Genomic DNA, 55822 nt, shown 5'->3' on the forward strand with positions numbered 1-55822 from the left:
TCACCAAGCCCATCCGGCCGCAGGAAGTGGTGGCCCGCATCGGCGCGCACATCCGCACGGCGCGCATGATGGTGCAAGCCCGGGGTGCGCTGGAACATGCGGCCCATGCGGTGATCGTGCTGGGGGGCAATGGCCTGCCGATGTGGCTGACCAGCAAGGCCTCGCAATGGCTGGAAAAGTACTACGGCCCGGCCGCCCCGGCCAGCCACAAGCTGCCCGCCGCGCTGCAGGTCTGGCTCAACGAACAACTGGTGCGCCAGCGCCAGGGCGAGAGTCTGGACCAGGTCGCGCCGCTGATCGTGCGTCAGCCACAGGGAGAATTGCACATCACCCTGTCCGGCCCCGGCCAGGGACACGGGGTCAGCCTGGTGCTGGAAGAAAAACCGACCGGCGCAGCGGCTCGCCCGGAAGACGGTGCGACCCTGCCCCCCACGCTGGAAGGCTGCCGCCTGACCCCGCGCGAGAGTGATGTGCTGCTATGGCTGGGCAAGGGCAAGACCAACCGCGATATCGCCGACATCCTCGGCATGAGCCCGCGCACGGTCAACAAGCACCTGGAGCACATCTTCGTCAAGCTGGGCGTGGAGACGCGCTCGGCGGCAGCGGTGCTGGCCCGGGCCAGCACGCTCTAGGTCGGCGATGTCGGGCCGGCCAGCATCGCCGCAAGCGCACCGCTCGTTCAAGCCAGCGCGGCCAGGGCTTGCGCCTCCGATTTCAGTCCGCTGGCGAAGTATTTCTTGAGCAGCACGTCCGGCATGGTCCGCAACACAAGATTACGCAGCGCGAAGCCCACCCGGGAGGACGGCACATACATCGGCGCCAGCTTGCGGCTGCGATGCTGCAAGCGCAGGATGGTGGGCCGCAGGCGCTGATCATGACGCGCCAGGGCACTCTCCAGTGCAGATGAGGACGGCGCCACTCCACCTGCAGCAGCGCGCTCCAGTTCTTCGGCCAGGATCGACGCCGAGGCCAGCGCCACTCCCGCCCCCTGGCCGGAAATGAGCGACAGGCTGTGCGCCGCATCGCCCAGCAGCAGGATGCGGCCTTGCCGCCAGGAGGGCAATTCCACCAGCGCCAGGTCGTCGATGACGATCTCCTGCGGGTTCTCCACCGCTTCCAAGGTGGCGCGCACGCCGGTGAAGCTCCTGGCAGTGCAAGTGCGCAGCAGTGAATGGCGTTGCGCCGGCGGGACGAAACCCGCCTCGCGGCTGCGCCAGACATGCAACGCCGCGAGCCGACCATCGCACAGGCCATAGTATTCGGTCTGGATACCGGGTTCGGCATAGGAAAGAAAGTCCTGCCCCAGCAACAGGTGGTCCTGCACCTCATAGCTGGCGTAGCGGTAACCCAGGGGATGGAGACAGTTGGCGTCGGCAGCGAAGTGACGGCGACGCAGCGACGAATGGACGCCATCGGCGGCGATGAGCAGATCGGCCTCATGGCAAGAACCGTCGCTCAGGCTCACGCGCACACTGCTGGCCTGGTTGAGCGCCTCTTGCACGGTCACACCAAAACGCCATGCAATGTCCCGCGTCGGGAGCGCGGCACGCAGTTCCTGCACCAGCACGCCGCGCCTTAGCGTGAGCCACTCGATACCCGCCAGCGCCTCGCGGTAGTTGATGCGCAAGATCTCGCGACCACGCCGGTCACGATAGATATGCTGGCCCATGTCGGGATAGGCGCGCTCACCCAGGCGTGCCACCAGGTCCATGCGGCGTACCGTGGCCAGCCCCGGGCCGGACAGGCCCATCATATGGCCGCCGTCGCGCAGCTCCTCAGCCTGTTCCACCACCAGCACGCGCCAGCCCGCACGCTGCATCCACCAGGCCGCGGCCAGGCCCGCTACGCCAGCGCCACAGATGATGACGAAACCCTGGCGGGATTGTTCTTCAAGCGTTTGCATCACATTGTTTCTCCGAAAAAGGATCAGGTCCGATGTCACGACAGCACACGGCCACGCTGACCATCACCAGCGCCAGCACAGCCAGGCCGAGGACAGCGACATAGCCCAGGTGGTGCGCCAGCCACCCGCCCGCGATGCCCAGCCCGGCGTGTCCGCCGCCTGCGCTCATCAGCGCAAACAGCGCCGCCAGCATCAGCTGTCCACCCAATACCATCGAGCGTGAGCGGGCGGCGCGGCCTGTGGCGCTGCTTGTCATCTCTGGCGGGCGCATCAGGAGGTGTAGCTGAGGGTGAGGCCCAGGGTGCGGCCGCTGGCGACCTGGGCAAAGTTGCCGAGTTGCGCGCCACCGGAGAAGGCATAGGTGCGGTAAGCGCGGTCGGTCAGGTTGTGGGCATAGAAGGCCAGTTCGGTATCGAGACGGACCTGCCAGGCCAGCGCCGCGTCGATGAGCGTATAGGAGCTCTGGCGCAGGGTATTGGCGGTATCGAAGTATTGCGCGCCGAGATAGCGCGCATTGAGCTGCGGGCGCCAGTTTCCGACAGGGGACGACAGATCCCCCTGCAAGCCGAGCTTGAGACCATGCCGCGGCGCGAACGGCACCTCGTTGCTGCCGCAGGCAGTACAGGCGCTGGAGGCCACATAGCGGGTGAAGCGCGCACGGTTGACGAAACCGGATGCGTTCAATGTCCACTGCCGGCTCAGGCTCCAGGCCAGATCGAATTCGAGGCCGGTGGAACGACTGTCGCCGACGTTGCGCAGCGATTGATAGCCCACGGTATCGCCCTGGTACAACTGGGCATCCTTGATATCGATACGGTAAGCGGCGATGCTGCCCTGGACGTGCTGTCCGTTCCATCTCGCGCCGACCTCATAGCTGGTGGCGCGCTCGCGCGAAAATGCGCGTGCATCAGCCACGCTGCTGGGCGCGAGATTATAGCCACCGGGCTTGTAGCCCTGCGCCAGGCTGGTGTAGAGACGCCACACGGGATCGAGCCTGAACCCGGCAGAAAGACGTCCCAGTACGCTGTCATCGCTGGTGCTGCTGGCGCCGCCGAAGGGCTGCTGGGTAAAGGTGGCGAAATTCAGGGCGGTCCCGCCGAAGGCAGTACGGGCTCGGTCATGGGTGAAACGCAGGCCGCCTGACAGGTCCAGCGCCGCGGTGGCGTGCCAGGTCAGGTCGCCATAGGCCGCCACCGATTCGGTCTCGTTGTGCGATTGCGTATCGAGCGCGTTGAAGCCAAACGATGGCAGGTCATTGCGATAGCGCCGGCTCTGGCCCGTCGCCTGGCGATACAGGCCGAACAGGCCATCCCAGGCGCGGTTCTGGCCTTGGGATGCAAGCCGGATCTCTTGCATGTCCTGGCGCCAGTGTTCGGGTTGGGCGGTGTAATACGGGCCAAACAGATAGCTGCGGTCGGTCTCGGCCTGCTGCCACCCGGCCAGCGCCGAGAGCTTCCATGGCCCGCCATCGTAAACCGCGGACAGCGATTGGCTATCACCGCAGCGGCGTTGCGAAAAATCCGTCAGCGCCTTCGGCATCCCGCTCTGCACGTAGATCTTGCGGCTGTCGATGTCGTTGAAGGCGACATAGGCGTCCTGGCGGGAACGCGCGCACTCGCGCCCGGCCGCCAGGCTGGCCTGCCACGGCGCGCCCGGGGGCGCCAGACGCAGCCTGACCATGCCGCTCCTGCTGCGCACCCCGCCCTGGCGGTCAGCCCCGGTAGCAGGGTTGTGCAGGTCGCCAGGCGCATCGTCGTGACGCAGCGCCACCGAGGCGTACAGCATGTCCTTCACCAGCGGCAGGGCCAGCGTGCCTTCCAGCAGATTGCCGTCGCGGCTGGACCAACCGGCGCGCAAGCCTGCCCGTACCGTATTGTCGGGCTGGCGCGTGGTCACGTTGATCACGCCGCCCTCGGCGCTCTTGCCATACAGGGTTCCCTGCGGCCCCTTGAGCAATTCGACGCGCTCCACGTCCAGCAGCGACTGGTTCACCAGGATGGGCATCTGCGGCACCCCATCCACATACAGCGTGAGCGCGGGATTGTAGAAGTCTTGCGCCGACGTGACGCCGCGTACGCTGATGAGCGGATAGTGCATCGAACCACTGCCGGCCATCTGCACACCCGGCAGGACGCGCCCCAGGTCCTGGGTGTTGCGCACCTGCGCATCGTCGAGCTGGGGTTGTTCAAGCACCACCACGCTGCCATTGACGCTCTCCAGGGTCTGTTCGCGCTTGTTGGCCGTGACGATGACGGGCGCCAACCGTGTGCGCTCATCGGCAGCGCCCACCTGCTGCGCCAGGACCGGGCTGGCCCAGGCGGCGCATGCTGCGGCGATGGCCGTATGCAGGATGGGCAGGAGGGGGGACGCAAAACCATGCATTTTTTTTCTCATGTTCACTCTCGGTGTGTCATTATGATAATGAGAATTATTATTATCTTTGACAGCTTCCCGTGAACGGTTTCACGACCGTCTTAGCGGTTTCGAGGATTTTTCATATGGATCAGTACAACGGCAACTGGAGCATGGCCGAGGATGGCAGCCTCAGCCTGGAACATCACCCGCTGTTGCCCAGCGTCGTCCTGCCCGCCGAATGGGCCGACATGATGCGGCTGGATGAACTGGCGGGCGGCATCACCATCACCGGCTGGCACGGCCATCCGCGCCAGGCGCTCGATGTCAGGGCGACCGGACCGGCCCTGTTCTGCGTGGCCCTGCTGCTGGAAGGACGGGCCGCCATGGCGCTCGATGGTGGTCCCCTGCTGGAGCTCGAGGCCGGCATGGCAGTCATCCAGACCGCCGACCGGCCAGTGGCTGGACGCTTCTGCGTAGAGGGCGGCTCAGCCATCCGGTTGGTGGACATCCGCTTCACGCCCGAGGCGCTGGCCGCAGTCGGTGGCCGCCCCTTGTCGAGCCTGCAGCGCGACCTGCTGCGTGATTGCAGCCTTCCCGAGGCCGGCGCGCTGATGGGAGGCTTGCACGCGCCGCCAGTCATGCTGCGCATCGCCACCGATATCTTGCAGTGCGATTTCAGCGGCGATCTGCGTTGCCTGTATCTGCGCGCCAAGGCGCTGGAAACGCTGGCGCAGCTGCTACAGCACCTGCGCTGTGGCGCCCGCGGCGAAGTCGGTACGCGAGAACAACGGCAGCTGCTGCAGGCGCGCCAGCTACTGGAACAGCGCTACGCCGAGTCATGGAGCGTCGACAGGCTGGCGCAGGCAGTGGGACTGAACCAGAAGAAATTGCAGGCGGGTTTTCGGGCCATGGCCGGGCGCACCGTCCATGCCCACCTGCGCGAGCTGAGGCTGCATGCGGCGGCGGCCATGTTGGCCGAGGGGATGGGAGTGGCCGATACGGCGTTGGCCGTGGGGTTTTCCAACCTGAGCCATTTCAGCAAGAGCTTTCGCCAGACCCACGGTGTGACGCCCAGTCAATGGAAGCAGCACGCTAAAGAATATCGTACGTGAAGCGACACTTTGGCCTATCCTTGCACAGGGCACTCACGCCCATCATCACCGAAGCAAGGAGTCATCATGCCCAAGAAAGAGAAACTGGACCCGGAAACCGAAGCCCTGATCCAATGGTGTACCGAAGTCGAGCAATTCCTGGTCAAGGGCGGCGCCACGCTGGACCAGGCGCAGGAGCATATCGAAGAACAGGTGGAGTGGTTCACCGACCTGTTCTACGATGGCCTGACCCCGGAAGAAGCCGCCAAGGAAGCCCTGGCCTGATCCTCATCAGTGGCCGCCCTACCCCCACCCTCACCCGTATCCCGGCCCGCAAGGCCGGGATTTTCTTTGGCGTCAGGTCGTGTCACGTCCGGCCAAACCGCGTGGGCAGGCGCTGCAAGGCCTCATACAAGGGCCGGCAGGATTCGGCCAGGCGCTCCAGGCTGACCTCGCGCAGCGCATCCAGGTCCACCGGCTCGGCGCCGGCCAATCCGGCCCAGTCCAGCAATGCGCCCAGGGCTTGCGGCGTGTCGAACATGCCGTGCAGGTAGCTGCCCAGGATCTGGCCATCGGCCGATTGCGCGCCCTCGCCACGGCCTTCGATCACGAAGGCCGGGCGCGCCAGCGCCGCACCGGATGACACTCCCATGTGGATTTCGTAGCCGCGCACCGGCGCGCTCCTGTCACCAACAGCGCAGTGCCCGCTGACCTGCAACAGCCGCTTGTCCCGGGTGAGCTCGGTGCGCATCGCCAGCAGTCCGAGTCCGGCACTGCTGCCCGGCGCGCCTTCCACGCCGTGCGGGTCATCCACGCTCTCCCCCAGCATCTGGAAGCCGCCACAGATGCCGATCACCTTGCCGCCATAGCGCAGGTGGCGCGCGATGGCGGCCTCCCAGCCGTGTTCCCGCAGCCAGCGCAGGTCGCCGCGGGTGTTCTTGCTGCCGGGCAGGATGATGAGATCGGCCGGTGGCACCGGCTGGCCCGGTCCGATGAAACGCAGATCCACCCCCGGATGGGCGCGCAGCGCGTCGAAATCGGTATGGTTGCTGATGCGCGGGAACACCGGCACGACGATGCGGAAATCGCCCTTGACCTCCTGCGTGGCCGCCACCGCATCTTCGGCGTCCAGATGCAGGCCATGCAGATACGGCAGTACCGCCAGCACCGGCTTGCCGGTGCGTTGTTCCAGCCAGTCCAGTCCCGCTTGCAAGAGGCTGATATCCCCCCGGAAACGGTTGATGACAAAGCCGATCACCCTGGCCCGCTCGCTCTCGGAGAGGCAATCCAGCGTGCCGGTCAAATGCGCGAAGACACCGCCGCGATCGATGTCGGCCACGATGATGACCGGGCAATCGACCGCCTCGGCAAAGCCCATGTTGGCGATATCGCGCGCGCGCAGGTTGATCTCGGCCGGACTGCCCGCCCCCTCGACGATCACGCAAGCGTACTGCGCCCGCAGACGCGCATAGGATTGCAGCACGGCCTGCATGGCTTCGGTCTTGTAGCGGTGGTAGTCGCGGGCGTTCATGTCGGCGCGCACCTTGCCGTGCACGATGACCTGCGCGCCGGTGTCGCTGGAGGGCTTGAGCAGCACCGGGTTCATGTCGGTATGCGGGGCGATGCCGGCGGCCTGCGCCTGCAGGGCCTGGGCGCGACCGATCTCGCCGCCGTCACTGGTAACGGCGCTGTTCAAGGCCATGTTCTGCGGCTTGAAGGGCGCCACGCTCACGCCGTCCTTCTTGAGCAGGCGGCACAGGGCGGCAGCCAGCGTGCTCTTGCCGGCATCGGAAGTGGTGCCCTGGATCATCAGGGTATGGAAGGGAAACTCAGCCACGTTGGCTCCAGGTAGTCAAGGCCTCATGCAGACGCTGCCAGCCGGCGTCATCGGGCGGCAAGCCGATGCGGATGCCGCCTGCGCCTCGGGTGAACAGGCGTACCCAGACCCCTGCTTCGGCCATGCACGCATGGAAAGCCTGCGCCTGTGGCTCAGGCCACCACTGGAACAAGGCCGTGCCCTGCGCTGCGATGCCATGCCGGGCCAGCAACTGCTGCAGACGCTGACCTTGCGCCTGCAGGCGCTGGCGCGTCTGCGCTTGCCAGTCACGGTCGCGCAAGGCGGCGCAACCGATCTGCTGGGCCGGGCCACTGATGGTCCACGGTCCCAGCCAGTCCGCCAGTTCGGCCAGCAGCGCCGGCGCAGCGGCGACAAAGCCCAGGCGCAAGCCCGCCAGGCCGAAGAACTTGCCCACCGAGCGCAACACGATCAGGCCAGTCTGAGGGGTGTGAGCCGCCACGCTGTAGTGCGTGAGCGTGTCGCCAAAGGCTTCATCGACCACCAGCCAACCGCCGCGCTCAGCCAGTTGCGCGGCCCAGCGCAGCAGACGTTCCGGTTCCACCAGCGCACCGGTGGGATTGTTGGGATTGCACAGCACCAGCACCTGGCAGGATGGGCTCTGCACGGCCTGGTCCAGCGCCTCATAGGGGACTTCGCTGACCTCATGGCCGCAGCGTCGCCAGCAGTGCGCATGCTCGGCATAGATGGGTGCGGCCACCACCACCTGCGCCGGGCGTCCATCGCGGCGCAGGCGCAGTTGCGGCAGCGCCTGGATGGCTGCCTGGGTGCCGGCCACGGCCAGCATGCGCGGCGCGCCATAGTAGTCGCAGGCAGCCTGCTCCAGCGCCGCCGATGGTTCGGGCAGGCGGTGCCAGGCATCGGCCAGTGGTGCGGGCGCAGGATAGGGCTGTGGATTGATGCCGGTGGAGACATCCAGCCATTGCGCACGCGCACGGCCATAATGCCGCGCAGCGTCGTTGAGATTGCCGCCATGTTCAAGCATGCAGCGCCCCTCCCAGCAGCCACGGCAGCGCCACTGCGGCGACCACGGCCATCCATAGCGCCGCACTCATGGCCACCAGCCGCCAGGCGCGCACGATGTCCGCCCCTTGCGGAGCGACGCCGCAACCCAGCGGCGGACGCTGCTCCACTTCCCCGTCGTAGACCGCAGCGCCACCCAGCGCCAGGCCCAGCGCACCTGCGCCGGCAGCCATCACCGGGCCGGCATTGGGACTGCTCCAGGCCGGCGCCTGTTCCTTCCAGCAGGCCAGGGCCTGGCGGCGCTGGCCGAGCACGGCATAGCTCAGGGCCGTCAGGCGCGCGGGACACCAGTTCAAGGCATCGTCGATGCGCGCCGCGGCCCAGCCGAAATACAGGAAGCGCGCATTGCGGTAGCCCCACATCGCATCCAGGGTATTGGACAGGCGAAACAGCAAAGCGCCCGGACCACCGGCGAGGAGGAACCAGAACAGCGTACCGAAGACGGCGTCATTGCCGTTTTCCAGCAGCGATTCCACGCCCGCCTTGGCCAGCTCTTGCTCGCTGGCGCTGCGGGTGTCGCGGCTGACGATCCAGGCAGTCAGGCGGCGCGCCTGCGCCAGCTCGCCGGCCCCCAGCGCCTGGGCAATCGGCAAGGTGTGTTCGCGCAGGCTGCGCAGGCCGATGCAGAAATACAGCAGTCCAGCATGCAGCAGTGCGGCCAGCCACCAGGGCGTCTGCGCGATCAGCCAGGCCGCCAGCAGCACCGGCGGCAAGACCGCCAGCGCCCAGGCCAGCACACCGCGCAGCCGCAATCCGGGAGCCCGGTTGAGCGCGGCCTCGATGCGCTGCGCCAGCCGCCCGAAACCGACCAGCGGATGCCAGCGCCGCGCCTCGCCCAGGCGCAGGTCCAGGGCCAGGCCCAGCGCCATGAGCACGGCCAGCCAGGGCCACGACAGGCCGATCAGCATGGCAGGTCCTTCAAACTCAGGGGCAAGCCCGCCGCCACCCATTGCACCCGTTCGCACTGGGCCGCCACAGCCTGGTTCAGGCGTCCGGCCTCATCGACGAACCAGCGCGAGATCGCGCCCTGCGGCACGATGCCCATGCCGACCTCGTTGGAGACCAGGATGACTTCGCCGCGCACCTCCTGCAAAGCCAGCAGGAAATCCTCGCGCTGCCGGGTGAAGGCCGGCGGAGGCACGATCGGTCCGGCGTCGGGAAATTCGATGCCATCGGCAAAGAGCAGATTGGCCAGCCAGACGGTAAGGCAATCGACCAGCACCACCTGGCCCGGCTGCGCGTGCGTGCGCAAGGCCGCACCCAGCGCCAGGGGTTCTTCCACGGTGCGCCAGCGCCCGCCCAGTTCGCTGCGGCGCTGCTGATGCTGATCGATGCGCTGCTGCATCTCGGCGTCATCGCCGCTGGCGCTGCGGCTGGCGGTGGCGAGATAGAGGATCTCGCCGCCTGCCTGGGCCTGCGAGGCCAGCGCGGCCAGCGCCAACCGTTCGGCGTGGGCGCTCTTGCCGGAACGTGCGCCGCCAAAGATGAGACTGCGCCGGGTAGGAGCGGTATTCATGCTGAGCCCTCCTCGCCTGCGGGCCAATGATCGTCGAACACCAGGTCGGCCAGCGGCTGGCGCGCAGCCCATTGCTCCTGCTCCAGCATGGGCTTGTCGTAGAAGGCCGGCACATGGCCCAGGCACAGCACCGCCACCGGCGCGGCGCCATCGGGCATGCGCAGCAGCTGCGCCAGCGCCGCCGGATCGAACAGCGAGACCCAGCCCATGCCCAGCCCTTCGGCCCGCGCGGCCAGCCACATGTTCTGCAGCGCACAGGACAGCGAAGCCAGGTCCATCTGCGGCATGGTGCGGCGGCCAAAGACATGGCGCTCGCGCTGGTCCATCAAGGCCGCCACCAACACTTCGCCGCATTCGAGGATGCCCTCCACCTTCAGGCGCATGAATTCCTGCTCGCGCTGGCCCAGGGCCTGGGCGGTGGCGATGCGTTCCTGCTCGACCAGCGCATGGATCTGCCGCCGCAGCGCTGCGCTGCGGATGCGCAGGAAGCGCCAGGGCTGCATGAAGCCCACGCTGGGCGCGTGGTGCGCCGCTTGCAGCAGGCGCTGCAGCAGCTCCGGCGCGACCGCATCGGGCAGGAAGTGACGCATGTCGCGCCGCTCGCGGATGACGCGGTAGATGGCCTCGATCTCTGGCTGCGCGTAGCGGTGCGGATTCATGCGGTGGCGCCTCCGAAGAGCGCGGCCACGGTGCGCGGGGCCGAGCGGAACCAGGCATGCAGGTAGCTGGCGGTGATCTGCTGGCGGCGGTACACCACTTCCCCCTCGGAGGAGTCGAACAGACGCTCGCCGCGCGCCATGAATTCGGCCCCGACCACGGCGCGCGAATAGTGGAAGGTATGGCAGCGCAGATGTTCGCCCACCGCCCCCGGCAGCTTCAGCGACAAGGTCTGGTAACCCAGCCCCTGCAGGCGCGGCTGCACCGCGGCCTGGCCGGGCAGCACGCCACACATGCGGCCGCTGGCGCCATCCATGCCGATGATGGTCTCCAGCAGGAAGAGCATGCCGCCGCATTCGGCATAGAGCGGCTTGCCGGCGGCGGCATGTTCGCGCAGGCTGGACTGGGTGCGCTGGGCGTCCTGCAGGGTCTGCAGATACAGCTCGGGATAGCCGCCCGGCAGCCACACCGCATCGCAGGGCGGCAAGGCCTGGTCAGCCAGCGGCGAGAAGAACGCCAGCGTCGCCCCCATCTGTTGCAGCAGATCGAGGTTGGCGGTGTAGATGAAGGAGAAGGCCAGGTCACGCGCCACCGCGATGGTCTTGCCTTCCAGCAGACGCGGGAAACTGCGCTCCGCGGGCGGGGTACCGAAGTCCACCGGGGCAGGCAGATTGGCCAGCGAAGTGGCCGACATGCGTTCGGCCACCGCATCCAGGCGGGCGTCGAGGTCGGCGATCTCGGGTGCGGCCACCAGGCCCAGGTGGCGCTCTGGCAAGGCGAACTGCAGATCGCGCTGCAAGCCGCTCAGCAGCGGCACCGAGGGGCGGGCGTGCTGCAAGCCCTGGCGCAGCATCTGCGCATGGCGCGGGCTGGCCACGCCATTGGCCAGCACGCCGGCGAACTTCAGTTCGGGCCGGTAGGCCAGCAAGCCCTGGGCCAGCGCGCCGATGGTCTGGCCCATGCCGCGCGCATTGATCACCGCCACCACCGGAATGCCCAGCAACTGCGCCAGGTCGGCGCTGCTGGGTTCACCATCGTAGAGGCCCATCACCCCTTCGACCAGCAGCACATCGGACTGCGCCGCAGCCAGGGCGACCTGGCGACGCACATGGTCTTGCCCGGCCATCCACAGGTCGAGGTTGGCTACCGGCTGGCCGCTGGCCTGCTCCAGCACCATGGGATCGAGGAAGTCGGGACCGGTCTTGAACACCGTCACCCGCTTGCCCTGGCGGCGGTACAGCCGCGCCAGCGCAGCCGTGATGGTGGTCTTGCCGTGACCGGAGGCGGGCGCCGAGATGAACAGCGCCGGGCAGCTGTAGCTGGCTTCGGACATCAGAATTCCACGCCTTTCTGCGCCTTCACGCCCTGCTCCTTGTAGGGATGCTTGAGGGGCCGCATCTCGCTGACCAGGTCGGCCTGCTCGATCAGCGCTTCCGGGGCATGACGGCCGGTGACGACGATGTGCAGCATCTCGCGGCGCGCCGCAAAGACGCGCAGTACCTCGTCCAGGTCCAGGTACTGGTATTTCAGGACGATATTGAGTTCATCCAGGATCACCATGTCGTAGCTGGGGTCCTGGATCATGCGCACGGCCTCTGCCCAGCCGCGTGCAGCGGTGCGCATGTCGGCTTCGCGGTCCTGGGTGTCCCAGGTGTAGCCTGCGCCGACGACGTGGAAGTCGCAGTTGGCATGGCCGCCCAGGAAGTCTCGCTCGGCGCTGTAGAGCGCGCCCTTGATGAACTGCACCACGCCCAGCTTCATGCCATGGCCGAGGATGCGCATGCCCATGCCGAAGGCGGCGCTGGACTTCCCCTTGCCGGTGCCGGTGTTGACGATCAGCAGCCCCTTTTCCTTCTGGGCGGCGGCTTTCTTCTTTTCAAAGCCTTCCTTGTGGCGCTGGGTCATGCGCTTGTGGGATTCGGGATCGGTTTTCACGGTGTCGTTCTTTCCAAAAGATTCGTTCAGGTCCAGTCTACCCCGGTGGTCTCGCTGAGGATGCGGGCGACCTTGGCGCGGCTGGGGTGATAGCCGATGAAGACCAGCTCGCTGCTGCCGCCACGGCCACCGCCCTGCCCGCTCTCGGCCACCACCACCCGTGCGCGCACCGCCTGCACCAGCCGCGCTCCCTGGTCGGTGTGGACGAAGCCCTTGGCGCGCAGGATGGGTTCGGCCAGAGCCGCTGCGGCCACGGCCTGGCGCAGGCGCTCCGCATCCTGATGCGCCAAGCTGCGCAGGGTGAAGGATTGCCAGCCCGGGTCTTGCTCGTGGAAATGCTTGTGGGTGGACAGGCCGTGGCTGTGCGCCCCCAGCCCGGAATGCACATGGCCGTTGAAGCGGCGCTGGTCAGGCGCGACCTGGGCGCGTTCGCCCGGCATGGAGACCGGCGTGTAATGGTGATGCACCGTCGCGCCAGCCTGATGCAGGCGCAGGCCCAGCGCCAGCCGGATATCCAGCCTGGCGCCATAGGCCAGTTCCAGGAAGCGCACATTGGGCGCAAGCGCCCGCACGGCCTGTTCGGCTTGCAGCAGCGGCGCTTCCTCCATGCCGTCGATCTTGTTGAGCACCACCACGTCGGCGCATTCGAGTTGTTGGCGGAACAGCTGGGCTGTCGCTGCGCCCACCGCATCGGCGCTGGCGAAGGCGTCCTCCAGCAAGAGCGGCGTATCGACCACGGCCAGGGTCGCATCCAGCACGAAGTGCCGGGCCATCTCGGCGCCCTGCAAGACCTCCATCACCGCACTGGGCAGGGCCAGTCCGGACGTCTCGATCAACACATGGTCGATCTGGGCGCGCCGTGCGGCCAGCGCCAGCATGGCCGGCACGAAATGCGCGTCGTCGCCATAGGCGATGAGGCCATGGGCAAAGTCCTGGATCTGCACCTGCCCCTGGGCGTCGCCTTCGGCGCGCAGCAGGTCACCGTCGATGGCGACCTCGCCGAATTCATTGATCAGCAAGGCCAGCCGGCGCGACTGGCGGCGCTGCAGCAGGCCGCGCAAGAGCGTGGTCTTGCCCGCGCCGAGGAAACCCGTGACCACCGTCACCGGGATGGGCGGCAATGCGGGCGCAAGCTCGGGAAGGGAAAGCGCCACGCTCATCCTCCCGTCAGCGCCGCCAGGTGGGCGCGGACGCTGCCGAAATCATGCGCCACCTGCGGATAGTCCAGCGGCGGACGGCGCACCGTCAGCAAGGGGATGCCCAACGCACGCGCCGCCTCGGCCTTGGCATGGTAGCCGCCGGCCTCGCCGGAATCCTTGGTGACCACGCAATCGATGCCCCAGTCGCGCCACAGTGCTTCATTGAAAGCCTGCGAGAACGGTCCCTGCATGGCGCACAGGTGCGCGCGGGGCAGCCCCAGCTCCAGGGCGCGGCTGATGAAATCAGGGTCCGCCGTGACGCGGGCGAACCATTGCCGCTCCTGTGCGCCCGGCGCCTGCAGGAAAGTGGCGAGGTCCTTGGAACCGGTGGCCAGGAAGATGCGCTGTCCCATGGCCATGGCCTTGTGGGCGGCGTCTTCCATGTCGGCGCAGGCATGGGGATCGTCAGCGGCCAGTTCACCTGGACGTTCATAGCGCAGATAGGGAATGCCCAGTTCCTGCGACAGCGTCATCAGCTGCTGCGACATCTGCACTGCAAAAGGATGCGTCGCATCCACCAGCACGCGGGCGCGACTGTCGCGCAGGGCCTGGCGGCGGGCCTCCAGCCCCTGGCGGCCCGACCAGACGAAGGCGCCAGGGCAGTCGCCGCGCGCCAGTTCGCCGCCATAGCCGGTGGCGGTGGAAACGACCACCGGCCGCCCCTGCCCGGCCAGTTCGGCGGCCAGCGCATTGCCATCGCTGGTGCCGGCAAAGACCCATACCGCTTGCGATGGCAGTTGCGCCACTTCCTCGGCCTGGGACTCTTCGCTCCAGTCGTTGTAACCGCGTGGCGTAAAGATCCAGTCGCGCTTGCGCTGGGTGAAGCGGTTGCCGATGACGATGGAGGTCAGCATGTCGAACTGCAGGCCCGGCAATTCATCCAGCCGGTGGATGGTCACTTTCTGGCCGGGCCGGTAGGCGTTGCGCACCACCCCGCACAGGGTATGCGGGGCCTTGTGCTGCAGCATCAGTTGCAGGATGCGGTAGACGCCCTCCTGGCGCCCGGCGCTCTGCACGTTGTAGAGCACGCAGGCCAGGTCGGCCTGGGCAATGTGGCTGGCGCGCTGCTCGATCCAGGTCCACGGACACAAGAGATTGGACAGCGACAGCGTAGCGAAATCGTGCGATAGCGGCGAGCCCAGCAGCGAGGCGCAGGCATTGGCCGAGGTCACGCCGGGGATGACATTGACCTCATAGGTATCGTCCTCGCGCATGTCGTCGAAGGCCAGCGCGGCCATGGCGTAGATGCCGATGTCGCCGCTGGAGATCAGCGCCACGCGGCGACCGGCGCGGGCCTGTTCGATGGCCAGCAGCGCCCGCTCGCGCTCTTGCGTCAGCGGCGGGGTATGGATTTCCTTGCCTTCGATATGGGCGGCGATCCAGCGCAGGTACAACTCGTAGGCCACAATGACCTCGCTCTCGCGCAAGGCCTCGATGGCGCGCGGGATGATCATCTCTTCAAAACCGGGGCCTACCGAGACCAGGTTCAATACGCCTTTTTTCTTGACTGCTTCCATCGGGTTTCCTGCGATTGAATAAGGGTGTTTCCAACATCATCTGAGCACCGTTCGATCTGAGTAGCGGCTTAGCGCGCCGTCGATACGGCCCTTACAGGGCCTACTCAGGACCAACGGCAGTCAGGTCATCAGCATGCCCGCTATCACGGGCTTTCTACAACATTGCGCCAGCCTTCGGCATCGTCCACGATGGCCACCGTCACGCCATCGAGCGCCATCTTGCCCAGCAGCAGCCGGCCACGCGGACTGGCGATCAAGGCCGCCGGCTCGCAGACACCTTCCACGCCTACATTCTGGCGCACCCAGTCCGAGGGCTTGCCGACCCAGGCGCGCTGGGCGATCTGCGCGCGCGCGATCACCCGCAGCGGCAAGCCATGGGTGGCGCAGAAGGCCAGCAGGCCGGGCTCTTCGGCCTTGAGATCAATGGTCGCCACCTCGCGCACCTGCGCCAGGGTTGCGCCCGGACATTGCGCCAGCGCCTGCGCCACGGCGCGGCCGATCTGTTCGGCCGAGGCCAGCTTGCGGCAGCCGATGCCCAGTACCAGCGGCTTGACGGCTTCGGTGGCAGTGGTCACCACCGGCTGCGCGCCGGTGCACTGGGCCACGCGATAGGCCAGGCTGTTGGCGCCGCCCTCATGGCCGGCCAGCAAGGCGATGGCAAAGCGCCCCGCCTCATCGACCACCACCACGGCGGGATCGCTGTGCTTGTCCTGCGGCAGGCCGTCCAGGAAGCGCACGGCGATGCCGGCGGCGCCGATCATGATCCACTGCCGGTGGCGGCGATAGGCCAGCGCGAACTGCTGGCGCTGTGACAGGCCGCCCTGGTCATTGAGCCAGGGCTGGTAGAGTTCGCCGCCCAGACTGTCCTGCAGCAGCATCGCCAGCGCCGCCGCCTCGGCGCGCACAGGCCACAGGCCCAGTTCTGCCGGGGCGACGGGCGGGTTCATGCGGCGTCCTTGTTCTTCTTGACCACGCGGAAGAGGTGCGTGAAGTCCTTGGAATAGAGACTGGATTCGGCCACCTGCTCCTTGTTCAGGGCCGCACCGACCAGCATCATGGTGGTCAGATTCCACTCCCCGCGCTTGTTCTCTTCCAGCACCTTGTCGAGCTGACCCTGGTAGATGCGCTGCTCCGGCCAGGTGGCGCGATAGACCAGCGTGACCGGGGTCGCGGGCGGATAGTGCAGCAGCAGGTCGGTGACGATCTTCTTGAGGTGCGGGCCGGACAGGAAGATGCACATGGTCGCTCGGTGCGCCGCCAGCGAAGCAATCGATTCAGACTCCGGCACTGCCGAGGCGCGGCCGGAGACGCGGGTCAGGATCACGCTCTGCGAGACTTCCGGCTTGGTCAGCTCGGCCGACACGGCGGCGGCGGCAGCGGTGAAGGAGGACACGCCCGGCACCACCTCATAGGCGATGCCCAGGGCATCGAGCCGACGCATCTGCTCGGCAGTCGCGCCATAGATGGCGGGGTCGCCCGAATGCAGGCGCACCACGTCGATGCCCTGCTCCTGGGCGCGCACGTAGCAGGCCTGCTGCTGCTCCAGGTCGAGGGCGGCGGTATCGATGATCTCGGCCGCGGGATGGCAATGCTCCAGCAAGGCCGTGGGCACCAGCGAGCCGGCATACAGCACCATGCGCACCTGGCCCAGCAGACGCGCGCCGCGCAGGGTGATGAGGTCGGCCGCACCGGGGCCGGCGCCGACGAAATAGACTTTCATGCAGTTCCTTTCGATGATTCTTGCGGCGCGCGGTGACGCTGCGCCTGCGCAGTCTTGCGGATCAGCAGCACGGCCAGGTAGCCGCTGGCGTCTGCGGCATCCAGCGCAGTGAGGTCGCTGGCCAGCACTTCGCCTTCCAGGCCGATGCGGCGCGCAAAGCCGCAATGCTGGGCGATGCCCATCTCGCGCAGCAGCGCCAGCACCCAGGGCAGGCGCGCACCGACCTTCATGAGCACGACGATGTCATGGCTCTCGATCTCGGCGCGCAGGCTCGCTGCGTCGTCCGGACAGGGCAGGATCAGCGTGCGCTCCTTGCCCACGCCGAGCGGCCACTCCAGCGCCGCCGCCGCTGCCGCATAGCTGGTGATGCCGGGGAAGGTCACGCAGTCGCACCCGGGATAGAGATCGCGCACGGCCGCCAGCACATAGCCGTAGGTCGAATAGGTCAGCGCATCGCCGATGGTCAGGTAGACCACCTGCAGGCCCTGGCGCAATTGCGCTGCCAGTTGCTGGCCGAGCTGGGCGTAATGTTCCTGCAGGACCTGGCGGTCCGGGTCCATGTTGAATTCGATCTCGCACAGACGGCTGCGGTCGAATTCCACTCCGTCCAGGCATTGCAGGGCGACCGACAGATCCGCGCCACGCGCACGCGGGATGTAGATCAGGTCGGCGCTGCGCAGCGCGGCGATGGCCGCCAGCGGCAAATAGCCTGCCGGGCCGGGTCCTACGCCGATGCCGGTAAGACGTCCGCTCATGCGCCCACTCATGCGCCCGCTCCCAGTTGATGTCCCTCCAGGTCGAACAGCCGTACCTCGATGCGCGCCACCGATGGCACGCGCGCCTGCGCCAGCGTGGCGATGCGGGCTTCGATCTCGCACCAGAGCCGGCGCGCGAGTGCGGCGTCCTGCTGGCGCACCAGTTCTATGATTGCTTCCACCGTATTGGCTTCCTTCATCTGCTGCAGCAAGGGGGCGTCAAACAGTACGCCCGACTCTGCCGCGTTCATCTCTTCGGCCACGCGGGCCACGCCCTGCATGGCCATGTTGCTCTTGCTGGAGTGGGTGTCCCAGACGCCATCGAGGACCTTGGCCAGCTTGCCCGGATGACCGGCCAGCCACAACAGCGGCAGCGTACGGCCCGCCTCGGCCAGCGCCTGCTCGGTGAAGTCCAGCGCATCGCCAAGGAAATTGGCGATCTGCACGCTGCGCTTGTCCGGCAGCCCCAGTTCCTGCGCCACGAAGACGCGCCCGATCTTGCCCGGCAGGTAGGCCACCGCGTCGCCCGGCGCGCAGGCGGCCAGGGCCACGCGGATATAGACCTCGATGGAGGCGATCCAGGAGGCCATCGACATCGGCTCGACGATGCCGGAGGTGCCCAGTATCGAAATGCCGCCGACGATGCCTAGCTTGGGGTTGAAGGTCTTGGGCGCGATGCTCACGCCTTCGCGGCAACCGATGGTGAGATCGAAGCCGCAGGCCGGCTCACCAGGCCGCAATTCGGCCAGCACCTCGGCCACGGCGGCACGCATCATGGCGCGCGGCACCGGATTGATGGCCGGTTCGCCCACCGCCACACGCAGGCCGGGCATGGTCGCCGTGCCCACTCCCTGGCCGGCGAAGAAACGCACCTCCCCGCTCTGGTTGCGGCGCACCTGGGCGAAGATGGTCGCGCCATGGGTATTGTCGGGGTCGTCGCCGCCATCCTTGAGCACGTCGGCCTGGGCAATGTCGGGGGCGATCATCTCGACCGCCTGCACCGGCACGCACAGGTAATGACGTCCATCGGGCAGGCTCACTTCAGTCTCCTGCAGGGTCACGCCGGCCAGCAGCCGGTACAAGGCAGCACGCACGGCGGCGGTGGCGCAGCTACCGGTGCTGCGCCCGCGCCGCAGGCCATTGGGGGCGAGCACGGCCAGGTCATACTCGGCCCGTTGCAGCTCGCTGGAGGCGTCCATTACTGGGCGCCTTCGGTTTGCGCTTCCTGCGCCACCAGCCAGGCGATGGCGTCGATCATCAGCGCATTGACGACGCTGGCGGCCCAGGGCGAACCGCCGCGGGTGCCGCTGTTGGTGATACGCGGCACTTGCAGGCAGCGGCGCAGCTCGTCCTTGCTCTCGCGGGTGCCGACAAAGCCGACCGGCAGGCCGATGACCAGTTGCGGACGCCAGCCATGCTCGCGGATCAGGCGCACGGCTTCGGTGATGGCGGTGGGGGCATCGCCGATGGCCAGCACGATGTCATTGCCGAACTTCTGCCAGGCGCGGCGAATGCCTGCCGCCGAGCGCGTCATGCCCAGGTTCTGCGCCATCAGGTGCGATTCGGGATCGTGTACGCCGCACCAGGTTTCCACACCCAACTGTTCCAGCACGGCGCGCTTCAAACCAGTCTGCACCATGGTCACGTCGGTGACCACGCGCTTGCAACGCAGCAGCGCCTTCATGCCGGCCTGCGCAGCGCCGGCGGAAAAATAGATCTCATCGGCGACAGCAAAGTCGCCGCTGGTATGCACCAGGCGCTGCAGGACGGTCAGGTGTTCGGGCGGAAAGCCGCTCCAGTCGCGTCCGGCCTGGATGATCTCCATGCTTTCGGCTTCGATGGGATGGGGCACATAGGGTGCGGTGCCCAAGATTGCCGGGGCGCTCTGCTCGCGTGCAGCAAGGTCGCGCACCTGCAGGTGATGGGCCCGCTGGGGCTCGCCCACCTGCTGCTCGAAACCGACGATCTGGACGCGGTACTTGCACAGGGTGCAGTTCATCGCGGCGCGGCCTTCGGCGGCCTCGCGGGCGCGCTCCAGCATGACGTCGGCGACATGGGCATGCACGCCCAGGTAAGCCGCCTTGAGCACTTCCACGCCGGGTTCGCGCTGCGCCAGTTCGTCGGCGGCGGCATAGATGCGCTTGACCAGCACGCCATCGAAGAGGAAGAACGGCAACACCACCAGCCGCTGCCAGCCCTCGGGGGCGGCCTGCGCCAGTCCATCGCGCACCAGCGGCGTGGCCGTGCCCGAGAAGCACACCTTGATGCCGCCAAAGCCCATGCCTTCCTGCACCATGCGCGCCAGCTTGGCGATCTCGCCATTGGCGTCGGGGTCGGTGGTGCCCCGGCCCACCAGCACCAGGCAGCTGTCGCGGCGGGCGATGAGGTCTTGCGACTGTGCCTCGGCCTCGACGACGCGCTGCTGCACCAGTTGCAGCAGCAGCGGATGCAGGTCCATGGGCGCGCCGAAATGGAAATCGACCTGCGGATAATCCCGCGCCAGCGCCAGCAGTTCAGCGGGCATGTCGTTCTTGGCATGGCGCGCTCCCAAGAGCACGCCCGGCACCACCGCGACTTCGGTAGCGCCGTCGGCCACGCAGGCGGCGGCGGCTTCGGCAATGGTGGGCGCGGCAAACTCCAGATAGCCATGCCGCACGATGCGCCCGGCGGCGCGCTCGCGCACCAGGTCGACCAGCGCTTCGAATTCGCGCAGCGAATCCGGATCGCGGCTGCCGTGCCCGGCAATGACCACCGCCGACTGGCCCTGACGGCTCATGCCGAGGCTCCGCTGGCCGTCATCGCAGGTGGCGGTTCGATCTGGCTGGCCATGGGTGTGAGGGTGCGGATGAGCATGATGCTCATGTCGCTGAATTCGACCTCGGCGCAATCGGCCAGCTTGCCATGCCACTCGGCGTCGCCCCGGGTCAGGTTTTCCCAGACCTCGGTGGGATGCTCAGGGCTCACGCCCTGCTGCAGCAGATAGGTGGCGATGTGACGCGGCATGAAGGAGCGCGCGGCATCCCAGGGACAGGGAATGACGATGGCGTTACGGCCATCATTGAGCACATGCACCAGATGGCGCTTGAAGGGTTCCAGGTCGCCACGGCGGTGGAAGGTGATGAAGGTGGTTTCATCAAAGCACACGCGTGCCTTGGACGCCAGGATCTGGGCCGAGGAAATGCCGGGCAGGGTTTCCACCCGATGGCCGCAGGCGCGCTCCACGCGTTCCAGGTACTGGAAACCGCTGAAGTGGATATCGCCCATGAAGACCACCACGCAGCGCTTGCCGGCGTGATGCAGGGCCGCCACTTCATCGAGCTTGGCGACCTGGTCGCGATAGCCCATCAGCACCACCTGGGCGCTGGCCGGGATGAGGTCCTTGACCACGTCCACCACGGCATTGAAGCCGGCCACCACGTCAGCGTTGCGGATCAGCTCCGCGCCGCGCAGGGTCAGGTAGGAGTGGTCGCCAGGACCGGCGCCGATGCAGATGATCATGTTCTTTCCTTTCAGCGCGCGCCCAGTTGCGCGCGCACGGTCAACGCCAGGGCGTCGCCGGTCAATTGTTCCAGGGTCAGGCAAGGCGCCCCCAGCGCCTCGGCCAGTTGGGCCGCACGGCCCAGGCGCAGATAGCCGGATTCGGTATCGAGCACCAGCGCCGGCACGGCCTGCGCGGCCAGCATGTCCGCCGCTTCCAGGGTCTGCGCCCAGGCGTCGCCGTGGCTGCCGGGCAGGCTGACATTGGCCTTGCCGTCCGACAGGATCACCAGCAGCGGCGGCGCTTCCGGGCTGGCCTGTTGCAGCACTTGCGCGGCCAGTTGCAGCGCATGCGGCAAGGGCGTGCGCCCGCCGGTGGGCAGCTCGCGCAGGCCCTGCTCGGCCAGGTCGGCGCTGCGGGTGGGCGCCAGCAGCAGTTGCGCCTGTTCGCCACGGAAGGCGATCACGGCCAGCTGGTCGCGGCGCTGGTAGGCATCGGTCAGCAGGGCCAGCACCGCGCCCTTGACGGCTTCCATGCGCCGCTGGGCGGCCATCGATCCCGAGGCATCGACCACGAAGACGATCAGGTTGGCGCCGCGTCCGCTGCGCACCTGGCGGTGCAGGTCAGCGCGGCTGACGGCAAGCCGCTCGCCGGGCTCGGCCTCGCCACTGAGGGCGCTGCGTACGGCGGCGCTGCGCAGTGTAGCACCAATGGCCAGGCGGTCCGGATTGGCGTCCGGCACGGCGCGCACGGCGCTGCCCCGGCTGGCGTCGGCGACCGCGCTGCGCCGGCCGCTGGCCGCGCTGGCCTGGGCGGGCGCGGCCACGCTGATCTTGCGGGCCTGGCCGGCGGCGGCGATGGCGAAGGTCTGCTGGCCGCCTGCTTCGCTTGGCTGGTCCTGCTGGTCCTGCTCGCCCTCCTCCGGCTGTTCTTGTTCAGGGGATGGTTCCTGCGGTGGCGCCTCTCCACTTCCTTCGCCCGCATCAGGGGCTGGCGGCTCGGGAGTGCGGGCCTGATCGATCAGGTCGTCCAGCTTGTCCTGGTCCATGCCGGTCTGCTCGAAGGGCTTGCGGCGGCGGCGATGCGGCAGCACCAGCAAGGCGGCCTCGCGCACATCGTCCGGGGTCACGCGGGAACGCGCCTGCAAGGCGGCAATGGCGCGGGCGGTCTTGTGCATGACGATATCGGCGCGCAGGCTGGCCACCTCGAACTCGCAGCAGAGATGGCTGATCAGTTCCAGCATGGCATCGTCCAGCACCACCTCGGGCAGCAGGCGCTGGGCCTGGGCCACTTGGTTGCGCAAGGCGTCCTGGCGGTCTTGCCACTGGCTGGCGAAGGCGGCGGGATCGGCTTCGAAGGCGATGCGCCGGCGCACCACCTCGGCACGTACGGTCTTATCGGTGGGTGCGTTGACCTCCACCATCAGGCCGAAGCGGTCCAGCAGTTGCGGGCGCAGGTCGCCCTCCTCCAGGTTCATCGTGCCGATCAGGGTGAAGCGCGCCGGATGGCTCACCGACAGGCCTTCGCGCTGCACCGCATTGATGCCCATGGCGGCCACGTCCAGCAGCACATCGACCAGGTGGTCGGCCAGCAGGTTGACTTCATCGATATAGAGGATGCCGCGATGGGCCGCCGCCAGCAGGCCCGGCTGGAAGGCGCGCTGGCCGCCCTGCAGGGCTTGCTGCAGATCGAGCGAACCCAGCACGCGGTCTTCGGTCGCGCCCAGCGGCAGGGTCACGAAAGGCAAGTCTGCCGGCGCGGCGGCGGGCGCGTTGTCGCCGTTGCAGAGCGTGCAAGCCGCCGCTGGCTGGCCGGGGGCGCAGTTGAAGGCGCACGCGGCTACCCGGGCAATGGGCGGCAGCACCTGGGTCAGGCCGCGTGCGGCGGTGCTCTTGGCGGTTCCCTTGTCGCCGCGCACCAGCACGCCGCCGATGCCGGGATCGACGGCGCACAGCAGCAGCGCCTGCTGCAGCAGCGGCTGGCCGACGATGGCCGAGAAGGGATAGACGGGCAAGGCGGTCATTGCAGGTCCTTGGTATGTTCGCTGCCGCGCACGGTCTCGCCACGTGCTTCGAGCAGGGTTTCACTGTGCAGGTAGAGCTGGCGCAGGCGCTCCAGGGTCTGGGCGTCGGGCGCTTGCCACATGCCCCGGCTGGCGGCTTCCAGCAGGCGCTCGGCAATGGCGTTCTGGGCCCAGGGATTGGCCTCTTCCAGGAACTGGCGCATGGCCGGGTCAAAGCCGTAGGTTTCGGCCAACTGCTGGTACATCCAGTCATCCAGCACTTGCGCCGTGGCGTCGTAGCCGAACAGGTAATCCACGGTCGCGCTCAGTTCCAGCCCGCCCTTGTAGCCGTGGCGCTGGATGCTGGCCAGCCACTTGGGATTGACCACGCGGGCGCGGAAGACGCGCAGGGTCTCTTCCTTCAGGTCGCGCACGGCGGCGCGCTGGGGATCGTGGCTGTCGCCGAAGTAATGGCGCGGCTGCTGGCCGGACAAGGCGCGGATGGTGGCGATCATGCCGCCGTGGTATTGCAGGTAGTCGTCGCTGTCGAAGATGTCGTGCTCGTGGTTGTCCTGGTTGTGCAGCGCCACCTGCACGCCCGCCAGGCGCTGGCGGAACGCGTCGCGCTGGTCCGCGCCCTGGACCTTGCGGCCATAGGCGAAGCCGCCCCAGTTGATGTAGGCCTCGGCGAAATCGGCCTGGTCCTGCCAGTTCTTTTCCTGGATCAGCGGCAGGATGCCCGCGCCATAGCTGCCGGGCTTGGCGCCGAAGACGCGGTAGGACGCCTGTGCCGCCGCCTCGGCCTGGCCCAGTCCGGCGCCCATGCCCTGCGCCAGGTCGCGCAGGTAGTGCTTGCGCACGAAGTTCATGGTCTCCGGTTCATCGGCGGCGATGGCCAGTTGCACGGCATCGTCGATCAGCTCGATCAGTTGCGGGAAGGCGTCGCGGAAGAAACCGCTGATGCGCGTGGTGACGTCGATGCGCGGGCGTTGCAATTCCTCCAGCGGCACCAGCTCGACCCCAGCGACCTGCCGGTTGCCGGCGCGCCAGAGGGGACGTGCGCCCATCAGCCAGAGGATCTGCGCGACATCGTCGCCGTGGGTGCGCATGGCGCTGGTGCCCCAGATGCTGATGGCCACGCTCTCGGGATAGTGGCCGGTTTCGCGGTGATGGCGTTGCAGCACTTCGCGCGCCAGCTGCTGCCCCACGCGCCAGGCCGATTGCGAAGGCACGCTGCGCGGATCGACCGAATAGAAGTTGCGTCCGGTGGGCAGGATGTGCGCCATGCCGCGCGTGGGCGAACCGCTGGGGCCCGCGGGGATGTAGCCGCCGCGCAGGCCATTGAGCAGGTTGCCGATTTCTTCGCTGGTGCGGTGCAGGCGCGGCACCAGTTCTTCGCAGGCGAAGGCCAGCACGCGGCGCACGGCGCCGGTATCTGCAGCGCGGCGGCTTGGCGCGCTGGCAGGCGCCGCCCGGCGCGGCGCGGGTGCTGCCGGACGCGCCATGGCGCGCATGCCGCCCAGCACGCTGGTGGCGGCCTGGCTCATGGCCGGTTGCAGGCGCGGCCTTTGCTCGGGACTGGCTTGCTCCAGCGCAGCAAAGACGCTGCCGAGTACGCGGTCGATCGCCGTGGGCGCGAAGTCGTGTTCCTGCAGCGCCTGCATCAGGCGCAGGCACAAGGCGTCGATGGCTTCGAGGGCATCGGCGCGGGTGGCAATGGGACGATCCGCACAGCGCGCCAGGGCGTCATCGATGTTCAGACGACGACCCTTGTGTTCCAGCAACATGTCCAGCGACAGGCCGAACAGCCGGGCCACTTCTTCCTGCAGGCCGGGCAGGTCCTGGTTGGGCAGGCGGGTCAGGGCCACCAGCATGTCGGGCATCTGCGCCTGATCAGGCGTGCGCCCCAGGATATGCAGGCCGTCGCGGATCTGCGCCGCGCCCAGCTCGCACAGGTAGCCGTCGAGGTCTTCGATCAGGTGGGCCACGCCGGCGCCGTCGAGCTCGGTAAGGGCATGCGGCAGCTCGCCCTCTTCGTGAGCGTGATCATGATCGTGGTCGTGATGCGCATGGTCGCCGTGGTCGTGATGATGGTGGGCGTGACCATGATGATGGTGGTGATGATCGTGATCATGGCCGTGGTCATGGTCATGGTCATGGTCATGGTCATGGTCATGATGCAGCAGCTTGTATTGCAGGTCGGTATCCAGATTGGTCTGGCGCACCAGCTCCCAGATCTGCTGCTGCAGCAGCGGCAGCTTGGACGGGTCCAGCACTTCGACCTGGTAATACTCGTCCACCAGTTGCGTGAGCTGTGCCAGCGCGCCGTAGCTGTCGGCGGTGGTCATCGGCGGCGTCAGGTGGTCCACCACCACGGCGTGGGCGCGGCGCTTGGCCTGCGAACCCTCGCCGGGGTCGTTGATGATGAAGGGGTAGAACAGCGGCATGTCGCCCAGCAGCGCATCCGGGAAGCACTCGTCGGACAGGCCCACGCCCTTGCCGGGCAACCACTCCAGCGTGCCATGCTTGCCGACGTGGACGATGGCATGCGCGCCCCACTCTTCGTCCAGCCAGCGATAGAGCGCGTAGTAGTGATGGGTGGGCGGCAGGTCGGGCTGGTGGTAGATGGCGTCGGGGTCCATGCCGTAGCCGCGTGGCGGTTGCAGGGCCACGAAGGCGTTGCCCAGGTCGAGGCCGGCGATGACCAGATGCTGGTCATGCACATAGGCCTGGCCAGGGGCTGCGCCCCACTGGCGCTGCATCTTTTCTTGCAGGGACGTCGGCAAGGCGGCGAACCACTGTGCGTAGCGCGCCGCTGGAATGCGGGCGGCGGCGCGGCGCAACTGGTCTTCTGTGAGCAGGATGTCGTCGTAGGAGCAGCGGTCCACCAGTTCGTGGATCAGGGCTGTCCCGGTCTGCGGCAATGCATCGATGGCATAGCCGTCGGCCGACAGCGCCCGCAAGACGGCCATCAAGGACTCTGGCGCATCCAGGCCGACGGCGTTACCGATCTGCGAGGCCTTGCTGCTGGAATTGGTGAAGATGAAGGCAATGCGCTTGTTGGCATTGGGCGTGCTGCGCAGACGCACCAGCCGTTGCGCCAGGCCGGCGATGCGGCGGACCCGGTCGGGCAGCGGCTGGTACTGTACCGCGCCGCTGTCGGTGGTCTCTTTGAAGGACAGCGGCACGCCGATGATGCGGCCATCGAACTCGGGCAGCACCACGTTCATGGCCGCGTCCAGCGGGTTCATGCCGCGCGTGGAGTGCTGCCACTGCGCCTGCGTCATGCCGCTGGTGATGGCCTGCAGCACCGGCAGGTCCAGCTGCTCCAGCACCGAGACCGACCAGCCGGCCGGCGTGACGCCGCCAGCGGTGATCTCGCCCATGGCAAAGGAGGTGGTATTGATGATCAGGTCCACCTGGCCTGCGCCGAAATACTGCAAGGCCGGCGGCAAGGCCTGGCCGCCGCCGGCAGAGACGCGCAGCGAGGAGGTGAACACCGGCAGCACATCCAGCCCGCGCGCTTCCAGTGCGGCGACCAGGGCGTCGATGAAGGCGGTATTGCCCGAGAGCCAGTGCGCCCGGTAGAAGATGATGCCCACGGCCGGCTTGCCTGCCGGGGCCTGGGCGCGCAGCGCCAGCCAGTCGGCGATGCCGGCGTCCTGTTCCAGGTCGGGATGATAGAGGCCGTGCTCGGGCAGGGCCTGGGCCGGTTCATAACCGTAGCCGCTCAAGAGCATGCGGTCCGACAGGCAGCGCAGCATCTGCGCCAGGTTGACGCTGCCGCCGCCGTTGAAATAAGCCAGCGCCTGCTGCTGCACATCGGCTGGCGCAGTGGACGCGGCGGCCAGTTCGGGGTCGGGCTCGCCGGTGCCGGACAGCACGATCAATTGCCGCCCTTCGGCCCGGACCACACGCAACATCTCCGGAAAACCCTGCACCGCTCCCAGCCGGCCCAGCACGCGCAAGACGATCACCTGCGCCGCCGCCAGTTCGCCGCGCAGCAGCGCCGCCAGGCTGGGCCACTGCGAGGCCTGGTCTTGATCTGCGGCTTGCAGGCGCTGCAGGTCGTAGCCGGCCACGGCAGGGAAATCCGCCGGTAACTGCGCACGGGCCGTGGCCAGCATGGCCAGGTCGGTGGGGGCATGGGTCAAGAGCGCAATGCGCGCCAGCGGCTCAGACATCGCTGCTCTCCGGTTCGGGATGGACATCGCCGCTGCCCAGGCGATGGAAGACCAGGTCGCTCACTTCGCGCCCGCCCTCCAGGTGTTCGACCACTACGCGCTCGATGGCGCTGGCGTCTTCGCAGCGGTACCAGACCCCCTCGGGATAGACCACTACCACCGGCGCCTGGGCTTTGCAGGCCACCATGCAATGGGTGCGGGTACGCTTGACGCGCAGGTCGGGACGGGCATCGATCTGCTCGCCCAGGACGCCGAACATGGCTTCGGCCAGGACACCGTTCTCGGTGCAGCGCGGGCCGACGCACATGAGCACGTGGCGGTGATGAGTTCTCATTGCTTGACTTTCAGGAGCGCCGCGATGCGATGCCAATGCGGATGGCGCCGGCCCGCAGACCGGCGCCGGGGAGGTCAGCCGAACCGGCGGTAGAAGAAACCGGTCAGGCCGCCCAGGGCCAGCCAGAAGACGGCGTTGGCCAGGGCGGTGGCGCGGATGAAGGCGTGGGCCAGCTCTTCGGGCGCGACGCCGCCATGCACCTCGGGCTGCGGTGCGCCCACCAGGTGCGGCACCACCAGCAGGGCCACGGCCAGCAGCTTGCACCACCAGGCGCGCGTAAAGACGAACAGGCCCAGGCTGGCCGCCGTCATCACCGCCGTCATCACCCACCAGAACTGGCGTGCCTGCAGCGGCGCGGCCAGGGTGCCCGGCACTTCCGGCGGCAGGCCCAGCGAGGGGGCGACAAAGAAGACGCCATAGCCCGCCAGGCCCCACAGCAGGCCGCTGCGCCAGCTGACCTGGCGGCCACTGAGGGTGATGGCCGCCACCAGCAACAGCGCAAAGCCCACGGCCATGCTGACATTGGCCAGCACGGTATAGCCGGTGCGTTCTGCGCCATCGGCGGGTTCCCAGGCATCGGCGTCATGGCTGTGCTCGTGGGCATGGGCGCTGGCGGCGGCGTGTTCGTGCGCCTGGTCGTGTTCGTGCTCATGGGCGGCCTGGGGGGCGGCGGAGGCGCCCTCTTCAGCCGCCTTCTCGTACTGCTCGGCTTGCAGGATCAGCTTTTCCACCTGGAATTGCTGCACACCCGAGAGCAACACACCCGACAAAGCGCCGGCAACGACTACAGCCGACGCCATGCGCCGGAAGACGGTCCAGTTCATCGCGCGCTCCTCAGTGGCAGGGGAAACCGGCCGAGTGGCGGCCGTCATGGGCGGCGTTGTGCAGTTCGACCTTGGAGGCAAAACCGGCGCCGTAGATCAGCGCCACGCCCAGCGCCAGGGCCAGCAGCGCAGGGGCAATGCGGTCGCGCCAGACATGGCTGCCCGCTTGGGTGGTCTCGACGGTAGGGCTGGCATTCAGGCCGGAGGTGGTGGACATGTGTTTTCCTTGGGTGGATGAAGAAACCGGAGGAGACCCTGCGTCAAGCGCCCATGCCCTATCCTGCCGCCCGCAGGCGACGCCGGGAAATGCCGGTCGGAAACAAGGGAAGCTGTCCGCATGATCGCCCTCCGCGATACATTCAAGAATCTTGCCACTGGCCGGTCTCCGGGCTGACGGGATGAAGCCGGGGGCTTCGCGGACAGGCGCCTTCCCATGCTGGTGGCACAGTGGCGTAGTGCGTGTCCTTCCTCGCTTACCGTTGCGGGGGCAGCGCCGGCCTTGGCCCATGGATTCATGCACGGATGCATCCATGCGGGCCGCACCGGCTTCCCGTTTCAATTCCGTGCGCGGCTGCGCACGCAATACCAGAAGCAATGCTAGAACCCATTTCATAAATAGGCGTGAGATGCGTTCTAGGGCCCGGTGAGCGACGATAAGGTCTTCTGTGAGTATAAATCATTGCGCCGCAACAGGGCAGATTTACTCGGCCCCTGTCGAGGAGGCAACATGCATGAAAAAACCGGCCAGCGGCCGGTTCGGGATGACAAGGCAAAGCCGGCTCAGGCGGCCTGTTTGGCTTGCAGCATCGATTCTTCCAGCGCCATCAGCGATTCGATGGCGGCGATCAACAGGCCGATGCGGTGGCGGCGGTAGATCAGGCGTTTTCTAGAGCGGTTGTTCATGGTTTCTCCTGCGGCCAGCCTACGCGGCTGGCGGTTTCACTGACAAGGCCGTGGCAAGGCGCGCAGCGCGCCCCACGTCCGGGAAGGCGACATTATAGCCGAGCCCGGGCGCTCCCCCTCTCAGACGATGCAGCGGGTGCGGTAGCACTGGCTGAACAGGCGGGTCGCTTCCAGCCCCGGCGGCAGATGATGACAAGCAGGGCTCAATGGCGCCACCAAGGCGTCCAGCCCCGCGTCCAGGTGGGAAGGCGCCTCCTGGTGCGGCTGCTCCGGCTGCTCCGCCACGCCCTGGCGGCCGCGCGCCTGCGCGCGGAAGCTGGGCTGGCGGGGTGCGTCGTCCCAGCCGGTCTCGATCCATTCGCGGATGACCTGCTTTTCATAGCCATTGAAGACGCCGAACATCTCGCCGCCCGGCGCATCGATGAGTCGCCAGAAGCGGCTGTGTCCGGCCGGCTCGCCACGCAGGATCCATTTGCCCTGTTCCATCGCCGCCAGGAAATCGCGCATGCCCTCGGGGCGCTCCAGCCATTGATTGACGGTCTTGCCGCCAATGCGGCAGTAATCCGAATGCATCATCCGGCCAAAGGCGGCCTTGTCGGCCAGCACGCGTTGCACTTCCTGGTCCAGATCGAAGGAGCCGATCACGCCCAGCGTGCTCGCCCCCAGTTCATTGAGCAGGTAGCCGCGCCGCATGCGCTGCAGGAATTCTTCCCGGTCCGGCCATTGCGCGGCGGCCTCCAGGACTGCGTCGACGGCCTTGCGGGCGTGGCCGCTGGCGGCGTTATCGATGGTCACGTGCAGCGTGAAATAGTAGGGATCGATGCCGAGTTCGTTGAGTTCGTAGGCCGTGATCAGCAGGTGCAGCGGCAACTGCTCGTAACCCAGGTTGAAGCCGAACATCTCGGGAATGAATTCGTCGCCGTGCCAGCCCAGCGCCAGTTGCAGCGCTCCCTGCACATAGTGCGCCTGCGAGAGCCAGTCGGCCTGCTCGCAGCCATGGGCCTGCAGGAGACTGCGATACAGGCTCACGTGGTTCATGGCGACCTCGCCATCGCCCAGCTCTTCCAGATAGGTCAGGATCAGGGGACGAAACACCGGATCGCGCCAGTGCTTCACGGCGCTGTAGAGCCAAGCGCCATCGACCAGCTTGGTGGGCGCCACGCGCAGCAGGAAATTGAGCGCATGGGCGCGCCCCGAGAAATACTGGCGCGGCGCGCCGGCGCGGCGTTCCTGCAGATAGGCCTCATAGGCCACGCCAACCTGGGCGGCGCGGGCCTGCATCCAGGCGGCCATGTCCTGGCCCGCGGGGGGCAGCTCGCAGGGCAGCGCCTGCGTCGCCTCCAGCTGCGTCACCAGATAGCGGCGCGCCTGGGCCAACGCCGCCGCATCGGGCTCGGCCACATTCAACTGCGCATAGATGCGCGCCGGCAACAGCCCGGCGCCGTGGGGGTCGTGGTGGGGATCACTGTTGGGGTGATATCGGCGGGAAGCCGATGCGGCTGCCTGCATTTCTTCCAGGGTGGCTTGCATACTTCCTCGCGCAAATGGACATTGCGCCCAGCATGCGATGTTCGCGCCGGCAGCGCTATCAGCCAGGGGCCAGCGCTGCTGTCGGAGAACGCCGCCATCCGGGTAGGACGACGGGACTGCCAAGGCGGCGGCGCCTGTCAGAGGGGCGGCCAGCGCCGAAAGGATTGTCTTGGCCGGGCAGATATCCGATAATCGCGGCCATGAACGATACCGCACAACGCCCCAGCTTCCCCGACCGCCTCTCGGTCGATCCGCGCAGCCCGCATTACGTCGCCGCCATCTTTGAATTCGACGTGGGCATCAAGCTCAATGGCAAGGAATTCAACAACGTCAGCGAATACTGCATCAGCGAAGGCTGGATCAAGATTCCCGCCGGCCGCGCGCTGGACCGCAAGGGCAATCCGATGATGACCAAGCTCAAGGGCCAGGTCGAACCGTTCTATCGCTGATCCGCCTTACTCCGCACTGTCACCCAGAGGCCCGCATTTTCGTGCGGGCCTTTTCTCTTAGCGGCAACATTGTCTGTCTGCCAAGCTGCGCACGCAAAACGACCCGCGCGAGAAGCGTCTTCCTTCCAGGCAAGGGCCACGTATCAGGCTGCCGAGGCATCCCTACGCCGCCGCGCCAGTATCACCCCCAACAGTCCGATCCCCAGCATGGCGCTGGAGGCTGGTTCGGGGACCTCAGCCTGACGCGAACTGACAGTCAGGACCGGGGTGACGGAGTGCAGCTCCTGACCACGGGAAGGAGCCGGATGCGCGCGCAGTTGCAGCTCCACAATGGGGTTGCGCGACCAGTCGATGGCGCGCAGGGCGGCGTTGAGGTCGCTCAATTTGCTCACCGAGGTCCGATAGTCCTGCAGCGGTTGCCTCGTTCCCTCCCGCACGCCCTCTGCGAAGGTATCGGTCCATAGATTCCGGTTACCCTGCCTGAGGGCGACGTACAGATAATTGGACGCCGGATCAGAGGCTCCCCAGCCCTGGTCAAAGGTGCGGGAGCGGCCAGTTACAGCTGTGAAAGTCCGGATTCCCGGCGTGATGAAAACACCCAGCACGCGCTCATCCTTGATTCCTCGGGAAGCACTGCGATCGTAACGGTCCACCGTAGCGGACTGCGTAACGATGGTCGCCGATGCGCAGGTGCTGAAAGCGGCCAGAAACGCCAGGCTGGCAAAGGTGCTTTTGAACGAAGACATGTTGGTTTTCTCAAAGAGTATTGACGGGGATGGCGGTGTGGCGATGGATATCTTCACGCATAAAACATGCCATTCAAACAAGCTCTTTGAAAATCAGCTACTTGTCTTTTCGGGCCTCTGCACTCCTGCCCATCATGTAATATTCTCCGACAGTAACATCTGTTACCATTTTTATGATGTCTTCCACAAGCCTTTACCGGTGGGGTTTTGCGTCACTTCCCTATTTTTATGATGCATTTCAAAAAACAGGTTTTATTAGAAAAGTGGACCACCACGGCATTTCCTGAAGAGACCTGCTGCGCCTGATTTCCGCTTCGGCAATGCAGGCGCAGTCGAGGTTTTTTACACTGTCACGGCGCGCTGCCCCAGGCGGAATACTGCCACCGCCTGCACCAGTTCCCGCGCCTGGCCGGACAAGCTGATGGCCGCTGCCGCGCTTTCTTCGACCAGGGCGGCATTCTGCTGCGTGGTGGTGTCCATCTGGGTGACGGCCTGGCCGACCTGGGCAATCCCCGTATTCTGCTCGGCGGTGGCGGCGTTGATGCCGACCATGATGTCGCTGACGCGGCGAATCGAGGTCACGATCTCTTCCATGGTCTTGCCGGCCTGGTCGGCCAGTTGGGTGCCCTGCCCCACCTGCTCGACGCTGGCGGTGATCAGTTCCTTGATCTCGCGTGCGGCGGTGGCGCTGCGCTGGGCCAGGGTGCGCACTTCCGAGGCCACCACGGCAAAGCCGCGCCCTTGTTCGCCGGCGCGAGCAGCCTCGACGGCGGCGTTCAGGGCCAGGATATTGGTCTGGAAGGCAATGCTGTCGATCACGCCGATGATGTCGGCGATGCGACGGCTGGATTCGTCGATGCGGCCCATGGTCTGCACCACATCACCCATCACCTGTCCGCCATGCTGGGCCACGCCGGAGGCCTGCGCCACCTGGGCGTTGGCCGAGCGGGCGAATTCGGCTGACTGCTGGGCGGTGGCGGCGATTTCTTCCATGGCGCTGGCGGTCTGCTCCAGGCTGGACGCGGCCTGTTCGGTGCGGGCGCTCAAGTCGGCATTGCCGGCGGCGGCTTCGCTGCTGGCCTGGTTGACCGACAATGCCGCCTGGCGCGACTTGCTCACCAGCGAACGCAACGACTCCTGCATGCTGCCCACGTTCTTCAAGAGGCTGGCCAGTTCGGAGCGGCCGGTGGCCGCTGGCACCGTGCTGGTGAGGTCGCCTGCGGCGATCTGCAGGGTCAGCGCCTGCATCTCGTGCAACGGCGCGGCAATGCTCTGGGTGAGCAGCCAGCCCAGCAACACGGCCAGCAGGATACTGGCTGCGGTGGCCCCCATGAGCACGAAGCGCGAGCGATCGATGGCCGCATCGATCTGCCCGCCCAGTTCGGCGGTGCGCCTTTCCTGGTACTGCACCAGGCTGGTCCCTTCCTTGATGTAGGCGGCCGAGATCGACTTCATGTCCTGCACCAGCTGCTGCCGGGTGGCCGCATCCGCGCCGACCTCTTCCATCTGCTGGCGCACCACCAGATAGCGTTTGCGCTCCTTGGCCATGCGCTCCAGGATGGTCTTGCCCTCTTCGGTATCGTCCAGTTCGGCATAGCGTTTCTGGATGACGGTGGTGCGGGTGACCAGCCCGGCCATGTCATCGGCAAAGAACTTGAGCAGGGTTTCATTGGCCGTGACCCCCAGCGCCAGGGCGCGGGCCACGTTGACCACGATGTTCTCGCGCCATTCCTTGGCCAGCGAGAGTCGTTCAGCCTGTTCTTTCTGCAGGATCTGGTTGGCCTGCTCGACCTGCTTCAATTGCGCCAGCATGGCCAGCAGCATGGCCAGCATGAGGCCGATGATCACGACAAAACCCAGCGCCAGGCGCCTGCCAACCGTCAATCTATTCAACAACGACATACTGCCCCATCCTTTATTCTTGTTAACTATTTGGCAAGCACCCCATACCGTCACTTACCGTTCCATGTCGTGGACTCCCCTTTGCCTGGCCGGCCCCCGCCGGACACCCGCCAGCACTGCTGTGCTCAGGCGCTTGCTGACGACATCACAACAAGTCAAAAAAGGTCGTTATTCTCACTTGACAGTAATGATGCTGCATTGCAAGTGATCGAGGGCTTTTCTGGCGCTGTTCTTCGTAACAGTTGCCTGAGGAAAACGCTAAAAATCCTGCAGAATGAGATTTTATCCGTCTATTTTTTTCTTGCCCGCAACTTGCTGCGCACTCGCTGAACGCATCCGCGCAAACAAAAACACCCCGCCACGAGACACGTGACGGGGTGTTGTCGATCCGGTGCGGGCGCAGCCCGCCGCCGTCGGTCGTTCAGCTGGCCTGGAGGGCGCGGGTGACGATGTCCTGGGCCTCGGCGAAGATCTTGTCGAGGTGGGCCTGGTCGCGGAAGCTCTCGCCGTAGATCTTGTAGATGCTCTCCGTGCCGGACGGACGCGCCGCAAACCAGCCATTGTCGGTGACGATCTTCAGGCCGCCGAAGGGCTTGCCGTTGGCCGGCGCCGTGGTCAGCACTTCACGGATAGGCTCGCCGGCCAGTTCGGTGGAACTGACATCCTGCGGCGAGAGCTTGGACAGGCGCGCCTTCTGCTCGGGCGTCGCGGCGGCTTCCTTGCGGCCATTGAGCGGAGCGCCCAGCTGATGGGTCAGGTCTTCATAGATCTGGCCAGGGTCGTTGCCGGTGCGCGCGGTCATCTCGGCGGCCAGCAAGGCGGCGGTGATGCCGTCCTTGTCAGTGCTCCAGGGCTGGCCGTCGAAGCGCACGAAGGAAGCGCCAGCGCTCTCTTCGCAGCCGAAGGCCAGGCTGCCGTCATAGAGGCCATCGACGAACCACTTGAAGCCCACCGGCATCTCCAGCAGCTTGCGCTCCAGGTGCTTGGCGACGCGATTGATCATCTGGCTCGACACCAGGGTCTTGCCGATGGCGGCGTCCGCGCGCCAGGCCGGACGGTGGCGGAACAGGTAGTACACCGCCACAGAGAGGTAATCATTGGCCGGCATGAGGCCGCGGCTCTTGGCGACGATGCCGTGGCGGTCATGGTCGGTATCGCAGGCCATGGCGACGTCAAAGCGGTCCTTGAGTGCGATCAGTTCGCTCATCGCATGCGGCGAGGACGGGTCCATGCGGATCTGCGCATCCCAGTCCAGCGGCACGAAGCGGAAGGTGGCGTCGACCTCGGTGTTGACCACTTCCAGGTTCAGCTTGTAGCGGTCGGCGATGGCGGACCAGTAATGCAGGCCGGCGCCGCCCAGCGGGTCCACGCCGATCTTGACATTGGCGCCGGAGATGGCGGCCAGGTCGATGATGTTGGGCAGGTCGCTGACGTAGTTGTCGAGGTAGTCGTAGCGGCGCGTGGTGTCGGCCTTGAGCGCCTTCTCGAAGCTGACGCGGCGCACACCCTGCAATTGCTGCTCCAGGTAGGCGTTGGCGCGCTGTTCGATCCAGCCGGTGACATTGGAGTCGGACGGGCCGCCATTGGGCATGTTGTACTTGAAGCCGCCATTGTCAGGCGGATTGTGCGACGGCGTGACCACGATGCCATCAGCCAGCGCATCGCGGTGGACGCGGTTATGCGTGAGGATGGCGTGCGAGACCGCAGGCGTGGGCGCGTAGGGGCTGCCTTCGGCCAGCATGGTCACCACTTCATTGGCGGCCAGCACTTCCAGCGCACTGTGCCAGGCCGGTTCCGACAGCGCATGGGTATCGATGCCCAGGAACAGCGGGCCTTTGAAACCCTGCTCCTTGCGGTAGTCGCAGATGGCCTGGGTGATGGCCAGCACGTGCCATTCGTTGAAACTGTGGGCATTGGCGTTGCCGCGATGGCCGGAAGTGCCGAAGGCCACGCGATGGCTGGCTTCGGCCACATCCGGACGCAGGCTGTAGTAATTGGAGACCAGCACTGGCAGATCGACCAGTGCCGAAGGGGCGGCGCGCTGGCCGGCCAGGGGATTGACGCTACTCATGATGGCTTTTCTTGATGAAGGGAAACAGAAACAGCGTTTGGACAAGCCCAGGCGAGACAACGTTCATAGCTTCGCCTGGCTTGATGTTCTTGTGAATGTTTTTTAAGGTTCCGGCCGGCATTGTAACGGCTGCGGGCCAATTCTCCTGCATGGTTTGGGCAAACCGCGCTGTCCCTGCCGGAAAGCGCAATGCGCCCGGGCGCGAACCCGGGCGCATTGGCCATCACTGCATCGGCCTGCCTCTGCAGCAGCAGACCGGATGGCGGATCGGTCAGCCTGCGTCAGGCGCGCCTGAAGGCGCGCACGATGACCAGCAGGACCACCGCGCCCAGCGTGGCCGTGACGATGGAGGCCAGGATGCCGCCCCCCACGGCGATGCCCAGCAGGCCGGCCAGCCAGCCGCCGATGACCGCGCCGACGATACCGATGAGGATGTCGGCCAACAGGCCGAAGCCGCCGCCCTTGACCAGCACGCCGGCCAGCCAGCCAGCAACCGCACCGATGATCAGCCATGCAATGAGTCCGTGTTCCATGATCTTCCCTTTCCTGTCGTGATGGGGATGTCCCGTGTTGATTGCTTCTCCGCCACCGCCACGCAGGGCGGCCAACGGATGAGGTCATGGTAGGAAGGGACGTGTCCCGCAGGTATCGGACAGCGGCCCATTTCCCTGTAGGACAAGCCCGCCATGCCCACCCTCCGGTGCGACGCAGTGCAACGCAGAGGCAGCCGGACTTGCTCCGGCCTTCCTCTTTTCCTACACATCAAACCGAAGCCATCCTATAGAGCGACAGCGCGAGTTTTCATAATCTAGCGTCCAATCGAAGCAGCGCAGCATGGCGTACCGCCCCTCTGCCACAGCAAGAGTGCCGAAAATGCCTCTGCTGATGCTGCGCGACTTGCACCACCTTGACTTTGAAGCAGCCTCCACGAGGAGCCTGCATCCGCGACCAGCCAAGCAGGAAAGCCAACGACCATGCCCCATACCGATACCAGAAGGGATAGCGCTACATTCGCCAACCAGTTCGCCCTGCACTCCTTCGCAGGCAGCGCGCGCGGCGGCGAAGACTTCGCAGAACAGTATGCACGCTACGCCAGCGACTCGGCGCAGTTGCTGCAGCAGATCTCGAAGAAGGCGCCCCAGTTGGCTTCGGTACTGGAACAGCTCAACGAGGGCTGCGCCCAGCGCAGCATCGCGCTGGGCGAGGCCGACGCGCCTGCCGCGCCGCGTGCGCGCAACCTGCTGCTGGCGGCATTGAACTTGCCGGGCCAGTTCCTGGCAGGCATTGCCGCGCTGTTGCACGGCGGCAGGATGCTGCCGGCCATGAAGATGATCAAGAACAACAAGCAGGCATGAAGCGCCATTGGCGCTACGTGACCTGCCATGCATGTGGGTGAGGATGCCACGTCCTTCAACTTAATCTACCTGGGCCTACCATGAAAAAAATCACCAAAGCAGTCTTCCCCGTCGCCGGTCTGGGCAGCCGTTTCCTTCCCGCCACCAAGGCGCAACCCAAGGAAATGCTTCCCATCGTCGACAAGCCCCTGATCCAGTACGCCGTCGAAGAAGCCGTTGAAGCCGGCATCACCGAGATGATCTTCATCACCGGCCGCAACAAGCGCGCCATCGAAGATCACTTCGACAAGGCCTACGAGCTGGAGAGCGAGCTGGAAGCCGCCGGCAAGGTCAAGCTGCTGGAAACCATCCGCCACGTCGTGCCCAAGCACATCAATTGCGTCTACGTGCGCCAGGCCGAACCGCTGGGCCTGGGCCACGCCGTGCTGCTGGCCAAGCCGCTGGTGGGCGATGAGCCCTTCGCCGTGCTGCTGGCCGATGACTTCATGGATGTGGACGCCGGCCAGAAGAACGTGATGGCGCAGATGACCGCCATGTTCGAACGCGAAGGCAAGAGCCTCTTGGCCGTGCAGGATGTGCCGCGCCCCGAGACCCGCCAGTACGGCATCGTCAGCGGCAGCGCCTATGCCGACCGCCTGGAACTGATGAGCGGCATCGTCGAGAAGCCCGCTCCGGAAGAAGCCCCCTCCACCCTGGCCGTGGTGGGCCGCTATGTGCTCACCCCCGCCATCTTCGAACGCCTGGAAAACATCGGCACGGGCGCCGGTGGCGAAATCCAGCTGACCGATGCGATCTCGGCCCTGCTGCAGCAGGAACAGATCTTGGCCTATCGCTACGAAGGCCAGCGTTTCGACTGCGGTTCCAAGCTGGGCTATCTCAAGGCCGCCGTGGCCATGGGCTTCAAGCACAAGGAAGTGGGCAGCGGCTTTGCCCAGTTCCTGCAGGACTTCGCTGCCCAGCACGACCTGCAGCAGGCCGCCCAGCCCAAGGGCCCGGCCACCGTCACCCCGCTCAAGCCCAATGCCGCGCCCGCCCACGGCGGCGCAGGCCAGGAAAAGCAGCCAGTAGCAGCAAACAGCGTCATGTAAGTCCCCAGTAGAGACCGTTGTTCATTGCAGTCCCGCCCGTCTGGGCCGGACTGCTTTTTTTTCGCCTGCACGGCGCCACCACCCACCGTAAATTGTTTTCCATCGTTGTCACAGAGCTTTAACCTGGGCTTGCTAGGATCGCCGCCGTGAATCTCCAGAAATTCATTGCGCCGGGACCGGAACACCGCCGCTGCAGCGCACAAGCGACTTGTAAACGTTTGCAATCCAGAAATTGTTGGTGAAATCGTTCACAATTGATCAGCTGCATTGCGGCGAAGGCGCAAAAAATATATATTGTTTATATCAATTTTTTAACAGGAGTATTCATGGCCACCCGTGTTCAAGCCGCAGCAGCACCGACCGAAAAGAAGAAACCCGTTGCCAAGGCAGCACCCGCCAAGCCCGCCGTGAAGAAGCCGGCTGCCAAGCCAGCCGCCCGTCCCGCCCCCAAGGCCGCCGCAGCCAAGCCCGCTGCAACCAAGCCCGCCGCCCCCAAGGATGAGAAGAAGGTAGAGAAAGTCGAGAAGATCGAGAAGCCCGTCAAGGCGGAAAAGACCGAAAAGATCGAAAAGGCCGCCAAGCCCAAGAAGGTCAAGCAGGTACGCGACAGCTTCACCATGCCCGAGAACGAATATGCGGTGCTGGCCCAGGTCAAGAAGTCCTGCCTGAAGGCCGGTGTCGAGATCAAGAAGAGCGACCTGCTGCGCATCGGCGTGTCGCTGATCAAGAACCTGAAGATCGCTGAACTGAAAGACATCCTGGCCGGCCTGACCCCGCTGAAGGTCGGTCGCCCCAAGAAGTAAACCAGGGCCGCAGGGCGCCGCTGGCGCCTCCCTCCCCTGTGCTGACGATGCCGTCCCGCTGCTCCCGAGCATGCCGGACGGCATTTTCTTTGTGGCGGGCAGGTCAGAAATTCCACTCCCATTGCACCGCCTGCCCGACTTCGATCACCCCGCCCTCGCCGCCGGTGACGATGGCGTTCTGGCCAAAGGTCAGCCCGCCGTCCACGCGGGGGTCGGCGCGGTAGCCGGCCAGCGTATCGAGCGGTTCATCGGGCCAGCGCGCATCCCGCAAGCCAGTGCGCTGGTCGATCCCGGGGATGGGGCAGCGGGCGCAGGGCTTGACCAGGCGCAGCTCGACCGGGCCCAGGGTGAGCGTGCTGATGTGATCTTCGTCATAGGCGTCCAGGCCGCTGATGACCAGGTTGGGCCGGAACCGCTCCATGCCCAGCGCCGGCGCTCCCTTGGCGGTCAGGCGGGCATTGAGGTCCTCCAGCGAGGCCTGGCCAATCACCAGCAGCGGATAGCCATCGGAGAACTGCGTATACGCTTGCCGCCCCTCGGTCCAGCGTGTACTGCAGGGGCGCGATGCGGCCGGATTGAAGCGCACCAGCCGCACCGCCTCGCCCAGATAATCCGAGCACCACTGCGCCGCCGTCTGGCCCTGGTCCAGGGCATCGAGATGACTGTTCCAGACCTGCACCGCCAACGCCTCCCCATCCTCCCCCTGCATCGACAGCGACAAGGCCGGCATGCCGGGCGCCCGCAAGACCAGCCGCTCGCCTTCGAAGGCCGGGGTGATGCAAGCCATCTCCGGGTGCTGGCGCTGGGTCAGGAATCGGCCCTGCCGGTCGACCAGCATCCAGTGGCGGTCCAGCGCCAGTCCCAATGGTCCGATCGGGGTGTGCGTGAGGCTCAGGCCAGCACAGGATTTGATGGGATAGAGATGAATGGCGCTGAGGATGGACATGAGAACCGACGCTGGCAGGAAGGATTGACGTTGAGCTTGCGACCCGACATTACCACGGCTTGGCGCGCACCGGCATGGTCCGGGCGCAGGAGCAGCCTCTCATGCGACAATGCCGCATTGTTGCCTGACCTATACTGACCAGAAAGGAAAGCCATGCTCATCGCCAAGTTCTTCCACCTGCTGGGCCTGACCATCTGGGTCGGCGGAATGTTCTTCGCCCACATGGCGCTGCGCCCGGCGCTGGCGGTGCTGCATCCGGAGCAGCGCCTGACGCTGATGGCCGCCGTGCTGGCCAGCTTCTTCGTCTGGGTGTGGATCGCCATCGCCCTGGTGCTGGGCAGCGGACTGCACATGATGGCCATGCTCGGCGCTGGCCACGCCCCGCCCTATGTCCACGCCATGACCGGCATCGGCGTGGTGATGATGCTGATCTTTGCCCATATCTTCTTCGCTCCTTTCCGCCGCCTCAAGCTGGCCGCCGCCCAGCAGGACTGGGACCGCGCCGCCCGGGCGCTGGGCCAGGTGCGCCAGCTGGTGAGCATCAATCTGCTGCTGGGCCTGCTGACCATCGCCATCGGCGCGCTCGGCCCGCTATCGGCCTGAGCGCCGCCATGCAAAAGACCGACCGTCGATCACAACACTACAGGGGGAATCACCAGTGCTGAACGAATCGCAACGCCAGCAAGCCGCCGACCTGCTTTGGGACTGCTGGGCGCACAACCGCCGCATCGGGCAACTGCCGCCGCCTCTGCAGCCCGCCGACCGGCAGCAAGCCTATGACATCCAGGCCCGCCTGGAAGCCCGCAGCTTTGCCCCCCTGGCGGGCTGGAAGATCGGCGCGACCGGGCCGGGCGGGCAGCAGCTGCTCAATGTCGATGGCCCCATGGCAGGTCGCCTGCTGGCCGAGCGCATGCACCGCAACGGCGCGCATGTCACGCTGGGAGACAACCTCATGAGCGTGATCGAGGCCGAGGTGGTCTTCCGCATGCGTAGCGCCCTGCCGCCGCGCACCCAGCCCTATTCCCAGGAAGAGGTCATGGAGGCGGTCGGCTCGGTGCATCCTGGCATCGAGATTCCCGATACCCGCTACCAGCAGTTTCGTGAAGTCGGTGCCTATCAGCTGATCGCTGACAACTGCTGTGCCGACCAGTTCGTCCTGGGCGCGCCTACCAGCATGGACTGGCGCCATCTGGACCTGGCCGCACTGGCCACCAGCGCCTTCATCGAAGGTGGCGAACAACGCAGCGGCAGTGGCGCCCAGGTGCTGGGCGATCCGCGCATTGCGCTGACTTGGCTGGTCAATGAATTGCGCCAGCATGGCCTCACGCTGGCGGCCGGTCAACTGGTCGCCACCGGCTCCACCATCGTCCCCATGCCCGTACAGGCCGGCCAGACGGTGCGCGCCGATCTCGGCGTGCTGGGCTCGGTGACGGTCCATCTGACCTGATACGCCAGCGAGGGCGGCTTGCCGGTGCAAGACACCGGCCCTGCCCTCTGCTCTTGCGCAGGAGTCACAGAAGGGCTCACCCCCGCATGCTCACGCTTGACGAGCGTTTGATGCCGACCTTGCCCCACCGGCGCGAGCCAGCGCTGCGCTCGACGTCGGCAACCTGAAGCGGCTGACCATGGAGGACAGCTGCATGGCCTGCTCCTGCAAGGCCTGCGACGCGGCTTCGGCTTCCTCCACGAGCGCTGCATTTTGCTGGGTGACGCTGTCCATCTGGGCGATGGCGAAATTGATTTCCGAGATCTCCTTGCTCTGGTGGTCGCTCACGGCGGCGATATCAGCGACGATGCTCGTGACCTGCTCCACGCTGGCGACCACGGCTTGCATCGTCTGCCCCGCTTTCTGCACCAATTGACTACCCGCCCCTACCTGGTCCACGGTGTTGTCGATCAGGTTCTTTATTTCCTTGGCCGCCGTGGCCGAACGTTGTGCGAGGCTTCTGACTTCAGCCGCCACAATGGCGAAGCCGCGCCCGCCATCGCCCGCGCGGGCGGCTTCCACCGCCGCATTGAGCGCCAATATGTTGGTCTGGAAGGCGATGCTGTCGATGACCGAAATGATCTCGACGATGCGACCAGATGCCGAACTGATCGAGGACATGGTATCGACCACATCCTGCATCGTCTGTCCCGCCTCGCCAGCAACGGATGAGGCGCCCAGGGCCAGTTCATTGGCGCGCCGGGAATGCGCGGTCGTTTCCAGCATGCTGCCGGTGATCTGTTCCATCGCGGCCGCTGTCTGCTGCAGCGAACTGGCTTGCTCTTCCGTACGTGAAGACAGATCCAGGTTGCCGGTGGCGATCTGCTGGGAGGCGGTGGCAATCGTCTCGCTACAGCTCTTGACGCCGCTGATGATGTGGCAAAGACTCTGGTTCATCTTGCCCAGAGCACCGATGACCTGTCCGGTTTCGTCGCTGCCTGCCGCGCCGATCTCAGTGCTCAGGTTGCCGGCGGCGACGGTGTCGGCAATGCGCGCGGCCAGCGAGAGCGGTGACGAAATGATCCGCGCGATGATCACGGCCAAAGCAACGCCGATGAACGTCGATATCGCCAGGCTTGCAACGCCCCACATGAGCGACTCCCGATAGATCCGTGCGGTATCCGCCGCCGACTGGTCTCCGCCGCGCCGGTTGACATCGGCCAGGGTGCTGAAATCCTTGAGCAAGGAAAAATAGAGATCCGAGGACGCGCCAGCGAAGATGGCCTTGGCGGCCGCGACATCTTGCTGCGCCAGTGCATTCATCAACGCGCCATGCTCCTTGAGCAGCTGTTCCAGCCGCTGGCTCGCCTGCGGATAGAGGGCCTTTTCCTCGGGTTCCGATATCTGCGAACGATAGGTGTCGAGCGCGGCCTCCAGGTCCTTCAACACATCGTCGGTACGGGCCTGCAGCGTCTTGGTCAATCCCGGGTCGGCGGCATAGAGGATCAGTTGCGACTCGTTGCTGCGCAGCCGGGCCAGTAGCAGTTTGACGTCGCCCAGGGTCTTGATGCTGGGCAGCCAATTGGTCGCCAGCTCATTGGCTGACTGGTTGACCAGGCTGAGCTGCCAGAGGGAAAACGTCCCGGTCACCGTCGCCAATACCAGGATGAGGCCAAATGAGATAAACAGCTTTCTGGAGATTCTAAGATCACGAAATTTCTTCACAATACGCCCCGATTTTTTTAAGGATGATTTTGTTTTCCCACTGCGTGACTGCCTGCATCGCTGGCGGGAAAACAGGGTTGAGCTTGACGCTGGCTCAGCGTGTCAGGCCTCGGCCATTGCGCGCATGATCCGGCGCAGTCAGTAATTCAAATCCTGCTGTTCAACAAGCCTGGTCACCCCCCATTTCTCGGGATCGACAGCGCCCACTATTTTGTTTGCTGATCTTCTCAGATCGATCAGGGTGGGCGTGACGGCTATCTTCTTGTTCGTGGAATAGAAAATCCTGACCAGGGGTGCAAGCAAGCTATCTGGTCGCTGCTCCAACACCATGGCCAGATGGCCCGTCTGCATCAACACGCAGGAACCAACGGGATAGATTCCCACTGCCTTGACAAAGGCCTGCAACACATCGAAATCAAAATGCCCCTTGCTCTGGGCCATATGCTGGATCGACCGGGAGGGATCCCATCCGCTCTTGTATGGACGATCGGAGGTGATGGCGTCATAGACATCGCATATCGCGCCCATCCTCGCGGTCATGGAGATGTCTCGTCCGGAAAGCTTGTAGGGATATCCGGTGCCATCCATCTTTTCATGGTGATGCAAGGAAACGTCCAAGGGCGCATCGCCGATTCCCGGCAGCTCCTGCAGCAAGCGGTGACCCGCCAGCGGATGTGACTGGACCGAGACGAACTCCTCTTCCGTCAGTTTCGAGGGCTTGTTCAAGATGCTGGGCGGCACCGTCATCTTGCCGATATCGTGGAGCAGCCCCGCCATTCCAGCCTGCTGCCGCTCCTGAGCAGACAGGCCGAGCTGGTCGGCCAGCGAGATCATCATGGCGCAGACGGCCACCGAATGCATGTAGGTATAGTTATCGGCCGTCTTCAGACGCACCAGGCTAATCATGGCGTCCGCGTTGCGCGACACCGAGGCATTGATCTCGCGCACCAGGTCACTGGCCTCCTTGACATCGATGGTCTTGCCCATGCGCGCCTGGGAGAACATGGTGAGCACGGTCTTCTCTGACGACGAGATGATGCGGGCCGCGCGTTCTCTCTCAGCCTGGATGTCAGTGCGTTTGCCGGCCTCCGGAAGAGCTTGCGCCACCTCGATCTCGGCATTCTTTCCAAGCGATGATTCGACGCCATTGCCTTGTTCTGCCTCGTCGGTCTGGACATCGGCTCCTTTGGCGATATCGATCACGATTTCCCGGATGGGACTGGCCTGCAGGGCCAGCAGATCCTTGTCTTTCTCGAGCAAAAACGGCTTTCGCCAGGCCGGCGGCCGCCGCCATGCTCCGGAGAAGGACTGGATATACATCCCGATGCGCAACTGTTTGGGTGTAATGAACTTGAGCATTCAACAATCCCTGATAGGTACCAGCGCGAAGATCCCAAGATGAAGCGTCGCCCAGCCGCTGCCCTATTCGCGGTCGCAGATGGGGAGGGAACGCTGCTCGTCGTCTTTCCCGCCTTGTCTAGTTGTTCTTGAAATAAGCCAAAGCGCGAAGGCGCATGCGCCAATCACCAGATAGAGCAGATACGTCAGTGCAAAAACGCCCAGCCAATAGAGCATCCCCGTCAACGCAGTCACTGAAATCACCATCCTTTCGAAACCCTCATGGGGCAGGGAAAAAATATCGCTCGATCCCACGCCATCAATCGGCCGGGTGCAAACCGCGCTCCCAGCACTTTCCTCGACACTCACCCATCACAATTAATATTTACAACATATTTTGTATTTATTTTATTTTATCATCACGATAGATTGTACTTTTAATATTTTTTATTGAGGTGTCGAGGAGCGTAGACAAAAACGAGGTCTATCGCCAAGAACAGGCGCTTGGCGCTTTGAATACATGGGATGGGAGAGGAGACGTCAGCTTTGCGCGACAGAAACGCCGGCAGGTGCCGACCTGGCCTGTCAAAGCTGGCTATGCGATGGGAAGCGACAACGGCTGGATGTCGTTGTCGTTCTGTTGACGTGGATCGGGAGCGTGAACTACGGCCACGAAGGCGCGCCCTCTCAATGCTGGGCGATACCTTCGCACCCGATCACGGCATTCAGGGGCGACGGGAACCCTGGTGCGCGAGGTGGATTGATCCGATCAAACGATCCTCATCCCGGCTTGACTTCATCATAGCGGCGCGCCAGCTCCTGGCGCAGCGACTTGCGAATCACGGCCGCCTCGAAACGGCGCTTTTCCTCCTGCGAGAAGGGTCGCAGCGGCGGCACCGGAATCGGCTTGCGCTGGTCATCCACCGCCACCATGGTGAAGAAGCAACTGTTGACGTGGCGCGTCTCCTGGGTACGGATGTTCTCGGCCACCACCTTGATGCCGATCTCCATGGAGGATTTGCCGGTGTGATTGACGCTGGCCAGGAAGGTCACCAGCTCGCCCACATGGATGGGTTGGCGGAACATCACCTGGTCCACCGACAAGGTCACCACGTATTGCCCGGCATAGCGGCTGCCGCAGGCGTAGGCGACCTGGTCGAGCAGCTTGAGGATGGTTCCCCCGTGTACGTTGCCGGCGAAATTGGCCATGTCCGGGGTCATCAGGACGGTCATGGTGAGTTGGTGAGATGGCAGATCCATGGTGCGTGGCTCTCTCTGTTTGTGGTGGCGTTGGGTGATGGGGTCAAACGGCTTGCCGGCGCGGCGCTCCCCCGAGCGCAGACGCAACCGGCCGGGGCAGCTTTCGTGGAGGAAAGCGGCCCCGCCGCGGCCGCTATTATCGGCCAGCCAGCCCATCCATGGCAAAAAAACGCTGGGCCGCTCAGGCCCGCAGCACCGGCTCGGCGGCGGCAAAGTGCTCTTCGCAGTTGCGCAGGAACTGCGTGACCGAGGCGCGAATGGCTTCCGGCGACCAGCCGGCGATATGCGGCGTGAGCACGACGTTGGGCAAGGCAATCAAGGCTGCCGGCGGCTGCGGCTCACCCTCATAGACATCCAGTCCGGCGCCGGCCAGGCGTCCCGAGGACAGCGCCGCGCCCAGGGCGTCGGTATCGACGATGCTGCCGCGGCCGATGTTGACCAGATAGCCCTGCGGCCCCAGCTCCTCCAGCACGCGCGCATTGATCAGGTGCCGGGTCTGGGCGCCGCCGGGCGCAGCCACGATGAGGCAATCAGCCCATCCAGCCAGTTGGGCCACGTCCGGGAAGTAATGGTAATCGACGTCGTCGCGCTTCTTGCGGTTGCAATAGGCGATCTCAGCATCGAAGGCGGCGGCGCGGCGGGCGATCTTCTTCCCGATATTGCCCATGCCGACGATGCCCACGCGCTTGCCGGCCAGTTGCGGCTGCAGCGGAATAGTCTCGCGCCAGCCGCCGTCGCGGGTGTAGCGGTCCAGCACCGGAATGTTGCGCAGGATGGCCAGCAGCAGGCCCAGGGCGTGGTCGGCCACGCAATCCTCGTTGGTGCCGGCGCCGGTGGCGATCTCGATGCCATGCGCCTCGGCGTGCGCCACATCGACGTTCTCAAAGCCAGCGCCCAGGGTGCAGACCAGTTGCAGGTGCGGCAAGGCGCGCATCTCTTCGGCGGTGAGGCCGGTGGAACCATTGGTCAGCACCACGGCCACCTTGCGGGCCGGGCCGGCAATCATCTCGTCGCGCCGCTGGCGGTCGGGGGCGTAGAGGATGTCGTAGTGGGCGGCGATGGTGGCGGTGCTTTCCTCGGAGAGGTGGATCAGGACGAGTAAGGGCGGTTTCATGAGATGGGCTGGCAATGCGGGGGTGAAGGAAAATGCAATGCCCACATTCTATTGCGAATCGGTCAAACGGGGCAGTTGCCGACATGGCTGGACACTTCCATGCCAGTTCCGTGCCAGCAAAAATGAACAGGCCCGCTGCGCTGGGCGAGCGGGCCTGACATTGGCAAGGATGGGATGGAGGCGCGGCCTGGGCGCTCAGTGCCGCGCCTGCTGCTGTTCCAGCAACTCATGGGCGGCCTGGCGCGCACCGGCCTCGGCCGATTTTTCATCGGCAAAGGTCTGGTCGGCCAAGACCCGCTGGGCCGGGAACACCGGGTTGCGGTGCATGGGGTTGGTGGAATGGCCGAAGATGGCAACCTGCGCCACCCATTCCTCGCCACCGACGACTCGCACGCCGGCATACTCGACTTCGTAATCGCCTATCTGTTCGGTGGGCATGGTCTGTCTCCTCGTTGCGTGGCGTTAAGTTGGGTTGCGCCGCGCCGCTCAGGACGCGCCGTCGCCGCTGCGTTCGGCCAGATGGGTGATGGCGTAGCCCTTTTCGCCGATCTGCATGAAGGCGTCCTCGGCCTGCAGGGTGAAATGTCGCTTGCCGTCGCGCTCGAAGTCCACGTTCTGCTCATGGATCTGCCAGTCGGTATTGGTGACTTCGTCCGGCAACATCTTTTCGTGAGGAATGACGAGGTAGGAAAACAAACCTGCGCCATCCGGGCGCTTGTACACGTCGACTTTCATTATCAGCCTCCTGGTCGGGTTGAACAATGGCGGTGCGCCCTGGGCGCTCCTTGAAGATGCGACTTGCGGTATGAAGTTTGGTTCACGCGCAGCGACTCGCTTCACCATAGCAGTTGCGCCAGGGGGATGCCAGCAGCGTTTGCTGCAGAGTTCAGTCAGCCTGGCGGCGCAGCCAGCTCAACAGTCCGGACAGGCTGCGGAAGTCGGCCAGGGAGCGGCACGACAGATGGGGATGGCGCTCGCGCAGCATACGCGAGAGCGCCGCGCCGGGGCCCAGTTCCAGGGCGACGGTCACGCCGCGCTCCACGCAGGCGTCCATGCAGGCGGCCCACTGGATGGGCTCGGTCAGCTGGCGCAGCAGCAGCGCACAGGCCTGGTGCGCATCAGCGATGCCCTGGCCGCTGACGCCGGCCAGTAGCGCCGTCTTGGGGGCGTGCAAGGACAGCCCTTCCAGCGCTGCGGCAAAGGGCGTTACGGCGGCCTGCATCAGCGGCGTGTGCGAGGCCAGCCCCACGGGCAAGACCGTGGTTCGCGCACCGCGCCCGGCCAGCTCGGCAGCGACCGCCTCCAGGGCCGGGCTGGAACCACCGGCAATGAGGGTATCGTCCCCGGTGACGATGGCTACATGCGCGCCATGCCGCAGCAGGCAATCCTGGGCGGCGGCCAGATCAATGCCGCCCAGCGCCATGAGACCCTGCCCGGGCCGGGATCGCGCCGCCGCATCCATGGCCGCAGCACGCTGCGCCGCCAGCGCCACGGCCGCCACAGGATCGATCACCTCGGCCACCGCATAGGCCGACAGCTCGCCTACGCTATAGCCGGCCACCGCTACCGGCGGCCCGGCAATGGCGGCCAGGGGTTCGCGCAGGGCTTGCCAGGCGGCCAGTTGCGCGGCCACGATCAAGACCTGTGCATTGCCATTGGCGTACAGATGGGTGGGCTGCGAGAGCACCTGCGCCAACGGTGCATCCAGGTAGTCCGTCAAGGGAAGCTGGTCGAGGAAAGCGGCGGCCTGTTCATCTTCGCGCAGCAGGTCGAACAGGCCGGCATGCTGTGCGCCCTGACCCGGGCAGAGGATGGCCAGCCGCATGCTCATGCGCCGCGCTCCAGCTCCAGCGCCATCGCCTGATGCACCAGGCAGGCCGCGGCCAGCAAGTCGGCCGCGCCGCCCGGCGAAAGCCGATGCGCCACGAAATCATGATGGCAGGCCAGCGCCTGCGTCCGCCATCCGGGCGCGCCGGTACCGCCAGCGGCGAGGAAGGCGGCGCTCTGCTGGCGCACGCGCTGCGCGCCCTCAGCGCCGCCGCGATGATAGACATTGGTATCGCTGATATGGGCCATCAAGGCGAACAGCGCGTCGATGCGCGCCTCGTGCGGTGCGCGCCCCTGCTCCAGCGTGGACTGCAACTGCGGCAGGGCTACCTCGAAGACCGCCGGAAAGCCCAGCGCGCCCTCTTCGCGCGCCCCGCCCACGGCATGCGCGAGCGCTACCGACTGACCGTGGCTGCGCTGGCCGGCGCCGTGATCGAGATGGACGCCACTATGGCGCGCCAGCGCATCGCCCCACTGGATCAGCAGCGTGGCGCGGATGACCTCGGCCTGCAAGGGCAGCTTGCGGCCACGGCAATAGGCCATGGCGGCGCACAGCATGCCCAGCGCGAAGATCGCACCGCGATGGGTGTTGACGCCGCCGGTGGCGCGCAGCATGCGGGCCTCGGCGGCAATGGCCAGCTTCTGCAGGTGATGGAAAGGGGCGCCCTTGAGGCCCGCAACGGCAATCTGGAAGAAATAGTGGCGCAGCGAAAAAAGGCTGCGCAGGAAGGTGCTGGCGTCCATGTCGTCATGGCTGCCGTTGTCGATCAGCGAGACCAGCCCCGGCTTGGGATACAGCACCAGTTCCTGATGCAGGCTGCGCAGCGCCAGGCGCGCCAGCTGACGACAGAACTGCAGGTTCTGGCGCACGGCGCGGCGCTGTTGCAGAGGATGCAGCGGCGCCGCCAGCAGGGCGGGATGGGCCATCAGACGACGCATGCCTGCCCTTCCCTGGCGGCCAAGGCAGCCAGGAGTTGCGCCACCGGTTCCAGCGCCACAGCCGCAGGCCGCTTGACCATCACCCTGGCGTCGCTCTTCGTCTCCTTGCGCATCACCTGTTGCCATTCCTTCCACGACACCGCTGCGCCATCCGGGAAGACGATCTCGCCATCCAGCGGCAGCATGGCCGCCTGCCGCGCCAGCAGCTGCAGCCCCTGCGCCAGTTGCGCCTGGCTGTCCGGCGCGAACAGCAGGTCGATATCGGAACTGCTGCGCACGTAGGCCTGGGCGGTGATGGCCTGCCAGGACAGCGAACCGAACACCGCCAAGGCAATGCCCGCCGCCTGCATCTGCTGCTGCAGCGCCTCCATGCCCGCCTGCCAGCCCTGTGGCAGACCGTGCAGTCGCGCCGCCGCAATATCGCGCAACAGATAGGGAGCATGGCTGGCCGCTACCTCGGCGCGTTGCACGCGCAAGGCCAGGCGCGGCTTGTTGCCCTGCGCATCGGGCGGCAAGGCGATGCCGGCGCAGAGTTCGTCGGCACCGGCATCAGCCTCGGCGCGGCGCACCACGACCGGCCAGCGCATCTGCCGCCAGCGCGCCAGCACCGCCTGCTCGCGGCTGTCCTGGGACTGCGTCTGCAAGCGCGTCCAGGCGGCCTCGGTGAGCCAGAGCAGATGATGACGTGGCGCCGGCGTCATCGCGTTCACCCGTTCAAGGGTGCATCGTGGGCCACGGCGTCGATCACGCGCTGCGCCCATTGACGCCCGCCGCGCGCACGACCCAGCGCGGCCCGCACATCGGCATTGTCCGCGCTCGCCAGCGCCTGGCGCATGGCCTGGGCCAGGTCGCCGCTCCAGATCTCGGCCACGCCGCCCATGCGCAGGTAGTTTTCCGGACCCGGCGCGAAGACCGGGTTGCTCTTGGCCAGTTCGGTGAGGCGTTCTTCGGGCACCTTGGTGATGCGCGCCATCGCCGGCAGGCCCATGACGCGAATGGTGGCGTCGGGCAAGGCGTAGCAGGCGTCGGCAATCAGGCCGCTGGTGATGAAGCCGCCCGACAAGGCCTGGTCATAGACCAGGCCAATGACGCGATGGCCCTGGCGGCGCGCCAGTTCAACACACTTGCCCAGGTGCGCCATGTAGCTGTTGATGCCGAGCATTTCATCGCGGTGGCGCAGGCGCTGGCCTTGCGTATCGACCAGGATGACGATGGCGCGGCCCGGATGGTTGCGCACGGTGTCCAGGATGGCGGTGGCCTGCGCCAGCGCAATCTCGATGCCGATGGGCGTGTGGCCGGTGGTGCCGACCACGGTGACGGTGTGGCCATCGACCTGGGCGGTACCGGAAAGGAAATGCTCTGATTCAGTGATCTGGTGGCCCTGCGGGAACAAGGTCTGCGCCAATGCGCGCCAGTCCACCTGGCCGGGAGTCGGGGTTGCGGTCATGGCTGTCCTCTCAGGCGGGCGATGTGATGCGATGGGCCTGGGCCATTGCCGTGAAGGCGTCGGCCTCCAGCATCGGCACGCTGTCCGGACGGGGCACGCCCAGTTCGGCCCAGATATCCATGGGGTCGTCGGCCAGGCCGAAGGTGGCGATGCGACGGCGCAGCATTTCCTGTTCGGCTTCCAGCGCGGCCAGCGTCAGTTGCGGCGCGCTCACCTGCGCCAGCGCCGCGATGGCGGCGGCCCGGAAGGCTGCTGTATCGTCGCTGACCAGTTGCTGGCAATCGCCGATCAGGTAGCGGTGCTTGCCACCGGTGGTGCGCCAGACCAGGGCGCGGTCGCGCGAGTCGAATTCTTCCACGCCATTGGCGGTCTCGATCACTTCGGGGCCGGACATGGCCAGCCGCCCTTCCTCGGACATGATCACGGTATTGGCGCAGCGCGCCACGATGCCCATGCCGCCGAAGCAGCCATTGGCGCCGCCCACCAGCACGATCACGGGAATGCCGGCAGCCCGTGTTTCCAGCACGGCGCGCATGACTTCGGAGACGGCGATGAGGCCGGCATTGGCTTCATGCAGGCGCACGCCGCCGGTTTCCAGCAGCAGGATCACGCCGGCCGCCTGTTTGACCACGGCGCGCCTGAGCAGCCCCACCAGCTTGGCCCCATGCACCTCGCCCACGGCTCCGCCCATGAAGCCGCCCTCTTGCGCGGCGGCCATCACGGCCTGGCCATCGAGCCGGCCTGCGCCGATGATGACGCCGTCATCGAAGGACACCGGCGCATCCAGCTGGCCCAGGTGCGGACTGACCACACGCTGGGCCGGCGGCAACAGTTCCTCGAAGCTGCCGGCGTCCAGCACGGCCAGGATGCGCTCGCGCGCCGTGGCTTCCAGATAGCTCGCGCTCATTGGCCCTCCTCCACCATGGCTTCCACGGCCTGGTCCAGGCGCAGGCTGACCACGGCAGGCGTGGCGCCCATGTCGTTGATGGAGATGCGGGCATCGGCCAGTTGCCAGCGCTGCTGGAAGTCGCGCATCACGGCTTCCCAGATGGCGCCGAAACCGCGTGCCGCTGTCTTCACCTCGATGGCGCAGGCGCCGTCCAAGGCCGCATTCTCGATCAGCACTTCCAGGTTGCCGGAGCTGACCACGCCGACCAGTTCAGGCGCGGCCTTGAGGCGGCGCTGGCCGTGCTCGAAGCGAAAAGTCAAAGTTTCCATATCGTCGCTTTCATTGCGATGTCGTTGCGGATTGCTTACCAGTTGCGGAAGCGCTTGGGCGGGTTGTACAGCCCGCCGGAGGCCCGCACCAGGTCCTTCATGTTCTTGGCCGCCAGCAGGTCGCGGGTGGCCATGCGCTTGTCGATGCCCAGGTCTTCGGCGCGGCGGATGATGCCACGGTCGCGCAGGTTTTCCACCATGCGACGGTCGCGACCCATGCCCACCGCCGTATAACCGGCCACGCCACGGATGGCTTGCTCGCGCTCTTCTTCGGTACGGCACAGCAGCAGGTTGGCGATGCCCTCTTCGGTGAGGATGTGGGTGACATCGTCGCCATAGATCATCACCGGCGGAATCGGCATCTTGGCCTGTTCGCCCAGTTGCCAGGCATCGAGTCTTTCGACGAAGGCCGGCTGCATGTGCTCGCGGAAGGTCTCCACCGTCTGCACCACCAGTTTCTGCCCACGCGGGATGGTATGACGCCCTGCCCTGGCCTGCTGGCCGGCCTTGAGCCAGGCCTCGCTGGCATGGCGGCGTCCGCGGGCGTCCGCCCCCATGTTGGGCGCGCCGCCGAACCCGGCGATGCGGCCCAGCGTGGCCGTGGAGGAATTGCCCTGCAAGTCGATCTGCAGGGTCGAGCCGATGAACATGTCGCAGCCATAGTGGCCGGCGGTCTGCGAGAAAGCACGGTTGCTGCGCATGGAGCCATCGGGGCCGACGAAGAAGATGTCCGGCCGGGCGCGGATATAGTCTTCCATGCCCAGTTCGGAACCAAAGGAATGCACCGATTCCACAAACCCGGCTTCGATGGCGGGAATCAAGGCCGGATGCGGGTTGAGCGCCCAGTGCTTGCAGATCTTGCCGCGCAGGCCGAGCGATTCGGCATAGGTCGGCAGGATCAGCTCGATGGCGGCGGTATCGAAACCGATGCCGTGGTTCAGGCGCTGCACCCCGTATTCGGCATAGATGCCCTTGATGGCCATCATCGCCATGAGCACCTGGATTTCGGAGATCTGCGCCGGGTCGCGGGTGAACAGCGGTTCGATGTAATGCGGGGTGGGCGCCTTGATGGCAAAGCCCACCCAGTCAGCCGGGATGTCCACGCGCGGCAGTTCATCGACGATCTCGTTGACCTGGGCAATCACGATGCCGCTGGAGAAGGCCGTGGCTTCGGCAATGGCGGGCGTATCTTCGGTGTTGGGGCCGGTGTAGAGGTTGCCGTGGCGGTCGGCGGCCTGGGCGGCCACCAGCGCCACGCGCGGGGTCAGGTCGACGAAGTAGCGCCCGAACAATTCCAGGTAGGTATGGATGGCGCCGATGTTGAGCTTGCCGGCCGAGGCCAGCTTGGCCAAGCGGCCGGCCTGGGGACCGGAGAAGGAAAAGTCCAGCCGGTCGGCAATGCCCTTCTCGAACACGTCCAGATGTTCCGGCAGGGCCAGCACCGAGAACAGCATGTGCAAGCCATTGACCCGTGCCGGGTCGAGCGCCGCCAGTCCCTTGGCCAGGAAATCGGCCTGCTTCTGGTTGTTGCCCTCGACGCAGACCCGGTCGCCGTTTTCCAGCACCGCATAGAGCAGGTCCGCCAGTTTGTCGGCAGGCGCGATCTTGCCCTGCAACTGGCTGCCCAATACGGCGGTGGCGCGCGCCAGCCGCTGTTCACGGTTCTTCTGGCGCGCATTCCACACGCGTTCGCTGCTACTCATTTACTTGGCTCCCATCAACAGATCAGGCAATAAGGTCGCGATGCCGGGGAACATGCACAGGAGCAGGACCGCCAGGAACATCAGCGCCAGGAAAGGAATCGTCCCCTTGATGACATCGCCCAGTGCGATATCGGGGGCGATGTTCTTGATCACGAACAGGTTCAGTCCCACCGGCGGATGGATCAGCCCCATCTCCATGACCACGGTCATGACGATGCCGAACCAGATCAGGTCGAAGCCTGCGGCCTTGAGTGGCGGCAGGATGATGGGCGCGGTCATGAGGATGATCGACACCGGCGGCAGGAAGAAGCCCAGCACGATCACCATGCCCAGGATCACCGCCAGCAGCAGCCATTTCGACAGGTGCAGGTCGACCACCCACTGCGCCGCCGACTGGCTGATGTGCAGGTAGCTCATCACATAGGAATACAGCAGCGACATGCCGATGATCAACAGCAGCATGCCTGATTCCTTGATGGTGGAACTGAGGAAGGGCGCGATCTCACGCGGCTTGTAGATGCGATAGACCACCGCGATCAAGACCAGCGCCAGCAACGCGCCCAGGCCGGCGGTCTCGGACGGCGTGGCCAGGCCGCCATAGAGCGCCACCATCACGCCGATCAGGAGGATCAGGAAAGGCAGCACGCGGGGCAGCATTTCCACCTTCTGCGCCAGCGTGAAATGCTCGTCATCCAGATAGGCCGACTTGGCGCCGCCGGCGCTATAGACCGCATGCGCCAGCCTGTATTCCTTGCGGGCGCGGTAGACGGCATAGCCGGCAAACAGGAGCACCAGCAGCACGCCCGGCCCGATGCCGGCCAGGAACAGGCGGCCCAGCGACTGCTCGGCCGCCACCGCATACAGGATCATGGTGATCGAGGGCGGCAGCAAAATGCCAAGGGTACCGCCGGCAGCGATGATGCCGGCGGCAAACCCGGGCGAGTAGCCTCGTCGGCGCATCTCCGGAATGCCCGCCGAACCGATGGCCGAGCAGGTCGCCGGCGACGAGCCGGCCATGGCCGCAAACAGCGCGCAGGCAAACACGTTGGCAATGCCCAGCCCGCCCGGCACCTTGTTCAACCAGGCGTGGATGGCCGAATACAAGTCCTTGCCCGCAGGGGATTTGCCGATGGCCGCCCCCTTGAGGATGAACAGCGGAATGGACAGCAGCGTGATGGAAGCGATTTCTTCGTAGACGTTCTGCGTGATGGTGTCCAGCGACGATTCCGGCATGAAGAAATACATGAAGCCGGTCGCCACCACGCCCAGCGCGAAAGCGATCGGCATCCCCGAACACATCACCACGATGGTGACCACGCCATAGAGCACACCCAGGGTCAGCGGACTCATTGCGCACCTCCCGCCGGCGTTGCGGGTACGGTGCCGGTGATGCGCACCAGCACCTGCACCAGCAATTGCAGCGTGAGCATGGTCATGCCCAGCGCCATCAGCGAATACGGGATCCACAGCGGCGGCGCGAAGGTCGAGGAAGTGGTCTGTCCTTCCACCCAGGCTTCATGGAACAGCGCCCACGATTTCCAGGTGAAGAAGGCGCAGAAGAGCAAGGACACCACATCCACGATGAACATGCGCACCCGGTTGGCCAGCGGCGAGAGCATGCCCGCCAGCGCCTCGATACCGATATGACCGCGCAGCGACTGCACATAGGCCGAGCACAGGAAGA

Annotated in this window: 54 protein-coding genes and 1 riboswitch (2 of these 55 cut by a window edge); of the genes, 9 read left to right on the plus strand and 45 right to left on the minus strand. The window is 65.9% G+C overall.

Annotated elements, in window-relative coordinates; translation table 11 throughout:
* Positions 1–632: the 3' portion of a response regulator transcription factor gene (locus ACP92_RS13165; RefSeq protein WP_013234611.1), read on the plus strand. 325 nt of this gene lie to the left of the window's left edge; the window shows 632 of its 957 coding nt (coding positions 326–957); its start codon lies beyond the left edge, outside the window; its stop codon occupies positions 630–632.
* A 47-nt stretch (positions 633–679) separates the two neighbouring features.
* Here the strand turns inward: ACP92_RS13165 and ACP92_RS13170 are convergent, their stop codons facing one another.
* The 3 genes from ACP92_RS13170 to ACP92_RS13180 form a co-directional block, all read right to left on the minus strand.
* Positions 680–1903 (minus strand): FAD-dependent oxidoreductase, encoded by a 1224-nt coding sequence (locus ACP92_RS13170; protein ID WP_013234612.1) that lies wholly within the window; start codon positions 1901–1903, stop codon positions 680–682.
* Positions 1890–2096, minus strand: coding sequence for a hypothetical protein (locus ACP92_RS13175; protein ID WP_156181786.1), 207 nt, complete (start codon positions 2094–2096; stop codon positions 1890–1892). Before ACP92_RS13175 ends, ACP92_RS13170 begins: the two co-directional genes overlap by 14 nt.
* A 77-nt stretch (positions 2097–2173) precedes the next feature.
* Positions 2174–4285 carry a TonB-dependent receptor gene (locus ACP92_RS13180; RefSeq protein WP_013234613.1) on the minus strand — a complete coding sequence of 704 codons (2112 nt, stop codon included), beginning with the start codon at positions 4283–4285 and terminating at the stop codon, positions 2174–2176.
* Positions 4286–4401: 116 nt separating this feature from the next.
* Here ACP92_RS13180 and ACP92_RS13185 point away from each other — a divergent pair, with 116 nt between their 5' ends.
* Both ACP92_RS13185 and ACP92_RS13190 read left to right on the plus strand, forming a co-directional pair.
* A complete protein-coding gene (locus tag ACP92_RS13185; protein WP_013234614.1) occupies positions 4402–5370 on the plus strand; it encodes a helix-turn-helix transcriptional regulator in 969 nt (322 codons plus the stop codon).
* 66 nt (positions 5371–5436) lie between these two features.
* Entirely contained in the window at positions 5437–5634 is a 198-nt protein-coding gene (locus tag ACP92_RS13190; protein WP_006713029.1) for a hypothetical protein, read from the plus strand.
* Between the two features lie 82 nt (positions 5635–5716).
* On the opposite strand, the gene ACP92_RS13195 is transcribed toward ACP92_RS13190, so the two are convergent.
* The 22 genes from ACP92_RS13195 to ACP92_RS13295 form a co-directional block, all read right to left on the minus strand.
* On the minus strand, positions 5717–7186 hold the full coding sequence (locus ACP92_RS13195) for a cobyric acid synthase (protein WP_013234615.1): 1470 nt from the start codon (positions 7184–7186) through the stop codon (positions 5717–5719).
* Entirely contained in the window at positions 7179–8189 is a 1011-nt protein-coding gene (cobD, locus tag ACP92_RS13200) for a threonine-phosphate decarboxylase CobD (protein WP_013234616.1), read from the minus strand. Before cobD ends, ACP92_RS13195 begins: the two co-directional genes overlap by 8 nt.
* A complete protein-coding gene (cbiB, locus tag ACP92_RS13205) occupies positions 8182–9135 on the minus strand; it encodes an adenosylcobinamide-phosphate synthase CbiB (RefSeq protein ID WP_013234617.1) in 954 nt (317 codons plus the stop codon). Before cbiB ends, cobD begins: the two co-directional genes overlap by 8 nt.
* Complete coding sequence (gene cobU, locus ACP92_RS13210) at positions 9129–9743, minus strand: bifunctional adenosylcobinamide kinase/adenosylcobinamide-phosphate guanylyltransferase (RefSeq protein ID WP_013234618.1); 615 nt, start codon at positions 9741–9743, stop codon at positions 9129–9131. Before cobU ends, cbiB begins: the two co-directional genes overlap by 7 nt.
* Entirely contained in the window at positions 9740–10402 is a 663-nt protein-coding gene (bluB, locus tag ACP92_RS13215) for a 5,6-dimethylbenzimidazole synthase (protein WP_013234619.1), read from the minus strand. Before bluB ends, cobU begins: the two co-directional genes overlap by 4 nt.
* On the minus strand, positions 10399–11733 hold the full coding sequence (locus ACP92_RS13220) for a cobyrinic acid a,c-diamide synthase CobB (protein WP_013234620.1): 1335 nt from the start codon (positions 11731–11733) through the stop codon (positions 10399–10401). Before ACP92_RS13220 ends, bluB begins: the two co-directional genes overlap by 4 nt.
* The gene (gene cobO / locus ACP92_RS13225; RefSeq protein ID WP_013234621.1) at positions 11733–12335 is read right to left on the minus strand and encodes a cob(I)yrinic acid a,c-diamide adenosyltransferase; all 603 of its coding nucleotides are present in this window, start codon (positions 12333–12335) and stop codon (positions 11733–11735) included. The genes ACP92_RS13220 and cobO overlap by 1 nt, the downstream gene beginning before the upstream one ends.
* Before the next feature lie 26 nt (positions 12336–12361).
* Positions 12362–13495 carry a CobW family GTP-binding protein gene (locus ACP92_RS13230; protein ID WP_013234622.1) on the minus strand — a complete coding sequence of 378 codons (1134 nt, stop codon included), beginning with the start codon at positions 13493–13495 and terminating at the stop codon, positions 12362–12364.
* Positions 13492–15051, minus strand: a complete 1560-nt coding sequence (cobJ, locus tag ACP92_RS13235; RefSeq protein WP_013234623.1) for a precorrin-3B C(17)-methyltransferase — start codon at positions 15049–15051, stop codon at positions 13492–13494. Before cobJ ends, ACP92_RS13230 begins: the two co-directional genes overlap by 4 nt.
* A gap of 143 nt (positions 15052–15194) precedes the next feature.
* The gene (locus ACP92_RS13240; protein ID WP_013234624.1) at positions 15195–15998 is read right to left on the minus strand and encodes a cobalamin biosynthesis protein; all 804 of its coding nucleotides are present in this window, start codon (positions 15996–15998) and stop codon (positions 15195–15197) included.
* The gene (gene cobM, locus ACP92_RS13245) at positions 15995–16771 is read right to left on the minus strand and encodes a precorrin-4 C(11)-methyltransferase (protein ID WP_013234625.1); all 777 of its coding nucleotides are present in this window, start codon (positions 16769–16771) and stop codon (positions 15995–15997) included. Before cobM ends, ACP92_RS13240 begins: the two co-directional genes overlap by 4 nt.
* The gene (gene cobI, locus ACP92_RS13250; protein WP_041310812.1) at positions 16768–17526 is read right to left on the minus strand and encodes a precorrin-2 C(20)-methyltransferase; all 759 of its coding nucleotides are present in this window, start codon (positions 17524–17526) and stop codon (positions 16768–16770) included. Before cobI ends, cobM begins: the two co-directional genes overlap by 4 nt.
* Positions 17527–17534: 8 nt before the next feature.
* The gene (gene cbiD / locus ACP92_RS13255; RefSeq protein WP_013234627.1) at positions 17535–18725 is read right to left on the minus strand and encodes a cobalt-precorrin-5B (C(1))-methyltransferase CbiD; all 1191 of its coding nucleotides are present in this window, start codon (positions 18723–18725) and stop codon (positions 17535–17537) included.
* A complete protein-coding gene (locus ACP92_RS13260) occupies positions 18725–20302 on the minus strand; it encodes a precorrin-8X methylmutase (RefSeq protein ID WP_013234628.1) in 1578 nt (525 codons plus the stop codon). The genes cbiD and ACP92_RS13260 overlap by 1 nt, the downstream gene beginning before the upstream one ends.
* The gene (locus ACP92_RS13265; protein WP_216666018.1) at positions 20299–21108 is read right to left on the minus strand and encodes a cobalt-precorrin-7 (C(5))-methyltransferase; all 810 of its coding nucleotides are present in this window, start codon (positions 21106–21108) and stop codon (positions 20299–20301) included. The genes ACP92_RS13260 and ACP92_RS13265 overlap by 4 nt, the downstream gene beginning before the upstream one ends.
* Entirely contained in the window at positions 21036–23027 is a 1992-nt protein-coding gene (locus tag ACP92_RS13270; protein WP_013234630.1) for a putative cobaltochelatase, read from the minus strand. Before ACP92_RS13270 ends, ACP92_RS13265 begins: the two co-directional genes overlap by 73 nt.
* The gene (locus ACP92_RS13275; RefSeq protein WP_013234631.1) at positions 23024–27217 is read right to left on the minus strand and encodes a cobaltochelatase subunit CobN; all 4194 of its coding nucleotides are present in this window, start codon (positions 27215–27217) and stop codon (positions 23024–23026) included. The genes ACP92_RS13270 and ACP92_RS13275 overlap by 4 nt, the downstream gene beginning before the upstream one ends.
* Positions 27183–27524, minus strand: a complete 342-nt coding sequence (locus ACP92_RS13280) for a (2Fe-2S) ferredoxin domain-containing protein (protein WP_041310814.1) — start codon at positions 27522–27524, stop codon at positions 27183–27185. Before ACP92_RS13280 ends, ACP92_RS13275 begins: the two co-directional genes overlap by 35 nt.
* A gap of 74 nt (positions 27525–27598) precedes the next feature.
* On the minus strand, positions 27599–28348 hold the full coding sequence (locus ACP92_RS13285) for a CbtA family protein (protein ID WP_041310817.1): 750 nt from the start codon (positions 28346–28348) through the stop codon (positions 27599–27601).
* Between the two features lie 10 nt (positions 28349–28358).
* Positions 28359–28565: a CbtB domain-containing protein gene (locus ACP92_RS13290; protein WP_041310819.1), complete on the minus strand. Its 207-nt coding sequence runs from the start codon at positions 28563–28565 to the stop codon at positions 28359–28361.
* 142 nt (positions 28566–28707) lie between these two features.
* Positions 28708–28953: riboswitch (cobalamin riboswitch) on the minus strand.
* Positions 28954–29128: 175 nt separating this feature from the next.
* A complete protein-coding gene (locus ACP92_RS25210; protein ID WP_257785547.1) occupies positions 29129–29251 on the minus strand; it encodes a hypothetical protein in 123 nt (40 codons plus the stop codon).
* 120 nt (positions 29252–29371) lie between these two features.
* Positions 29372–30781 carry an iron-containing redox enzyme family protein gene (locus ACP92_RS13295; RefSeq protein ID WP_013235485.1) on the minus strand — a complete coding sequence of 470 codons (1410 nt, stop codon included), beginning with the start codon at positions 30779–30781 and terminating at the stop codon, positions 29372–29374.
* Positions 30782–30981: 200 nt separating this feature from the next.
* Between ACP92_RS13295 and ACP92_RS13300 the strand changes: the two genes are divergently transcribed.
* Positions 30982–31230, plus strand: coding sequence for a DUF3297 family protein (locus tag ACP92_RS13300; protein ID WP_041311114.1), 249 nt, complete (start codon positions 30982–30984; stop codon positions 31228–31230).
* 143 nt (positions 31231–31373) lie between these two features.
* Here ACP92_RS13300 and ACP92_RS13305 read toward each other — a convergent pair whose 3' ends face one another.
* From ACP92_RS13305 to ACP92_RS13320, 4 genes are all read right to left on the minus strand, one after another.
* The gene (locus ACP92_RS13305; protein ID WP_013235487.1) at positions 31374–31976 is read right to left on the minus strand and encodes a PEP-CTERM sorting domain-containing protein; all 603 of its coding nucleotides are present in this window, start codon (positions 31974–31976) and stop codon (positions 31374–31376) included.
* Positions 31977–32318: 342 nt separating this feature from the next.
* Positions 32319–33878 (minus strand): methyl-accepting chemotaxis protein, encoded by a 1560-nt coding sequence (locus tag ACP92_RS25215; protein WP_048348569.1) that lies wholly within the window; start codon positions 33876–33878, stop codon positions 32319–32321.
* 421 nt (positions 33879–34299) lie between these two features.
* Entirely contained in the window at positions 34300–35949 is a 1650-nt protein-coding gene (gene pgm / locus ACP92_RS13315) for a phosphoglucomutase (alpha-D-glucose-1,6-bisphosphate-dependent) (RefSeq protein WP_013234637.1), read from the minus strand.
* A gap of 281 nt (positions 35950–36230) precedes the next feature.
* Positions 36231–36482 carry a GlsB/YeaQ/YmgE family stress response membrane protein gene (locus tag ACP92_RS13320; RefSeq protein WP_008329542.1) on the minus strand — a complete coding sequence of 84 codons (252 nt, stop codon included), beginning with the start codon at positions 36480–36482 and terminating at the stop codon, positions 36231–36233.
* Between the two features lie 441 nt (positions 36483–36923).
* On the opposite strand from ACP92_RS13320, the gene ACP92_RS13325 reads away from it, so the two are divergent.
* The 3 genes from ACP92_RS13325 (at position 36924) to ACP92_RS13335 (ending at position 39195) form a co-directional block, all read left to right on the plus strand.
* The gene (locus ACP92_RS13325; protein WP_041310836.1) at positions 36924–37304 is read left to right on the plus strand and encodes a hypothetical protein; all 381 of its coding nucleotides are present in this window, start codon (positions 36924–36926) and stop codon (positions 37302–37304) included.
* An 80-nt stretch (positions 37305–37384) separates the two neighbouring features.
* The gene (gene galU / locus ACP92_RS13330) at positions 37385–38392 is read left to right on the plus strand and encodes a UTP--glucose-1-phosphate uridylyltransferase GalU (protein WP_041310839.1); all 1008 of its coding nucleotides are present in this window, start codon (positions 37385–37387) and stop codon (positions 38390–38392) included.
* Between the two features lie 326 nt (positions 38393–38718).
* A complete protein-coding gene (locus ACP92_RS13335; protein ID WP_048348570.1) occupies positions 38719–39195 on the plus strand; it encodes a hypothetical protein in 477 nt (158 codons plus the stop codon).
* A gap of 103 nt (positions 39196–39298) precedes the next feature.
* On the opposite strand, the gene ACP92_RS13340 is transcribed toward ACP92_RS13335, so the two are convergent.
* Positions 39299–40141 (minus strand): MOSC domain-containing protein, encoded by an 843-nt coding sequence (locus ACP92_RS13340; protein ID WP_013234642.1) that lies wholly within the window; start codon positions 40139–40141, stop codon positions 39299–39301.
* 153 nt (positions 40142–40294) lie between these two features.
* Between ACP92_RS13340 and ACP92_RS13345 the strand changes: the two genes are divergently transcribed.
* A complete protein-coding gene (locus ACP92_RS13345) occupies positions 40295–40744 on the plus strand; it encodes a CopD family protein (protein ID WP_013234643.1) in 450 nt (149 codons plus the stop codon).
* Positions 40745–40799: 55 nt separating this feature from the next.
* Positions 40800–41588, plus strand: a complete 789-nt coding sequence (locus tag ACP92_RS13350) for a 2-keto-4-pentenoate hydratase (protein WP_013234644.1) — start codon at positions 40800–40802, stop codon at positions 41586–41588.
* Between the two features lie 90 nt (positions 41589–41678).
* Here the strand turns inward: ACP92_RS13350 and ACP92_RS13355 are convergent, their stop codons facing one another.
* The 15 genes from ACP92_RS13355 to ACP92_RS13430 all read right to left on the minus strand — a co-directional run.
* Positions 41679–43292, minus strand: a complete 1614-nt coding sequence (locus ACP92_RS13355; protein WP_013234645.1) for a methyl-accepting chemotaxis protein — start codon at positions 43290–43292, stop codon at positions 41679–41681.
* A 138-nt stretch (positions 43293–43430) separates the two neighbouring features.
* The gene (locus tag ACP92_RS13360) at positions 43431–44651 is read right to left on the minus strand and encodes an HD-GYP domain-containing protein (RefSeq protein WP_013234646.1); all 1221 of its coding nucleotides are present in this window, start codon (positions 44649–44651) and stop codon (positions 43431–43433) included.
* A 759-nt stretch (positions 44652–45410) separates the two neighbouring features.
* Positions 45411–45890 (minus strand): acyl-CoA thioesterase, encoded by a 480-nt coding sequence (locus ACP92_RS13370; RefSeq protein ID WP_013234649.1) that lies wholly within the window; start codon positions 45888–45890, stop codon positions 45411–45413.
* A gap of 181 nt (positions 45891–46071) precedes the next feature.
* Entirely contained in the window at positions 46072–47004 is a 933-nt protein-coding gene (locus ACP92_RS13375; protein WP_013234650.1) for a 2-hydroxyacid dehydrogenase, read from the minus strand.
* A gap of 195 nt (positions 47005–47199) precedes the next feature.
* Complete coding sequence (locus tag ACP92_RS13380) at positions 47200–47442, minus strand: hypothetical protein (protein ID WP_041310843.1); 243 nt, start codon at positions 47440–47442, stop codon at positions 47200–47202.
* A 48-nt stretch (positions 47443–47490) separates the two neighbouring features.
* Positions 47491–47739, minus strand: coding sequence for a DUF6139 family protein (locus tag ACP92_RS13385; RefSeq protein WP_041310845.1), 249 nt, complete (start codon positions 47737–47739; stop codon positions 47491–47493).
* 151 nt (positions 47740–47890) lie between these two features.
* Positions 47891–48835: an acyltransferase domain-containing protein gene (locus tag ACP92_RS13390; protein ID WP_013234652.1), complete on the minus strand. Its 945-nt coding sequence runs from the start codon at positions 48833–48835 to the stop codon at positions 47891–47893.
* On the minus strand, positions 48832–49770 hold the full coding sequence (gene mdcB, locus ACP92_RS13395) for a triphosphoribosyl-dephospho-CoA synthase MdcB (RefSeq protein WP_013234653.1): 939 nt from the start codon (positions 49768–49770) through the stop codon (positions 48832–48834). Before mdcB ends, ACP92_RS13390 begins: the two co-directional genes overlap by 4 nt.
* Positions 49758–50471, minus strand: a complete 714-nt coding sequence (mdcG, locus tag ACP92_RS13400; protein WP_013234654.1) for a malonate decarboxylase holo-[acyl-carrier-protein] synthase — start codon at positions 50469–50471, stop codon at positions 49758–49760. Before mdcG ends, mdcB begins: the two co-directional genes overlap by 13 nt.
* Positions 50472–50476: 5 nt before the next feature.
* A complete protein-coding gene (gene mdcE, locus ACP92_RS13405; RefSeq protein ID WP_013234655.1) occupies positions 50477–51217 on the minus strand; it encodes a biotin-independent malonate decarboxylase subunit gamma in 741 nt (246 codons plus the stop codon).
* A gap of 10 nt (positions 51218–51227) precedes the next feature.
* Positions 51228–52124, minus strand: coding sequence for a biotin-independent malonate decarboxylase subunit beta (locus tag ACP92_RS13410; RefSeq protein ID WP_013234656.1), 897 nt, complete (start codon positions 52122–52124; stop codon positions 51228–51230).
* Positions 52121–52435 (minus strand): malonate decarboxylase acyl carrier protein, encoded by a 315-nt coding sequence (gene mdcC, locus ACP92_RS13415; protein WP_041310847.1) that lies wholly within the window; start codon positions 52433–52435, stop codon positions 52121–52123. The genes ACP92_RS13410 and mdcC overlap by 4 nt, the downstream gene beginning before the upstream one ends.
* A gap of 35 nt (positions 52436–52470) precedes the next feature.
* Positions 52471–54138: a malonate decarboxylase subunit alpha gene (gene mdcA, locus ACP92_RS13420; protein WP_013234657.1), complete on the minus strand. Its 1668-nt coding sequence runs from the start codon at positions 54136–54138 to the stop codon at positions 52471–52473.
* Complete coding sequence (locus ACP92_RS13425; protein ID WP_013234658.1) at positions 54139–55488, minus strand: TRAP transporter large permease; 1350 nt, start codon at positions 55486–55488, stop codon at positions 54139–54141.
* Positions 55485–55822, minus strand: the 3' portion of a protein-coding gene (locus ACP92_RS13430; protein WP_013234659.1) for a TRAP transporter small permease. The gene runs 241 nt beyond the window's last position; 338 of the gene's 579 nt are visible here — the last part of the coding sequence; its start codon lies off the right edge, out of view; the stop codon is at positions 55485–55487. The genes ACP92_RS13425 and ACP92_RS13430 overlap by 4 nt, the downstream gene beginning before the upstream one ends.

It is taken from the genome of Herbaspirillum seropedicae (genome assembly GCF_001040945.1).
Taxonomy (GTDB): Bacteria; Pseudomonadota; Gammaproteobacteria; order Burkholderiales; family Burkholderiaceae_D; genus Herbaspirillum; species Herbaspirillum seropedicae.

Bases quoted from the DNA above. Each gene is read 5' to 3' on its own strand.
- ACP92_RS13170 (WP_013234612.1), bottom strand. From the start codon at position 1,903: ATGCAAACGCTTGAAGAACAATCCCGCCAGGGTTTCGTCATCATCTGT.
- ACP92_RS13175 (WP_156181786.1), bottom strand. From the start codon at position 2,096: ATGCTGGCGGCGCTGTTTGCGCTGATGAGCGCAGGCGGCGGACACGCC.
- ACP92_RS13180 (WP_013234613.1), bottom strand. From the start codon at position 4,285: ATGCATGGTTTTGCGTCCCCCCTCCTGCCCATCCTGCATACGGCCATC.
- ACP92_RS13185 (WP_013234614.1), top strand. From the start codon at position 4,402: ATGGATCAGTACAACGGCAACTGGAGCATGGCCGAGGATGGCAGCCTC.
- ACP92_RS13190 (WP_006713029.1), top strand. From the start codon at position 5,437: ATGCCCAAGAAAGAGAAACTGGACCCGGAAACCGAAGCCCTGATCCAA.
- cobD (WP_013234616.1), bottom strand. From the start codon at position 8,189: ATGCTTGAACATGGCGGCAATCTCAACGACGCTGCGCGGCATTATGGC.
- cbiB (WP_013234617.1), bottom strand. From the start codon at position 9,135: ATGCTGATCGGCCTGTCGTGGCCCTGGCTGGCCGTGCTCATGGCGCTG.
- cobU (WP_013234618.1), bottom strand. From the start codon at position 9,743: ATGAATACCGCTCCTACCCGGCGCAGTCTCATCTTTGGCGGCGCACGT.
- bluB (WP_013234619.1), bottom strand. From the start codon at position 10,402: ATGAATCCGCACCGCTACGCGCAGCCAGAGATCGAGGCCATCTACCGC.
- ACP92_RS13220 (WP_013234620.1), bottom strand. From the start codon at position 11,733: ATGTCCGAAGCCAGCTACAGCTGCCCGGCGCTGTTCATCTCGGCGCCC.
- ACP92_RS13230 (WP_013234622.1), bottom strand. From the start codon at position 13,495: ATGAGCGTGGCGCTTTCCCTTCCCGAGCTTGCGCCCGCATTGCCGCCC.
- cobJ (WP_013234623.1), bottom strand. From the start codon at position 15,051: ATGGAAGCAGTCAAGAAAAAAGGCGTATTGAACCTGGTCTCGGTAGGC.
- ACP92_RS13240 (WP_013234624.1), bottom strand. From the start codon at position 15,998: ATGAACCCGCCCGTCGCCCCGGCAGAACTGGGCCTGTGGCCTGTGCGC.
- cobM (WP_013234625.1), bottom strand. From the start codon at position 16,771: ATGAAAGTCTATTTCGTCGGCGCCGGCCCCGGTGCGGCCGACCTCATC.
- cobI (WP_041310812.1), bottom strand. From the start codon at position 17,526: ATGAGCGGACGTCTTACCGGCATCGGCGTAGGACCCGGCCCGGCAGGC.
- cbiD (WP_013234627.1), bottom strand. From the start codon at position 18,725: ATGGACGCCTCCAGCGAGCTGCAACGGGCCGAGTATGACCTGGCCGTG.
- ACP92_RS13260 (WP_013234628.1), bottom strand. From the start codon at position 20,302: ATGAGCCGTCAGGGCCAGTCGGCGGTGGTCATTGCCGGGCACGGCAGC.
- ACP92_RS13270 (WP_013234630.1), bottom strand. From the start codon at position 23,027: ATGACCGCCTTGCCCGTCTATCCCTTCTCGGCCATCGTCGGCCAGCCG.
- ACP92_RS13275 (WP_013234631.1), bottom strand. From the start codon at position 27,217: ATGTCCATCCCGAACCGGAGAGCAGCGATGTCTGAGCCGCTGGCGCGC.
- ACP92_RS13280 (WP_041310814.1), bottom strand. From the start codon at position 27,524: ATGAGAACTCATCACCGCCACGTGCTCATGTGCGTCGGCCCGCGCTGC.
- ACP92_RS13285 (WP_041310817.1), bottom strand. From the start codon at position 28,348: ATGAACTGGACCGTCTTCCGGCGCATGGCGTCGGCTGTAGTCGTTGCC.
- ACP92_RS13290 (WP_041310819.1), bottom strand. From the start codon at position 28,565: ATGTCCACCACCTCCGGCCTGAATGCCAGCCCTACCGTCGAGACCACC.
- ACP92_RS25210 (WP_257785547.1), bottom strand. From the start codon at position 29,251: ATGAACAACCGCTCTAGAAAACGCCTGATCTACCGCCGCCACCGCATC.
- ACP92_RS13295 (WP_013235485.1), bottom strand. From the start codon at position 30,781: ATGCAAGCCACCCTGGAAGAAATGCAGGCAGCCGCATCGGCTTCCCGC.
- ACP92_RS13300 (WP_041311114.1), top strand. From the start codon at position 30,982: ATGAACGATACCGCACAACGCCCCAGCTTCCCCGACCGCCTCTCGGTC.
- ACP92_RS13305 (WP_013235487.1), bottom strand. From the start codon at position 31,976: ATGTCTTCGTTCAAAAGCACCTTTGCCAGCCTGGCGTTTCTGGCCGCT.
- ACP92_RS25215 (WP_048348569.1), bottom strand. From the start codon at position 33,878: ATGTCGTTGTTGAATAGATTGACGGTTGGCAGGCGCCTGGCGCTGGGT.
- pgm (WP_013234637.1), bottom strand. From the start codon at position 35,949: ATGAGTAGCGTCAATCCCCTGGCCGGCCAGCGCGCCGCCCCTTCGGCA.
- ACP92_RS13320 (WP_008329542.1), bottom strand. From the start codon at position 36,482: ATGGAACACGGACTCATTGCATGGCTGATCATCGGTGCGGTTGCTGGC.
- ACP92_RS13325 (WP_041310836.1), top strand. From the start codon at position 36,924: ATGCCCCATACCGATACCAGAAGGGATAGCGCTACATTCGCCAACCAG.
- galU (WP_041310839.1), top strand. From the start codon at position 37,385: ATGAAAAAAATCACCAAAGCAGTCTTCCCCGTCGCCGGTCTGGGCAGC.
- ACP92_RS13335 (WP_048348570.1), top strand. From the start codon at position 38,719: ATGGCCACCCGTGTTCAAGCCGCAGCAGCACCGACCGAAAAGAAGAAA.
- ACP92_RS13340 (WP_013234642.1), bottom strand. From the start codon at position 40,141: ATGTCCATCCTCAGCGCCATTCATCTCTATCCCATCAAATCCTGTGCT.
- ACP92_RS13345 (WP_013234643.1), top strand. From the start codon at position 40,295: ATGCTCATCGCCAAGTTCTTCCACCTGCTGGGCCTGACCATCTGGGTC.
- ACP92_RS13360 (WP_013234646.1), bottom strand. From the start codon at position 44,651: ATGCTCAAGTTCATTACACCCAAACAGTTGCGCATCGGGATGTATATC.
- ACP92_RS13370 (WP_013234649.1), bottom strand. From the start codon at position 45,890: ATGGATCTGCCATCTCACCAACTCACCATGACCGTCCTGATGACCCCG.
- ACP92_RS13375 (WP_013234650.1), bottom strand. From the start codon at position 47,004: ATGAAACCGCCCTTACTCGTCCTGATCCACCTCTCCGAGGAAAGCACC.
- ACP92_RS13380 (WP_041310843.1), bottom strand. From the start codon at position 47,442: ATGCCCACCGAACAGATAGGCGATTACGAAGTCGAGTATGCCGGCGTG.
- ACP92_RS13385 (WP_041310845.1), bottom strand. From the start codon at position 47,739: ATGAAAGTCGACGTGTACAAGCGCCCGGATGGCGCAGGTTTGTTTTCC.
- ACP92_RS13390 (WP_013234652.1), bottom strand. From the start codon at position 48,835: ATGAGCATGCGGCTGGCCATCCTCTGCCCGGGTCAGGGCGCACAGCAT.
- mdcB (WP_013234653.1), bottom strand. From the start codon at position 49,770: ATGCGTCGTCTGATGGCCCATCCCGCCCTGCTGGCGGCGCCGCTGCAT.
- mdcG (WP_013234654.1), bottom strand. From the start codon at position 50,471: ATGACGCCGGCGCCACGTCATCATCTGCTCTGGCTCACCGAGGCCGCC.
- mdcE (WP_013234655.1), bottom strand. From the start codon at position 51,217: ATGACCGCAACCCCGACTCCCGGCCAGGTGGACTGGCGCGCATTGGCG.
- ACP92_RS13410 (WP_013234656.1), bottom strand. From the start codon at position 52,124: ATGAGCGCGAGCTATCTGGAAGCCACGGCGCGCGAGCGCATCCTGGCC.
- mdcC (WP_041310847.1), bottom strand. From the start codon at position 52,435: ATGGAAACTTTGACTTTTCGCTTCGAGCACGGCCAGCGCCGCCTCAAG.
- mdcA (WP_013234657.1), bottom strand. From the start codon at position 54,138: ATGAGTAGCAGCGAACGCGTGTGGAATGCGCGCCAGAAGAACCGTGAA.
- ACP92_RS13425 (WP_013234658.1), bottom strand. From the start codon at position 55,488: ATGAGTCCGCTGACCCTGGGTGTGCTCTATGGCGTGGTCACCATCGTG.